The following is a 47,653-nucleotide window of genomic DNA, read 5'->3' as shown; positions in this document are numbered from 1 at the left end:
AGGACGTCTGACACCGCGCGGTCGGGGGCCGGGGGGGGGCCCCCCCCCCCGGCCGCGCCGCCCGCACGTCACCGGTCCGGCGGCCGGCGGATCAGCGCCCGTGCCCGCCGGGCCCGGCGCACCATCGCGTAGCCCTTGGTCAGCGCGCGGTCCCGGGCGAAGGCGCGCGCCACGCCCCGCCCCTCCACCAGCCGTTCGAACTCGGCGGCGGACGTGGACCTGCGCACCGTCACGCGCCGCAGGGCGTACGGCCCCTGGGAGCGGCGGGCGAGAGCGTTGCCGACGGCGAGCGCCTGGGCGTAGCCCGCCTCCCGTACCGCCTCGCGCACCCGGCGGCTGGAGTAGCCGTAGGGATAGGCGAACGAGGCGGGCACGGAGCCGAGCCGGTCCGAGACGATCTCCTTGCACAGGACCAGCTCGGAGCGCAGCCGGTGGTCGTCGAGCTGGTCGAGCTGCGGATGGCTGTGGCTGTGCCCGCCGATCTCCACGCCCGCGCCGGCCAGTTCGCGCACCTGGTCCCAGTCGAGCATGGTGTCCGGGCCGCCGCCGGTGTCGTACGGCCCCCTCAGCCAGCCGGTGGAGACGAACAGGGTGGCCGGGAAGCCGTGCCCGGCGAGCACGGGCAGCGCGTGCCGGTGCACGCCCTCGTAGCCGTCGTCGAAGGTGACGAGGACCGGCCGGGCGGGCAGCGGGCGGCCCGAGCGCCAGTGCGCGGCCAGTTCGGTCGTGGTGACGGGGGTGAGGCCCCGGTCCGCGAGCACCGCCATCTGCTCGGCGAACGCCTCCGGGGACACGGACAGGGCGCGGGTCGCCTCGCCGGGATCGGCCGCGACCGCGTGGTACATGAGGACCGGCACGCGTACGTCAGTCACGGCCCGCCCCCCTCGACGCCCACCACGGGGAAGGCGGCCCCGCCCCGCCGGGCCCGTACGCTCCCCACCAGGTAGCCGCCGGCCGCCGTGAGCACCCCGGCCACGATCGCCCCCGCCCGCCCCGCGCCCCCGGGGCGGGCCAGCAGGGCGTCGCGCAGCCCCCGCGCCACCCCGGCCGGCAGGACGCGCGTGGTGTAGCGGCGTTCGGACTCGAGCCCCTTCTCCGCCCCCACGCTGCGGGCCACCAGCGCCTTGGACAGCCCCTCGGCGTAGGTCCGGGCACGGAAGTAGCGGAAGCGCTCGCGGACTTCGGGCACCCGGTGGTGGATCACCGCGCGGTCGTCGATCAGCAGGACCGCGTCGGGCCGGGCGCGGCCGAGGCGGATGCACAGCTCCGTCTCCTCGCCGCCCAGCGGGCGCTCGTTCCCGTCGCGTCCGATGCCGGTGGCGAAGCCGCCCGCCGCGTCGAAGGCCTCGCGCCGGAAGGAGGCGTTGCCGCCGAGCACGTTGCGCACCCGCGCCCGCCCGCGCGGCAGGCCCCGGTAGGTGCAGCCCACCACCCAGTCGAACTCCTCGGGGAACCAGGCGGGCCGCCGGCCCGACGCCCAGACCGGCTCGGTGCGCCCGCCGACCGCCATCACCCGAGGGTCGCCGTAGGCCTCGGCGAGGTGCTTCAGCCAGTCGCGTTCGGCCACCGCGTCGTCGTCGAGGAAGGCGACGACCTCCCCGCGCGAGGCGGCGATCCCGGTGTTGCGGCCGGCGGACAGGCCGCGGGGGCCCGCGTTGGCGAGCACCCGCACGTCGTCGGTCTCCCGGTACTCCTCGTCCAGGCGGTCCAGGAGGCCCCGGTTGTGGTCGACGACCAGCAGGGTCTCCAGGGCCGGCCGTGACTGCGACCGTACCGAGGCGACCGCCGCGAGGACGTCCTCCCAGCGGTCCTCGGTGTAGGCGCAGACCACGACCGAGACGCCCGGGGCGCCGGGACCGTTCAAGACGTCTTCCCCCGGACCGTGCCGAGCAGCGGCGAGGGGCGCGGACGCCGGCGCAGCGCGCGCCGGTTGGAACGCTCCCCGAGGATCACTCCCAGCACGCGCAGCCCGTCGCGCACGGCCCGCAGGTTGCTCGTGCCGTGGATGCGCAGGTACTCGTGGCTGGGGATCTCCTGCACCTTGAGGCCGGCCTTGACGACCCGGATGTTCATCAGGGTCTCGACCTCGAAACCGGTGCAGTCGAGGTCGATCCTGTCCAGGCAGTGCCGCCAGAAGGCGTTGTAGCCGTAGCAGAGGTCGGTGTACCGGGCGCCGAACTTGCGGTTGACGGCGGCGCACAGCACCCGGTTGCCCAGCATGCGGATGAACGTCATGTCGTCGGTGCCGCCGCCGTTGGCGAAGCGGGACCCCTTGGCGAAGTCCGCGCCGGAGACCAGTGCGGAGACGTAGCTGACGATCTCGTTGCCGTCCGCCGAGCCGTCCGCGTCGACCATCACGATGATGTCGCCGGTGCAGGCCTCGAAGCCGGAGCGCAGCGCGTCCCCCTTGCCCTTGCCGCGCTGGCCGACGACCTTGACGCCGGGCCACAGCCCGCGGGCCACCTCGACGGTGCCGTCGGTGGAGTCGCCGTCGACCAGGACCACTTCGTGGATCCAGTCGGGCAGCGTCTTGAAGACGTACGGCAGGTTCTCCGCCTCGTTCATGGCCGGTATCACCACGCTCACCGGCGGCGCGATGGCCAGGTGGGAGGAGACGGGCCGGTACGTGCGGGCGGCCGGCGGATCCTGGTCCTCGGTCGCCGGCTGCAGAACGGAACTCATGGGTCTGGTCCCTCTCGTCCGGTGGACCGCCCGCCCCTCGGACGGCCCGGCTGTTCGTCCGGTTCGAAAGGGGGGTCCTCACCCCACGGGCGCGCCGGCGGTGCCGACGTGCGCGCCGGGTGAGCTGGCTGATCTGGCCGGCCGCGCAAACGGCAGCCGACCGCGCGGCACGGCCCGGTCACCGCCTGCGGTCACCGGGCACGGCACCCCCCTACCGCGCCCCGCGCCGGTGCGTCGCGGTCCTGAGCCCTCCCCTGGAGCCGCTTGCCGACGGACCGGTGCGAGTGAGATGTATGACGGTATTGACGATTGAACCCGAATGGCAAGACCTGGAAGGGTCGATCACGTTTTCGTCGGTTTGGCCGGTACGCACGTCTCTTGCCGGGATGGGTGGATCCGCATGGCCGACTTTGCCCCCCGAAGCGTCGGATGCCGGACTTCAATGTGGCGCACCCGGTAAGGGCCGTCAAGGGAGCGAAAGCCCGTGCGGCCGGATTCCTTCCAGGACCGAACGGCAACAGTTTTGGCATGAACACTTCCGGTCAACACGCGTAGTTGGTACGACGGTTGCGGCAGAGATCCTGCTAAAGGGAGGTTCCATGAGACGTTCCCGAATTGCCCTCTTCCTCGGATCGCTCCTCCTCGCCGCCACCGCAGCCCTCACCGGGGCCACGACGGCGCAGGCGTCCCAACAGGCAGCAGTCGGCGGCTATGTGGCGCTCGGCGACTCCTACGCCTCCGGCGTCGGAGCCGGCAGCTACGACTCCTCCAGCGGCGACTGCAAGCGCAGCACGAAGGCCTACCCCTACCTCTGGAAGACCGCCCACTCGCCCTCGTCCTTCGCCTTCACGGCCTGCTCGGGCGCTCGAACGGGTGATGTCCTCTCCGGTCAGCTCGGCCCGCTCTCCACCTCGACCGGCCTGGTCTCGATCAGCGTCGGCGGCAACGACGCCGGTTTCTCCGACGTCATGACGACCTGTCTGCTCCAGTCCGACAGCACCTGCCTCTCGCGGATCGCCACCGCGAAGGCGTACGTCGACTCGACGCTGCCCGGCAAGCTGGACGGCGTCTACTCGGCGATCCGCGACCGGGCGCCCAACGCCCGCGTCGTGGTGCTCGGCTACCCCCGCTTCTACAAGCTCGGCACCTCCTGCATCGGCCTCTCCGAGACCAAGCGGAAGGCGATCAACGACGCCGCCGACCACCTCGACAACGCCATCGCCCAGCGCGCCGGCGCCCACGGCTTCATCTTCGGCGACGTACGCACCACCTTCACCGGCCACGAGATCTGCTCCGGCAACTCCTGGCTGCACAGCGTGGACTGGTTCAACATCGGCAACTCGTACCACCCGACGGCCGCCGGACAGTCCGGCGGCTATCTGCCGGTGTTCGACGCGGCGGCCTGACCCTCAGGATTCGTCGTCGTCCGAACCGGAAGGGGAGGCGGAGGCTCCGTCCGGCGGGGTCTCCGCCTCGCACATCACCGGAACGGCACCGTCCCGGAGGCCGTCCGCACCGGCTTGCGGACCTCCACGCCGATCTCGCTCCGATGCGTCCCGGTCCCCGCGGACGTCGTCACGACCACCGTGTCGTGCCGCGTACGCCCGCCTCCCTCGGGGAACGGCGGCGTCCGCCGGCCCGGGTCGTCCACCGAGCCGTCCTCGTCGTCACCGGTGTCACCCCGGCGGATACGACGACCCTCCGAACGGACGTGTGCGCCGGCTCTGGCTCATGGGTCCGGACGCACGGCCGCGTTCCCTGGGGCTGTTCGAGGGCGACGCGCCCTTGATCGCCCCCGGTCTCGACGCCGCCGCCACGTCACTCGCCGTGACCGTCGGACCCGAGGGCGGGTCGCCGCGGCCCACTACCCGCCCCATCGTCCAACTCGCCCTGAAAACGGTCGAATTCGGAGAGTAATCGTCGAGTGTTCGTCAACCCCCTTACAGGGAAGGTGAATCCTGTGACCTCGATACACGGGTGCCCGGCCGGGGCGATAGGGTTACCCTGCCCGGGCCGGGTGGACTCGTACGGGTGGGGAGTGACATGGAACAGATAACAGTGCGCAGCAGGGCCAGGGTCCCTGCGATCACCTGCGGGAGCAGCGCGACCAGCTCGCGCCTCGACCGCCATCTCTCGGTCCTCGGGGGACCCGCGGTCCCGCAGCGGGAGACGGCCGAGGCGACGCTGCTGATGCGCGAGCTCATCGCGCGTGACGCCGCGCACGACCGCGGCGCCAGGGGTGCGCGGGCCCGGGCGAGCCGCGTCTCGCTCTTCGCCCCGTTGCGTCGGCTGCGCCGCTCCCTGTTCGGCAGCCGGTAGCGCCGGCGCCCGGACGGTCCGCCACCGTCCCGGCGCGGCGCCCCGCCCCGGCCGTGCTCCCCACGGCGCCGGCGGCGCCCGGTCCGACACCGGCACGTCCCCGTGCCGGCGCCCCCGTTCCCACCCGGCAGTGCTCCGGGGGCGCACCCACCGGCTCCGTCCTGGCAGGAACCTGACACAGCAGGGCCTCATCCCCTCCCGCGCCCGTACTGCCGTACCGCCAGGGGCACGAACACCACGAGCAGCACCGCGCACCACCCCAGGGACCCCGCGACGGGGTGCGCCACCGGCCAGGCCGCCCCGTCGGGCACGGGCGCGTTGCCGAACAGGTCCCGCAGCGCCGTCGCCACCGCGCTGATCGGATTCCACTCGGCGACCGTGCGCAGCCCGTCCGGCAGCCCCGCCGTCGGGATGTACGCGCTGGACAGCAGCGGCAGCAGGAAGGTCGCCCCGCCCAGCTGGCCGGCCGCCTCCTCGTTCCGGGTGAGCAGACCGAGGTACATCCCGATCCACACGCAGGCGAACCGGAAGAGCAGCAACAGGGCGAGGGCGCCCACGGCGCCGAGCACGCCGCCCTCCACCCGCCAGCCCACCGCGAGCCCCACCAGCAGGAACGGCACCGTCCCGGCCGCCGTCACCAGCACGTCCGCCGCCGCCTGGCCCACCGGCACGGCCGCCCGGCTCACCGGCAGCGTGCGGAACCGGTCCGTCACCCCCCGGTGGACGTCCTGCGCCGACTGGAACATGCCGGTCATGACCCCGCCCGCCGCCGTCGCCACCAGCAGCCCCGGCACCAGGAAGGACCGGTACTCCGCGCCCGGCACGGCGAGCGCGCTGCCGAAGACGTAGCCGAAGAACAGCAGCATGCTGACGGGCATCGTCTGGGTGAGGATCAGCAGCCCCGGGTTGTTCCGCATCCGCCGCAGCTGCCGGCCGAGCATCGCGGTGCCGTCGTACGCCAACGTGCTCATGCGGCACGCTCCTTGTCGTCGAGGGGGTGGGCGGAACCGGCTCCGCCGGTCAGCCGCAGGAACACGTCGTCGAGGGTCGGCGGCCTCAGGCTCGCGTCGAGCAGCGGCACCCCCGCCGCGTCCAGCGTGCGCACCAGGTGCGGGAGGGTGAGCGCGGGGTCCTTGGTGACCGCGCCGACGGCGTTGCGCTCCCGGTCGAGGGACGGCCGCGCGCCCGTCATCCGGTCGAGCACCCCGGCCGCCGCCGCCAGCGCCTCCGCGTCCGCCACCACCACCTCGGCGTGCGTGCCGACCAGGGCCTTGAGCTCGGCCGGCGAGCCGGTGTGCGCGACCCGGCCCCGGTCCACCAGGGCGATGTCGTCGGCGAGCCGGTCGGCCTCCTCCAGGTACTGGGTGGTGAGCAGCACGGTGGTGCCCTCGCCGGTGAGCTCGCGGACCGCGTCCCAGATCAGAGTCCGGCTGGCCGGATCGAGCCCGGTCGTCGGCTCGTCCAGGAACAGCACCTCGGGACGGCGGATCAGGCTCGCCGCCAGGTCCAGCCGGCGCCGCATGCCGCCCGACCAGCCGGACGCCGGCCGGTCGGCCGCCTCCGTCAGCCCGAAGCGGTCCAGCAGCCCGGCGGCCCGCCCGGCCGCCCCGCCCACCCGGTGCAGCCGGGCGAACAGCCGCAGGTTCTCGCGGCCCGTGAGGTCCCCGTCGATCGAGGTGTCCTGCCCCGTGACGCCGATCCTGCGCCGTACGGCGGCGGCCTCCCGCAGGAGGTCGTGGCCCGCGATCCGCGCGGATCCCGCGTCGGGCCGCAGCAGCGTGGTCAGCAGCCGGACGGCCGTCGTCTTGCCCGCCCCGTTGGGCCCGAGCACGCCGCACACCGTGCCCTCGGCCACCGCCAGATCCAGCCCGCGCAGGGCGCGCACCTCCCCGAAGCGCTTCTCCAGACCCTCACTAAGTACAGCGTACGTAGTAGTCATGGGGTGACCATAGCGCACTACGTACGGTGTACGTAACTACGATGGTGGGAGAGGTGATGACCGATGGCGGGCCGAGCGGCCGAACCCCAAGTGATCTGGGCGCGCCCCGAGCGCACCGGCCGTGGACCGCGACCGGCGTACACCCGCGCCGACATCGCGGCGGCGGCGGTGCGGATCGCGGACGCCGAGGGCCTGGACGCGGTCTCCATGCGCCGCGTCGCCGCCGAACTGGGCTGCGGCACCATGTCGCTGTACAACTACGTCCCCCGCAAGGAGGACCTGCACGAGCTGATGGTGGACGCGGCCGGCGGCGAGCACGAACTGTGGGAGCCCAGCGGCGACTGGCGCGCCGACATGCTCCGGGTGGCCCACCAGACCCGCGCGCTGATGCACCGCCACCCGTGGCTGCCGCGGCTGATGTCACCGGTCTACGGCTTCAGCCCCAACTCCCTGCGCTACCTCGAGCACTGCCTGGTCTGCCTGGATCCGCTCCCCGGGCCCTACGGCACCAAGCTGGAGCTGATCGCGATGCTGAACGGCGTCGTGACGACCTACGTCACCAACGAGCTGGCCACCGCCGAACGCACCCGCTCGCTGCCCTGGTCGCAGGAGCAGGAGAACGCGATCCGGATCGCCTACCTGGGCGGCCGGATCGCGACCGGTGAGTACCCGCGGATGGCGGCGGCCTTCGCGGAGGACGCCGGGCCGATCGATCTGGAGGCGGTCTTCGAGCGGGCGCTCGGCCGGGTCCTGGACGGCTTCGAGCCCCGCGGCTGACCCTCAGATCAGCGCGAGCTGGCCCTCCGGCCCCTCCTCGCGGGCGTCCAGCACCGAGGCGGGGCGGCGTGCGGAGGGGGGCACCGGGAGCACGCCCGCCGTGCGCAGCTCGGCCGGCGTGATCGGGTCGGGGACGGCCGGGTCCGTCAACGCCTCCTGCCGCGGACGCAGTTCGGCCAGCAGGGCGAGGACCGTGATCAGTTCCAGCAGCTCCGAGGTCCAGCTCTGGGGCCAGCCGGCCGGCCGGATCGCGTCCAGGGTGCCCGGCTCGGCCGGCCCGGTGCGGGCCGCGAACCACCGCTCCAGCACCCGGACACCGCCGGCCTCGAAGTCCCAGGCCCCGTGCGGCACCGGGGAGATGCGGCCCCCGTCGAGCAGCAGGGCCTCCTCGTCCCGGTCGTAGTCCACGGTCGCCGGCCGGGAGGGCAGCGGGGCGCGCACGTACGGGCGGCGTCCGCCGGGAAGCCGGGGACGCTCCCCGTCGCGCCGCGCCAGCCACAGCATCCGGCGGCCCACCGCCACGCCCCGCGCCCACACCTCGGCGTCCCCGGTGAGCGGCACCGCGGGCCCGGCGGGCGTGACGCGCGCCACCGCCACCGCCCACGCCAGGACGTCCGCCGGCGCGGTGTCCCGGCCGAGCCTGGCGGCGAGGTGGTCCGTCAGCCCCGGGGCCAGGTTCGCCTCCACGGCGCCCGGCCGGCGGTACAGCGGCCGGACGCGGCCGGTGCGCACCAGCGGCAGCAGGGAGGTGACCAGCAGGGGAGGACCGGTGAGGTCCCGGGCGGAGCCCGCCTCCACGACGAAGACCTGCCGTTCGTCCGCCACCCGCCACAGCTCCGGCCGGGCCGCGTCGATCAGCCGCTGGTCGGGGATCAGCCACTGCTCGTCGAACGGGCCGTACAGCACCCGTACCGGCTCGGGGCACGGGCCCGACGCGCGGGCCAGCCGCTCCGTGCCGCCGCCGCGTCCCGGCAGCTGTCCGACCGCCGTGTACGGCGTCCGGGAACGGGTCGACCCGAACAGCGCCTCGCGGGCCGGCCCCTCGGCCTCCACCAGGGCGTTCCAACGGGCCCTCAGGGACGCCGCGTCGGGGGCCGCCGGCCACCCCCGGCCGAGCCGCGGCGGTGCGACGGACCACGGCATGAGGTCCGCCAGCAGCGGAGCGTCGTCATGCGTCACGCAGGGCATCGTACGACCTGTGGAGCGGCGGATCAGGTGGCGTCCAGCGTCACCGTGAAGGAGAAGCGGTCGCCCCGGTAGTGGATGACGGCCACGTCCAGGGGGCGGCCGTCGGGGTCGTAGGTGACGCCCGTGTAGTGCAGGATCGGGCTGAGCAGGGGCACCTGGAGCAGCCGGGCCGTCTCCGGGTCCGCGAGCCGCGCCTCCACCGTGTCCGTGATCCGGCTGATGTCCGCCCCGACGACGTCCCGCAGCACCTTGGTCATCGGCCACCGCACCAGGTCGTCCAGGTCGATCCGGGCGGCCAGGTCGGGGCGGACCCAGTTGCGGGCGTGGTTGGTCGGCTCGCCGGTCTTCTCGTCGCTGCGCAGCCGGTGGTACGCCGCCGCCTCGGACAGGTCCGGGAAGTACTCGGCGATCTCCGCCGGCACCGGCGCCGGACCGTGCTCCAGCAACTCGGTCGTCATGCCGGACTGCTGGGCCACGATGGCGTCCACCGAGCCCAGCAGCCGGACCGGGGCGCCCCGCCGGGCAGCGGGCTCGATGAACGTGCCGCGCCGGCGGTGGCGGGTGATCAGGCCCTCGTCCTCCAGCTCCTTCAGCGCCTGCCGCATGGTCAGCACGCTCACCCCGTAGTGCCCGGCGAGCTGTTCCTCGGTGGGCAGGCGCAGCGGGTCCCGGGGCGAGCGGCCGAGGATCGAGGCGCGCAGCGACTGCGACACCTGATACCAGAGCGGCAGCTTGCGATTGAGGACGATCGAGTCCGGAGCGAAGGAGGTCACAGGCTATCCGTACCGGTCGGGAACGGTTCAGTGCAACGGCCGGAAGTGACGCTCGAGTCCCTGCCACACGGTGTCGTAGCCCTGCTGCAGGTGCTCCGCCCGCGCCGCCTGGGGGGTCAGGGACACCGGCCAGCGGGTCTCGAACATGAACGCCAGACCGTCGTCGACCTTCTGCGGGCGCAGCTCCGCGGTGCTCGCCCGCTCGAACGTCTCCCGGTCCGGGCCGTGCGCGGACATCATGTTGTGCAGCGAGCCCCCGCCCGGCACGAAGCCCTCCGCCTTCGCGTCGTAGGCGCCCTCGATCAGGCCCATGTACTCGCTCATCACGTTCCGGTGGAAGTACGGCGGCCGGAAGGTGTCCTCGCCCACCAGCCAGCGCGGCGCGAAGACCACGAAGTCCACCCCGGCCAGCCCCGGGGTGTCGCTCGGGGACGTCAGCACCGTGAAGATCGACGGGTCCGGGTGGTCGTACGAGATGGTGCCCATCACGTTGAAGCGGCGCAGGTCGTAGGCGTAGGGCACATGGTTGCCGTGCCAGGCCACGACATCCAGCGGGGAGTGGTCGTAGGTGGCCGACCACAGGTTGCCGCAGAACTTGTTCACCACCTCCACCGGCCCCTCGACGTCCTCGTACGCGGCGACGGGCGCGCGGAAGTCCCGGGCGTTGGCCAGTCCGTTGGCGCCGATCGGGCCGAGGTCGGGGAGCCGGAACGGCGCTCCGTAGTTCTCGCACACGTAGCCGCGGGCGGAGTCCTCGAGGAGGTCCACACGGAACCGCACCCCACGGGGGATCAGCGCGATGTGTCCCGGCTCCACGTGCAGCAGCCCGAACTCCGTGCGCAGCAGCAGCCCGCCGCGCTCGGGGACGATCAGCAGCTCACCGTCGGCGTCGCCGAAGACGCGGTCCATCGAGGCCGTGGCGTGGTACAGGTGCACGGCCATGCCGGTGCGCTGGGCGACGTCGCCGTTGCCGCCCAGGGTCCACAGCCCGGCCAGGAAGTCGGTGCCGCCGGCCGGCTCCGGCAGCGGGTTCCAGCGCAGCCGGTTGGGGTCGGGCACGGTCTGGGTGAAGGGCGCGGTACGGAGCGCCCCGTTGCCCGTGCGGGTGAAGGCCGGGTGGGCGGCCGAGGGGCGGATCCGGTACAGCCAGGAGCGGCGGTTCTCCGCGCGGGGCTCGGTGAACGCCGTGCCGCTCAGCTGCTCCGCGTACAGCCCGAGCGGTGCGCGCTGCGGTGCGTTGCGGCCCACGGGCAGGGCGCCCGGGACCGCCTCGGAGCTGTGCTCGTTGCCGAAACCGGAGAGGTGTTCCAGCCCTTCGGCGATCTTGCGCGCTCCCTCGTGCTCGAACGCGCTCGCGCGGGCGGTGCCCCCATCGCTCATACCCGGTGCTCCCTTGTGATCGGATTCCTATGTGACACCGTAGGATTGCGTTTTCCGCGACGCAAGGGGGCCGCGCGGCCCCTCTCCCCCTCCGCCGCCCTCCTCTCGGCGGAGGACGGGGAACCCGACTTCAGGGGGATCCCTCCGGTCGCACCGGTGTTCTACGCTCCCGGGCATGTCGTGGACGCGGAAACCGATCACCGCGCTCGCGGTCTGTGTCGCACTCCTGGCCGGATCCGCGGGCTGCGGTCCGAGCGGCACCCGGGAGCAGGACGGGAAGTCGTTCCCGCCGGCCGGTGAACTCCTGGACGAGCGGGACGGGGAGGGCCGCCCCTACCGCGAGGTGGACGAGGAGGGTGCGCCCGCCGTCGGCGTCGAGGTCACCCCCGACACCGACGGCGGCTGGGACGTACGGCTGTCCGTGCGCAACTTCCGCTTCTCGCCGGGCGGCGCCGGCCGGCGCGCGGTGGCCGGCCGGGGCCTGGCGCGCCTGGAGCTGAACGGCCGCCGCGTCGCCCTGCTGCGCACCCCCGAGTACCACCTCCCCGGCCACTCCGTCCCGCGCGGCACGCACCACGTCACCGCCCGCCTGTACGCCGACGACGGCTCGGTGTGGGCCGTGGACGGCCGGCCCGTGGAGAGCACGGCCGACATCACCGTGTCGGACCGGGAACCGGGCGCCGGGCCGGCCGCCGCGGCGCCCCCGGAAGGGACGCGCGGGGCGGACGGGCGGGGCCGTGACGGAGGGCGGGGTTCACCGGGCGGGGACGGGCGGGCATGATGAGCCCCGTGCCCCACGCGACATCGCTCCGCCGGGCGCCGGTGCAGCGGCGCAGCGCCGAACGGCTGGCCAGGATCCTCGACGCCTGCGCCGCGCTCCTCGACGAGGCCGGCTACGACGACCTCAGCACCCGCGCCGTCGCCCAGCGCGCCGGTGTGCCCATCGGCTCCGTCTACCGTTTCTTCGGCAACAAGCGCCAGATGGCCGACGCGCTGGCCCAGCGCAACCTGGAGCGCTTCGCCGAACGGGTCACCGAGCGCCTCGGGGTCACCGGGGACCGGGGCTGGCGGCACGCCGTGGACGTCGTGCTCGACGAGTACCTCGACATGAAGCGCACCGCTCCCGGCTTCTCCCTCGTCGACTTCGGCAACCAGATACCCGCCGGCGCCCGCCGCGCCGAACCCAACCACCGCGTCGCCGGCCGCCTCACCGACCTGCTCTCCGGCTACCTCGGCCGCGAGGCCGACGACGACCTGCGCCGTACCGTGCTCGTCGCCGTCGAGACCGCCGACGCCCTCGTCCACCTGGCGTTCCGGATGACGCCCGAGGGGGACGAGAAGGTCATCGGCGAGTTGCGGGAGATGCTGCGGGCCCATCTGGCCCGGACGCTGGACTGAGCCGCCCCCGGCGACCCCCTCCCCTCCGTGCATACCGGTCGGTATGCTCGGCCCGTCCGCGCGTCACCGCAGTCGCCGCACCCGGGAGGCCCCGTGCCCCGCACCGCCCTTCGTATCTGCCCCCTGTGCGAGGCCACCTGCGGCCTGACGCTCACCATCGACGACGGCCGGGTCACCGGCGCCCGCGGCGACCGCGACGACGTGTTCAGCAAGGGCTTCGTCTGCCCCAAGGGAGCCGCCTTCGGAGCCGTCGACTCCGACCCCGACCGGCTGCGCACCCCGCTGGTCCGCGTCGACGGGGAACTGCGCGAGGCCACCTGGGAGCAGGCCTTCGACGCCGTGGCCGCAGGGATACGGCCCGTCGTCGAGCGGCACGGACCGCACGCCGTCGGCATCGTCCTGGGCAACCCCAACGTCCACACCGTGGCCGGCGCCCTCTACCCGCCCGTCCTCATCGCCGGGCTCGGCACCCGGAGCCTGTTCACCGCCTCCACCCTCGACCAGATGCCCAAGCACGTCTCCAGCGGACTGCTCTTCGGCGACGCGAACGCCATCCCCGTGCCCGACCTCGACCGCACCGACCACCTGCTGCTGATCGGCGCCAACCCCCTGGAGTCCAACGGCAGTCTGTGCACCGCCCCCGACTTCCCCGGCCGGCTCAAGGCCCTGAAGGCCCGCGGCGGCACCCTCACCGTCGTCGACCCGCGCCGCACCCGCACCGCCCGCCTCGCCGACCGGCACCTCGCCGTCCGCCCCGGCACCGACGCGCTGCTGCTCGCGGCGATGGCGCACACCCTGTTCGACGAGGGCCTCGTCGACCTCGGCGAGCGGGCGCCGCACATCCAAGAGCTCGACGAACTCGCGGCCGCGCTCCGGGACTTCATCCCCGAAGCGGTCTCCGGCGCCTGCGACGTCGACGCGGAGACCCTCCGCACCCTGGCCCGGGAACTCGCCGCCGCCCCCACCGCCGCCGTCTACGGCCGCATCGGCAGCTGCACCGTCCCGCACGGCACCCTCGCCAGCTGGCTCGTCGACGTCCTCAACATCCTCACCGGCAACCTCGACCGGCCCGGTGGCGCCCTCTTCCCGCAGGCCGCCACCGACAGGACCCCGCGCCCCGCCGGCCCCGGCCGCGGCTTCGCCCTCGGGCGCTGGCACTCCCGGGTGAGCCGGCACCCCGAGGCCAAGGGCGAGCTGCCGCTGTCCGCCCTCGCCGAGGAGATCGACACCCCCACCGACGAGGGCGAGCCGGTCCGCGCCCTCGTCGCCGTCGCCGCCAACCCGGTGCTCTCCGCCCCGGACGGCGACCGGCTCGACAAGGCGCTCGGCTCGCTCGACTTCATGGTGAGCGTCGACCCGTACCTCAACGAGACCTCGCGCCACGCCGACGTCGTCCTGCCGCCGCCCCCGCCCGCGCAGAGCCCGCACCACGACTTCGCCTTCAACACCCTCGCCGTGCGCAACCAGGTCCGCTACACCCGCGCGGCCGTCCCCCTGGAACCCGGCCGGATGGCCGAGACCGAGATCCTGGCCCGGCTCGTCCTCGCCGCGACCGGCATGCACGGCACCGACCCCGGCGCCGTGGACGCCATGGTGATCGACCGGACCCTCGCCAAGGCGGTCCGGGAGCCGCACTCCCCGGTCCACGGACGCGACCCGAAGGAACTCGCCGCCCTGCTCACCGGCGCCGACGGCCCCGAACGGCGCCTCGACACGATGCTGCGCCTCGGCCCCTACGGCGACGGCTTCGGCGCCGACCCCGACGGGCTCACCCTGGAGAAGCTGCTCGCCCACCCGCACGGCATCGACCTCGGACCCCTGCGCCCGCGGCTGCCGCAGCCCCTGAAGACCCGCAGCGGCAAGGTGGAGCTGCTGCCGGAACCGATCGCCGCCGACCTCCCCCGGCTGCGCGCCGCCCTCGGTGAACGCCCCGCCGGACTCGTCCTCGTCGGCCGCCGCCACCTGCGCTCCAACAACAGCTGGATGCACAACGTGCCCGCCCTCACCGGCGGCTCCAACCGCTGCACCCTGCACCTCCACCCCGAGGACGCCGGACGCCTCGGCGTACGGGACGGGGAGCCGGTGCGGATCAAGGGCGCCGGGGGAGAGGTGACCGCGCCCGCCGAGGTCACCGACGCCGTACGCCCGGGCGTGGTGAGCCTGCCGCACGGCTGGGGCCACGACCGGCCCGGCACCCGTACCCGGCACGCCGCCACCGACCCCGGTGCCAACGTCAACCAGCTCCTCGACGGAAGCCTCCTCGACCCGTTGTCGGGCAACGCCGTCCTCAACGGTTTCCCCGTCGAGGTGGTCCCGTCGGCCGCCGCCACGGGCGAAACGTTCGGCGCTCTGACCTGAGCAAAGCTGTGACCTGGGGTTTTGCGCTTATTGCTCGCGGGTGGACGTCTTGTTAACGCGGCTTTACGGAACCTAACGTCGACGCACCGCCGGCCCTGGTGGGATGTTCAAGGGCGAACGTTAGGTATCCACTCATGCTGACCCTCCTCGGCTTCGTCATGATCGCGACCTTCCTGGTCCTGATCATGCTGAAGAAGATGTCGCCGATCGCGGCGCTCGTGCTGATCCCCGCGCTGTTCTGCGTGTTCGTCGGCAAGGGCGCCCACCTCGGTGACTACGTCATCGACGGCGTGTCCAGCCTCGCGCCCACCGCGGCGATGCTCATGTTCGCGATCGTCTACTTCGGTGTGATGATCGACGTCGGACTCTTCGACCCGATCGTCCGCGGCATCCTCCGGTTCTGCAGGGCGGACCCGATGCGGATCGTCGTCGGCACCGCGCTGCTCGCCGCGATCGTGTCGCTGGACGGCGACGGCTCCACCACCTTCATGATCACCGTCTCGGCGATGTATCCGCTGTACAAGCGCCTGAAGATGAGCCTGGTCGTGATGACCGGTGTCGCCGCCATGGCCAACGGCGTGATGAACACGCTCCCCTGGGGCGGCCCCACGGCCCGCGCGGCGACCGCGCTCAAGCTCGACGCCGGCGACATCTTCGTCCCGATGATCCCGGCCCTGCTGGTCGGCCTGCTGGGTGTCGTCGTCCTCGCGTACGTGCTCGGCCTGCGCGAGCGCAGGCGGCTGGGCGTGCTGACGCTGGACGAGGCGCTGGTGAAGGAGGAGGCCGAGGAGACGGAGACGGTCCTCGTCGGCGCGGGCGGTGGTTCCGGTACCGCTCCGGGGAAGCAGGCCGGTGGCTCCGGTACCGCTCCGGGGAAGCACACCGGCGGCTCCGGCACGGACGCCGGCGAGGAGGGCGACGACGACTTCCAGGGCCTCGACCCGAACCGCCCCACCCTGCGCCCCGGGCTGTACTGGTTCAACGCGCTGCTCACGGTCGGCCTGCTCACCGCCATGATCATGGAACTGCTGCCGATCCCGGTGCTGTTCCTGCTCGGCGCCGCCCTCGCGCTCTCCGTCAACTTCCCGCACATCCCCGACCAGAAGGCCCGGCTCGCGGCCCACGCCGACAACGTCCTCAACGTCTCCGGCATGGTCTTCGCCGCCGCCGTCTTCACCGGCGTCCTCCAGGGCACCGGCATGGTCGACCACATGGCCGAGTGGATGGTGGACGTCATCCCCGAGGGCATGGGCCCGCACATGGCCGTCGTCACCGGCCTGCTGAGCCTCCCGCTCACCTACTTCATGTCCAACGACGGCTTCTACTTCGGTGTCCTGCCCGTCCTCGCCGAAGCCGGCGCCGCGCACGGCGTCTCCCCGCTGGAGATGGCCCGCGCCTCCCTCGTCGGCCAGCCGCTGCACATGTCCAGCCCGCTCGTCCCCGCCGTGTACGTCCTGGTCGGCATGGCCAGGGTCGAGTTCGGCGACCACACCCGGTTCGTGGTGAAGTGGGCGGCCATGATCTGCCTGCTGATCCTCGCGGCCGGAATCCTGTTCGGCACCATCTGAGCCGGACACCCGGACCACCGTCAGGAAGGACCCGATCATGACGCCCGGTGGGAACCGCGGCTGGCTGCTCCGCCTCGTCATCGCCTTCGGCTTCGCGCAGGGGGCGGTGTCGATGGCCCGGCCCGCCGTCTCCTACCGGGCGCTCGCGCTGGGCGCGGACGAGCGGGCGGTCGGTGTGATCGCGGGCGTGTACGCGCTGCTGCCGCTGTTCGCCGCCGTACCGCTCGGCCGGCGCACCGACCACGGCCGCTGCGCACCCCTGCTCCCGGCCGGCGTGGTGCTCATATCCGGCGGCTGCGCGCTGAGCGGCCTGGCCGGGTCGCTGTGGACGATGGCCCTGTGGAGCGGGGTGATGGGCCTCGGCCACCTCTGCTTCGTCATCGGTGCGCAGTCCCTCGTCGCCCGCCAGTCCGCCCCGCACGAACAGGACCGCAACTTCGGCCACTTCACCATCGGCGCCTCGCTCGGCCAGCTGGCCGGTCCCATCGCGGCGGGCGCGCTGATCGGCGCGGACATGGCCCGCACCAGCGCGCTCGCCCTGCTGGCGGCGGGAGCGGGCGGCGCCGTCGCGCTCACCTCGCTGTGGCGCATCGAGCGACCGGGGGCCCCGGCGTCCCGTGCGGGACAGGGCGCACGGGTGCCGGTGCGGGGCATCCTGCGGGCCCGGGGCGTCCCCGCGGGCATCCTCGTCAGCCTGGCCGTGCTGTCCGCGACCGACATCCTCACCGCCTACCTCCCGGTGGTCGGCGAGCACCGGGGCATCGACCCGGCCGTCATCGGCCTGCTGCTCAGCCTGCGCGCGGCGGCCACCATCGCCTGCCGGCTGGTCCTCACCCCGCTGCTGCGCCTGCTCGGCCGCACGGTGCTGCTGACGGTGACCTGCCTGCTGGCGGCGCTGCTGTGCGCGGGCCTCGCGCTGCCGCTGCCGGTGTGGGCGCTGGCCCTGGTCCTGGCGGTCCTCGGTTTCTGCCTGGGCGTCGGCCAGCCGCTGTCCATGACGACGGTCGTCCGGGCCGCCCCCGCCGAGGCCCGCTCCACCGCCCTCGCCCTGCGCCTCACCGGCAACCGCCTGGGCCAGGTCGCCGCCCCCGCGGCGGCGGGCCTGGTCGCGGGGGTCGCGGGCGCGGCGGCCCCGTTCGTGATGCTCGGCGCCCTGCTCCTGCTGTCCTCGGGCGTCGCCCTGCGCACCCCGTCCCGGCCGGCCGAGGACCCGCCGCCCGCCCGGAAGACCACCGGGGACCGCCTCGGGCGCCGTACGGTCCGCTAGCCGGTGCCCGGCGGGCGCGTCCGCACGGGCAGGACGGCGCGATCACGCACACCGGGAGGCGTGCCGTGCGCACAGGGGGGACCGCGTGCTCCTGATCGTCCTGTCCGGTGTTCCCGTCCTCGCCCGTCGCAGGACGCGTCCGCGTCGCCCGGGGCGGCCCGGGGCGGTCCGCGCCGGGCGCGCGGAGCGGCCGGGGGGAACCCCGCCGGCGGGGACGACTGACGCGGAACACCGGCCCCCGCCGAATCCGGACGTCCGCTTTCTCACCTGCTGGACCGGGACGCCCCGATCCCGTCCCGTGTCTTCCCCCGGCTGCTACTTTCCGTTAGCTTCCGTGACCCATACGTCCCGTGCGGCCCGCGCGGGGCGTTCCGAACGCGGAGCACCAGCGCCCAGATCCGCCTCCGGGGGCACCCTCATGACACGCGCCATCTCCCTGCACGACGTGAGCAAGGCATACACGCGAGGCGTCCGCGTGGTGGACCGGCTGTCGCTGGACATCGCGCCCGGCGAGTTCCTCGTCCTGCTCGGCCCCTCCGGCTGCGGCAAGTCCACCGTGCTCCGCATGATCGCCGGGCTGGAGGACATCGACGAGGGCCGGCTGTTCCTCGACGGCGAGTACGGCAACGACCTGCCCCCCTCCGACCGGGACATGGCGATGGTGTTCCAGAACTTCGCCCTGTACCCGAACATGTCCAGCCGCGACAACATAGGCTTTCCGCTGCGCATCGAGTCCCCCGGCGCCGACCCGGCCCCGCGGGTGGACGCCACCGCCCGCATGCTCGGCATCGAGGACCTCCTCGACCGCTTCCCCGCCCAGCTCTCCGGCGGCGAACGCCAGCGCGTCGCCATGGGCCGGGCCATCGCCCGCCACCCTTCCGCCTTCCTGATGGACGAGCCGCTGTCCAACCTCGACGCCAAGCTCCGCAACCGTCTGCGCGCCGAGATCTCCCAGCTCACCCGGGAACTGGGCGTCACCACCGTCTACGTCACCCACGACCAGTCCGAGGCCATGTCGCTCGGCGACCGCGTCGCCGTGCTGCGCGGCGGGGTCCTCCAGCAGGTCGGCACCCCGCGCACGGTCTACGCCCTGCCGGCCAACGTCTTCGTCGCCGCGTTCATCGGCACCCCGCGCATCAATCTGCTGCGCGGCCTGGTACGTGCCCCGCTCGACGGGGCGATGACCATCAGCCTGGGCAAGCAGTTCCTGCGGCTGCCCGAACCGCTGTCCCTGGACCACCAGTTGCTGCGGGTGCAGCAGGGCCGCGAGGTCATCGTCGGCCTGCGCTCGGAGGCCGTGCGGATCGCCAAGCCGTCCGCCGCGCGGACCGGCGAGGTGGCGCTCACCGGCCTGGTGGAGCACCTGGAGTTCCAGGGCCACGAGGTCCTGGTCCACTTCGACACCGGCTCCCGGCCCGCCGTCGTCCCGGATCTCGAGGCCCCGCGCCCGCGGCCCGCGCGCACGGCCCGGCGCCGCCGCGGGGGCACGGTCCTGCACCGGCTGCGGGAACGGGCCGGGGCGCTGCGCGCGGGGCCGGTGGCGACGCCGGAGCGGCCCGGAGGACCGGACCCGGCCCCCGTCTCCGCCGAACCCCGCGTCCCCGGCGACCTCATCGTCCGCACCACCCCCGACATCCGCCTCCGGCAGGGCATGCAGGTACCGCTCCTGGTGAACGTCGGCCACCTGTTCGTCTTCGACCAGAACGGCGAGCGGATCTGCCCCAGCCCGGCGCGCCTGCCCGACCTGGAGGAATGACACGCATGCGCGGAGCCCCTGGCGCGGTAAAACTAACATCGCTAGTTTAGGAGGCTCGCACGAACTGAGCGGTCGGACACCGACGCCCCGCCCCGGAGGAAGCGCGATGAAGGCACACGACGGCATGTACATCGACGGCGCCTGGCGCCCGGCGGCCGGCCCGGACGTGATCGAGGTGGTGAACCCGGCCGACGAGCAGGTGATCGCCACGGTGCCCGCGGGCACCGTGGAGGACGTCGACGCCGCCGTGCGCGCCGCCCGGGCCGCCCTGCCCGCCTGGGCCGCCACCCCGCCCGCCGAGCGCGCCGCCCGGCTGGCCGCGCTGCGGGACGTGCTGGTGGCCCGGCAGGACGAGATCGCCGGGACGGTGACCGCCGAACTCGGCGCGCCCCTCAAGCTCTCGCAGACCGTCCACGCCGGCGTGCCGATCGCCGTGGCCGGCTCGTACGCCGAACTGGCGGCGACGTACGCCTTCGAGGAGAGGACCGGCAACTCGACGGTCCTGCACGAGCCCGTCGGCGTGGTCGGCGCGATCACCCCCTGGAACTACCCGCTCCACCAGATCGTCGCCAAGGCCGCACCCGCCCTCGCGGCCGGCTGCACCGTCGTCGTCAAGCCCGCCGAGGACACCCCGCTGGTCGCCCGGCTGTTCGCGGAGGCCGTGCACGAGGCCGGGGTCCCGGCGGGCGTGTTCAACCTCGTCACCGGCCTCGGCCCGGTGGCCGGGCAGGCCCTCGCCGAGCACCCGGGCGTCGACCTGGTCTCCTTCACCGGCTCCACCGCCGTCGGCCGCCGCATCGGCGCGATCGCCTCGGGCATGGTGAAGAGGGTCGCCCTGGAACTCGGCGGCAAGTCCGCCAACGTCATCCTGCCCAGCGCCGACCTGGCCCGCGCGGTCAACGTCGGCGTCGCCAACGTCATGTCCAACTCCGGCCAGACCTGCAGTGCCTGGACCCGCATGCTGGTCCACCGCGACCGGTACGACGAGGCCGTGGAACTCGCCGCGGCCGCCGCCGCGAAGTACGGCGACCGCATCGGCCCGCTCGTCAACGCCGCGCAGCGGGAACGCGTGCGCGGGTACATCGAGAAGGGCGTCGCCGAGGGGGCCCGGCTGGTCGCGGGCGGCCCCGACTCCCCGCACGAGCGGGGCTACCACGTCAGCCCCACGGTCTTCGCCGACGTCACCCCGGAGATGACCATCGCCCAGGAGGAGATCTTCGGCCCCGTCCTGTCGGTCCTGCGCTACGACGACGAGGACGACGCGCTGCGCATCGCCAACGGCACCGTCTACGGCCTGGCCGGCGCCGTCTGGGCCGGGGACGAGGCGGAGGCGGTGGCCTTCGCCCGCCGCATGGAGACCGGCCAGGTCGACATCAACGGCGGCCGTTTCAACCCCCTCGCCCCCTTCGGCGGTTACAAGCAGTCCGGTGTGGGCCGTGAACTCGGCGCGCACGGCCTGGCCGAGTACCTCCAGACCAAGTCCCTCCAGTTCTAGGGGAGTCGCATCCGTCATGGCCGTACGCGCCGCTGTCCTGCCCGCCGTCGGTGTCCCGTTGGAGATCACCGGGATCGACCTGCCCGAACCCGGTCCCGGCCGGGTCCGCGTCCGGCTCGCCGCCGCCGGGGTCTGCCACTCCGATTTGTCCCTGTCCGACGGCACCATGCGCCTGCCGGCCCCGGCCGTCCTCGGCCACGAGGGCGCCGGCACGGTCGTCGCCGTCGGCGAGGGCGTCACCCATGTCGCGCCCGGCGACGGCGTGGTCCTCAACTGGGCCCCGTCCTGCGGCTCCTGCCCCGCCTGCGCGCGCGGCGAGGTCTGGCTGTGCGCGAACGCCCTGGCCGGCGCCGCCGAGGTGCACGCCCGCCGCGCCGACGACGGCACCGACCTGTACCCGGGACTGAACGTCGCCGCGTTCGCCGAGGAGACGGTGGTGTCCGCCTCCTGCGTGCTGCCGGCCCCGGACGGCGTCCCGCTCACCGACGCCGCGCTGCTGGGCTGCGCGGTGCTCACCGGCTACGGCGCCGTCCACCACTCCGCGAAGGTGCGGCAGGGGGAGACCGTCGCGGTGTTCGGCGTCGGGGGAGTGGGCCTCGCCGCCCTCCAGTCGGCCCGGATCGCGGGCGCGTCCACGATCGTCGCGGTCGACGTCTCCCCGGAGAAGGAGGAGCTCGCCCGGTCCGCCGGCGCCACCGACTACCTCGTCGCCTCCGACACCACCGCCCGGGAGATCCGTGCCCTCACCGGCAAGGAGGGCGTGGACGCGGCCGTGGAGTGCGTCGGCCGGGCGACCACCATCCGCACGGCCTGGGAGTCCACCCGGCGCGGCGGACGCACCACGGTCGTCGGCATCGGCGGCAAGGACCAGCAGGTCACCTTCAACGCCCTGGAGATCTTCCACTGGGGCCGCACCCTCTCCGGCTGCGTCTACGGCGACTCCGACCCGGCCCGCGACCTCCCGGTCCTCGCCGGACACATCCGGGCCGGCCGCCTGGACCCGGGCGCCCTGGTCACCGAACGGATCGCCCTGGACGGCATCCCGGCCGCCTTCGACACCATGCGGGCGGGCAGGGGCGGACGGGCGCTGGTGGTCTTCTAGGGGCGTCGTCCGGATCTCGTCCGGGTCCGGACGACCGGCCCCCGGCCGGGCCCGCGGGTGGTCTCCTCCCGGGCGGCCGGGGGCGCGGCCGCCCGCGCCGCCGTCCCCGACCGGGACCGGGACACCGCCACGCCGGCGAGACACAGGGCACCGCCCACCAGCGTGAGCGGGCCCGGCACCTCGCCGAGCGCCAGCCATGACATCAGCACGACCAGCGCGGGCACCGCGTAGGTCGTCGCGCCCATCCGGCTCGCGGTCGTACGGGCCAGTGCGTAGGCCCAGGTGGTGAAGGCCAGGGCGGTCGGGAAGACGCCCAGATAGACCATGTTGAGCGTGGCGGGGACGGGCGCGTCGGCGGCCTCCTCCACGAGCCGCCCGGCGAACGGCAGACAGGCCACCGCCCCGACCAGGCACCCGTACGTCGTCACCTGCAGCGGGCTCGCCGCGCCCAGCGCCGGCTTCTGCGCGACCACCCCGCCCGCGTAGGCCACGGCCGCCAGCAGGCACAGCACCACCCCGAGCACCGAGGACCCGCCCCCGCCGGACATCGACAGTCCCACGGTCACCGCACCGGCGAACGACACGGCCATCCCCGCCAGCAGCCTCGGTGGCATCGGGTCCCCGAGCAGCCGGGTCCCGAGCAGCGCGATGAGGATCGGCCCGGTGTTCACCACCAGCGCCGCCGTGCCGGCGTCGACCCGCTGCTCGCCCCAGTTCAGGGCCACCATGTAGAACCCGAACCAGAGCACCCCCGATATCAGGATCCCGCGCCGGGCCGGCCGGGGCGGCAGCCCTTCCCGCCGCAGCAGACAGATCGCCCCCAGCGTCAGCGCGCCGGCCAGTAGCCGTCCGAGCGCGAGCGCCCCCGGCGAGTACGCGGTCCCCGCGCTGCGGATGGACACGAAGGCGGATGCCCACAGCACGACGGTGACACCGGCCGCGCAGGCCGCGAGCACCTCCGGGCGACGGGCGGGGTGAGGGACGGGGATGCGCATCATGCTCCTGAGGCCAGAAGGGTCGAGGGGTGGGACGTCCGCGGATCCCGGACGGGGCCCGGCCGTCACCGGAGGGCCCCCGCGCCGATCCCCAGCAGCTCGGACAGCGCGCGTTCGCCCGCCTCCGTCACCTTCACCGCCCGCTCGGAGCCGATGCGCACGCACCAGCCCGCCTCCAGGGCGTGCCGGCACAGGGCCGCGCCCGCCGCTCCGGCGAGGTGGGGCCGGCGCTCCGTCCAGTCCAGGCAGGCGCGGGCCAGCGGACGGCGGCCCCGGCGGTCCAGGCCGATGCCCGCCGCGGAGAACCAGTGCACACCCGCGTCCGTGAGCGCGAACCCGGTGTCCTGGAGCAGCAGTCCCCGTGCGGTGAGGGCGTCCGTGACGGCGATGCCGAGCCGCCCGGCGAGATGGTCGTAACAGGTCCGCCCGCGGGCCATGGCGGCCCCGGCGCCCGCCTGCCGCAGGGTGCGCGGGCGTCCGGCGGCGCCCGGGGCCACCTGCGCGGTCAGGTCCTCCACCAGCTGCGCGATCCGCGCGCCGGCCAGCCGTACGTAACGGTGCCGCCCCTGCCGCTCCTCGGCCAGCAGTCCGCCCGCGACCAGTTTGCCCAGGTGCTCGCTCAGCGTGGAGGCGGCGACACCGGCGTGCCGGGCCAGCTCGCCCGCCGTCCAGGCCCGCCCGTCCAGCAGCGCCAGCAGACAGGCGGCCCGCGTCTCGTCCGCGACCAGCGATGCGAGGCGGGCGAGACCGGCCGCCCGGGGGTCCTTGGTGGTCATGCCCTCCAGCATGCGGCACGGACCTTTCGGCGCCCGCCGAAGCGTCCGCGGGCTCAGGCCCCGCCCCGCGCCCGCTCGTACTGCAGCGCCAGCCCGTCCAGCAGCGCCGCCAGTCCCGTCTCGAAGGCCCGCTCGTCGATCTTCTCCTGCTGCTCCGCGAGCAGGTGGGCCTGGCCGAGGTGCGGGTAGTCGGCGGGGTCGTAGGCGCTGGCGTCGTCCACGAAGCCGCCCGCGAAGGAGCCGAGCGCGGAGCCCATGATGAAGTACCGCATCAGCGCGCCGATGGAGGTGGCCTGCGCGGGCGGCCAGCCGGCCTCGACCATCGCGCCGTAGACCGCGTCGGCCAGCCGCAGCGCCGCCGGACGGCGGCCCGGACCGCGGGCCAGGACCGGGACGATGTTCGGGTGGTCGCGCAGCGCGGCCCGGTAGGAGACCGCCCAGTCGTGCAGCGCGGTCCGCCAGTCCCGGCCGTCCTCGAACATCGACAGGTCGACCAGCCCGCTCACCGAGTCGGCCACCGCCTCCAGGATCTCGTCCTTGGTGCGGAAGTGGTTGTAGAGCGAGGGCCCGCTCACCCCCAGTTCCGCGGCGAGCCGGCGGGTGGAGACGGCCGCGAGGCCCTCCGCGTCCACCAGCGCACGGGCCGTACCGACGATCCGGTCGGTGCTGAGCAAGGGCTTGCGCGGTCGGGCCATGGCGCACATAGTAGGACCGCGACAGTAAACTAGCAGTGCTAATTTAAAGACGCACGGTCTGTCGGACGTGCACGGCAAGCGGATCCCCCGGGGAGTGACTCGGTATGAACCTGGAGCTCAGTGAGGAGCAGGAGGCCGTCCGCCGGCTCGCCCGGGACTTCGTGGAGCGCGAGGTCGCGCCCCACGCCACCGCCTGGGACCGCGCCGAGGAGGTCGACCGCGGCATCGTGAAGAAGCTCGGCGAGGTCGGCTTCCTGGGGCTGACGGTCGACGAGGAGTACGGCGGCAGCGGCGGCGACCACCTCGCGTACTGCCTGGTCACCGAGGAACTGGGCCGCGGCGACTCCTCCGTGCGCGGCATCGTCTCGGTCTCCCTCGGCCTGGTCGCCAAGACGATCGCCGCCTGGGGGAGCGAGGAGCAGAAGCGCGCCTGGCTGCCGGGCCTCACCTCCGGGGAGCACGTCGGCTGCTTCGGCCTCACCGAGCCCGGCACGGGGTCGGACGCCGGGAACCTCGCCACGCGGGCGGTGCGCGACGGCGACGACTACGTCGTCAACGGCACCAAGATGTTCATCACCAACGGCACCTGGGCCGACGTCGTCCTGCTCTTCGCCCGCTCCACCGACGCCCCCGGCCACCAGGGCGTCTCCGCCTTCCTCGTCCCCGCCGACACCCCCGGCCTGACCCGGCGCGCCGTCCACGGCAAGCTCGGCCTGCGCGGCCAGGCCACCGCCGAACTGGTCCTCGAGGACGTGCGCGTGCCCGCCTCCGCGATGCTGGGCGAGGAGGGCAGGGGCTTCTCGGTCGCCATGTCCGCCCTCGCCAAGGGCCGGATGTCGGTCGCGGCCGGCTGCGTCGGCATAGCGCAGGCCGCCCTGGACGCGGCCGTGCGGTACGCGGGGGAGCGGGAGCAGTTCGGGAAGGTCATCGCCCGGCACCAGCTCGTCCAGGAGCTGATCAGCGACATCGCCGTGGACGTCGACGCGGCCCGGCTGCTCACCTGGCGGGTGGCCGACCTGATCGACCGGGGCCGGCCCTTCGCCGTCGAGTCCTCCAAGGCCAAGCTCTTCGCCTCGGAGGCCGCCGTCCGCGCCGCCAACAACGCCCTGCAGGTCTTCGGCGGCTACGGCTACATCGACGAGTACCCGGCCGGCAAACTCCTGCGCGACGCGCGCGTGATGACCCTCTACGAGGGCACCAGCCAGATCCAGAAGCTGGTCATCGGCCGTGCGCTGACCGGGGTCTCGGCGTTCTGAGTACGCTCTGAGTAGCTGAGCGGATGTGGCCGCGGCCACATCCGCCGATCCTGGTCCCCATGAGCGACACACCGGTCAAGCAGCAGAGCACGGCCGCCTTCTACGGCCAGGCCGTCGCGTCCTTCGGGGTGGCCATGGGCGCCACCGCGGTCGGCATCTTCAACCTCGAGACCGACTCCTGGGTCCGCGCCTTCCTGGGCATCGCGGTCCTGTACCTCGTCACCTCCGCCTTCACCCTCGCCAAGGTCATCCGTGACCGCCAGGAGGCCGGGCAGATCGTCAACCGGGTCGACCAGGCCCGCCTGGAGAAGCTGCTCGCCGAGCACGACCCGCTCCAGAAGCTGTGACGACGGGTACGCTAAGCGAGCGCTCACCCTTGCCGGTATGGTGTTACCCCTGCCAGTGAACGAGGTGAGCGATGAGTACGGCGGAGGAGACGGCCGGCGCCGAGGCGCAGCCGTGGGGTGAGGTCACGCCCGAAGCGGCCAGGCGGCTGCTGCTCGCCGCCGTGGAGGCGTTCGCGGAGCGCGGTTACCACGCCACGACGACCCGCGACATCGCGGGCCGCGCCGGGATGAGTCCGGCCGCGCTCTACATCCACTACAAGACCAAGGAAGAGCTGCTCCACCGCATCAGCAGGATCGGCCACGAGAAGGCCGTGGAGATCCTGCGCACGGCGGCCCGCACCGAGGGCGGCCCCGGCGAGCGGCTCGCCGAGGCGGTCAGCTCCTTCGTCCGCTGGCACGCGGGCGGCCGGACCACCGCCAGGGTCGTGCAGTACGAACTCGACTCGCTCGGCCCCGAGGCCCGCGCCGAGATCCTCGGCCTGCGCCGGCAGGTCGACGCCGAGGTGCGCGGGATCATCGAGGAGGGCGTGCGCTCCGGCGAGTTCGACGTCATCGACGTCCAGGGCACCACGCTCGCCGTGCTCTCCCTGTGCATCGACGTGGCCCGCTGGTTCAACGTCGACGGCCCCCGCACCCCCGAGGAGGTCGGCGCGCTCTACGCCGACCTCGTGCTCCGGATGGTCGGGGCGAGGGAACCCGGGTCCGCCTAGAGGTAGTAGCGGGCCACCGACTCGGCCACGCACACCGGCTTGTCGCCGCCCTCGCGCTCCACGGTGAACGCCGTGGCCACCTGGACGCCGCCCGGCACCTCGTCGACGGCGGTGATCACCGCGGTCGCGCGCACCCGCGAGCCGACCGGGACCGGGGCGGGGAAGCGCACCTTGTTGGTGCCGTAGTTGACGCCCATCTTCACGCCCTCGACGGAGATCAGCTGCGGGCCGAACAGCGGCAGCAGCGACAGCGTCAGATAGCCGTGCGCGATGGTCGTCCCGAACGGTCCCGCCGCGGCCTTCTCCGGGTCGACGTGGATCCACTGGTGGTCCCCGGTGGCCTCGGCGAACAGGTCGATCCGCTTCTGGTCGACCTCCAGCCAGCCGGTGTACCCCAGCTGCTCGCCCACCGCCGCCTTCAGGTCGTCGACGGACGTGAAGATCCTCGGCTCTGCCATGTCCCGGCCTCTCGCGTCACGTAGTCGCAGCGCACCGGTGTGCGCATGCCTAAGCAACTGCTTAGCATGGTGTGCGGGGAGGCCCCTGTCAACGACGACCGGCCGCCGGTCGGGTGGGTAGGGTTCGGGGAGTGCCCCAGATTCCCGAGAAGATCCACGAGCTCACGGTCGGCCAGCTCTCCGCACGCAGCGGCGCCGCCGTCTCGGCCCTGCACTTCTACGAGTCCAAAGGCCTGATCGGCAGTCGCCGCACCCCGGGCAACCAGCGCCGCTACAGCCGTGACACCCTGCGCCGGGTCGCCTTCATCCGCGCCGCCCAGCGCGTCGGCATCCCGCTCGCCACGATCCGCGAGGCGCTCGCCGAGCTGCCCGAGGAACGCACGCCCACCCGGGACGACTGGGCGCGCCTGTCCGAGGCGTGGCGGTCCGAGCTGGACGAGCGCATCAGGCAGCTCAACCGGCTGCGCGACCACCTCACGGACTGCATCGGCTGCGGCTGCCTCTCCCTGGACGGCTGCGTCCTGTCCAACCCGGACGACGTCTTCGGCGAACGCCTGACGGGCTCCCGCCTGCTGGCGGAGAACGGCGGCACGCGCCGCGGCGGCCGGTCGAAGGGCGGCCGCTGACCCGGGGGATGTTCGCAGGGCGCCTCCCCGCTCCCGGCCCGGCCCGGGCGGGGGACCCCCGATGAGCGGGGGAGCCCGTCGCCCCGGGGTGCCTCCCGGGCCTTTCGGTGCCGGGAGGCGCGGCCGCCCGCGGCTTCGCGCGTGGGGGTGCGGCATCCCCTGCGCACCCCCTTGCTCCCTGCCCTCCTCAGGCCGACACCAGCAGCCTCGCCCTGCGGGCGTCCGCCAGGGCCCCCGGGGTGAGCACGGGGCGCGGCACCAGGATCCCGCAGTCCGCGCAGACCGGGCCCGCCGACGGCTCGTGGTCCAGGCCGTGGCGCCACACGAGCCGTTCCCCCCGGCACACGGGGCAGACCGCGCCCGGCTCGCGCTCCAGCGCGGCTATCAGCCGCCGCAGCACCTCGGCCAGCGGCTCGCGCGGATGCACCCGCGGATCGTCGCACCAGGCCACACCGAAACCGCCCCAGGTCAGCCGGTGCCAGTCGTCCACGCTGCCGGGCCTGCGCAGCCCGTCGTGCTTCTCCTTCCTGCGCCGCTCGGCGAACTCGACCTCATAGGCCAGCCAGACCGCCCGGGCCTCCTCCAGCTCGTCCAGCGCGGCCACGAGCCGCGCCGGGTCGACGGAGCGGTCCTCGGGATCGAACCCGGCCCGCGAGCACAGATGGTCCCAGGTCGCCCTGTGCCCGTAGGGAGCGAACCGCTCGAGGCACTTGCGCAGCGAGTAGCGCCGCAGCGCCAGATCGCACCGGGGATCTCGGACCTGTCTCGCCAGACTCCGGAAACCGGCCATCGTCCTGCACCTCCGTCACACCTGCACCTGTAATCCGGTCACTTCGGCGTCATCGAACGGACGTCGCCGAATAGACGTGTCGACACGCGAATCGGCTCCATCCTTTTTCCGATGGCCCCCTCAGCCGGCCGCGGGACTCACGGGTCAACTCCCGTGGCTCCTGCTTCAGTTGTGGTCATTCACGGGGATACCGGCGGTAACCCGCTCCGTTCCCTTCCCCGGGAGGGGAAGGCCCTTCCTCCACGGTCTGAGAACTCCCCGGGGCCTCCACGGGTTCCTGAAGGCCCCGTGTATATGCACGCCCCGCGCAAAACGGCGGCGGGGCGCCGTTCGCGCCCCGCCGCCGTCCTCCGCCGCCCGCTCAGCGGTAGAGCAGGTACTTCCGCCGCGTCCTTCGGAACACCGCCAGCTCCTCCTGCCAGCCGGCCACCACCTCGTCCGTGTCCGCGCCCGCGTCGATCATGGTGCGCACGCGCGCGGAGCCGGTGAGCCTGTCGATCCAGTGGTCCGGGCGCCAGGCGAAACCGCTCCACGACCGCTTGGCGGTGACCAGCAGCCCGATCCCCGTCCGCACCGGATCGAACGCCTCCCGGTCGTGCACGTGCAGCTGGACGCCCCCGACGGTCCTCCCCTGGAACTTGGAGAACACCGGCGCGAAGTACGCCTCCCGGAACCGCACGCCCGCGAGGCCCAGCGCGTTCGCCGCCTGCGCCCAGCGCCCGTCGATCCCCTCCGCGCCCAGCAGCTCGAACGGCCGGGTGGTCCCGCGCCCCTCCGAGAGGTTCGTCCCCTCGAACAGGCACGTCCCCGAGTACACCAGCGCCGTCTCCGGCGTCGGCATGTTCGGGCTCGGCGGCACCCACGGCAGCCCGGAGGCGTCGTAGAAGTCCGACCGCCGCCAGCCCGACATCGGCACGGTCTCCAACGGCACCGGCACCGGCAGGAACTCCCCGTTGAACAGCAGGGCCAGCTCCGCCGCCGTCATCCCGTGCGCCTGCGAGACCGGCTGCCTGCCGACGAACGTCGCGAACTCCTTGTGCAGCACCGGGCCCAGCGCGGCCCGCCCGGTCACCGGGTTCGGCCGGTCGAGGACGACGAACCGCCTGCCCGCGAGCGCGGCCGCCTCCATGCAGTCGAACAGCGTCCAGATGTACGTGTAGAAGCGCGCGCCGACGTCCTGGACGTCGAAGACGACGGTGTCCACGCCGGACGCGGTGAAGACGTCGGCGAGCTCCTGACCGCTCTTCAGATACGTGTCGTAGACGGGCAGGCCGGTGGCCGGGTCGTCGTGGCGGCCCTCCGAGCCGCCCGCCTGGGCGGTGCCCCGGAAGCCGTGCTCGGGGCCGAAGACGGCGGTCAGGTCCACCCGGTCGTCGGCGTGCATCACGTCGACGATGTGCCGCACGTCCCGGGTGATGCCCGTCGGGTTGGTGACCACGCCCACGCGCCGGCCGTCGAGCAGCGCGTAGCCGTCCGCGGCGAGCCGTTCGAACCCGGTGCGCAGCCGGCGGCCGCCCCCGTGCGCCGGCCCGGGAGCGGCGGCGGCCGGCGCGGCACAGGCCGCGGCCGCGGCCGTGGTGGTGGCGAGCAGGCTCCGTCTGGACAGCTTCATGCGGTGACCTCCGTGAGGGCGGCGGGTGTCATGCGCACGCACGCTAGCGCGCCCGGCCGCCCCGGGGAACGAACCGGACCGCCCCCGCGCGGAACTCCTCTTCCACTGGACATACCGACCGGTTAGTCTGGCGCCGGAACCGCTGGGAGCCGCGTCGAAGGAGACCGATGGTGCAAGCCGTGCAGGGTGCGAAGGTGGTCGTCACGGGAGCCGGGGGCGGCATCGGAGCGGCCCTCGCCCGCCGCTTCGCCGAGCGGGGGGCACGGGTCGTCGTCAACGACCTGGACGCCGGCCGCGCGGAGGCCGTCGCCGAGGAGATCGGGGGCCTCGCCGTCGTGGGCGACGCCTCCTCGATCGTCGCCGAGGCCCGCGACGCGCTCGGCGGGACGGTCGACGTGTACTGCGCCAACGCGGGCGTCGGCCGCGACGGCGGGGAACCCGGGGAGCCGCTCGACGAGCAGGGCTGGGCGCTCTCCTGGGACGTCAACGTCATGGCGCACGTCCGCGCGGCGCACGCGCTGCTCCCGGAGTGGCTGGAGCGCGGCGGCGGACGCTTCGTCTCCACCGTCTCCGCCGCCGGACTGCTCACCATGATCGGCACCGCCCCCTACAGCGTCACCAAGCACGGCGCCTACGCCTTCGCCGAGTGGCTGTCGCTGACGTACCGCCACCGCGGGGTGAAGGTCCACGCGATCTGCCCGCAGGGCGTGCGCACCGACATGCTCGAGGCCAGCGGCAGCGCGGGCGAGCTGGTGCTCAGGCCGACCGCGATCGAACCGGAGGACGTCGCCGACGCCCTCTTCCGGGGCATCGAGGAGGACCGCTTCCTGATCCTGCCGCACCCCGAGGTCGCCGAGTACTACCGGGCCCGCGCCGCCGAGCCGGACCGCTGGCTGGCCGGCATGAACCGCCTCCAGCAGCAGTGGGAGGCCACCCGGTGACCGGCTCCCGCTACGCCGCCAAGCCCTGGCTGGCCCTCCTCACCGACGCCCAGCGCGCCCCGGTCGACCCCGCGGACTCCCTGGTGCACGCCCTGCGCCGCGCGGTCGCCGAGGCCCCCGACCGCACCTTCCTCGCCTACTTCGACGGCCGCCTCACCTACCGGGAGGCCGACGGGCTCAGCGACTCCGTCGCCGGCCACCTCGCCGCGCGCGGCCTGGAGCGGGGCGAGCGGGTGGCGATCCTGCTGCAGAACTCCCCGCTCTTCGTGCTCGCCCTGCTCGGCGCCTGGAAGGCGGGCGCGGTCGTCGTGCCCGTCAACCCGATGTACAGGTCCGGCGAGGTGACGCACGTCCTGCGGGACGCCGACGTGGCCGCGCTGATCTGCTCCGACCGGGCCTGGGAGTCGTACCTGCGCGACACGGCCGCCGACTCGCCGGTGCGGATCGCGCTCACCGGCTGCGAGCTGGACTTCCAGACCCGCGGCGACACGCGCGTGCTCGCCTTCGAGCGGCTCCCGCAGCCCCCGGACGCCGACGACCTCGCCACCGCCGCCCGCCAGGGACACCCGCCCCCCGAGGACCGCGCCCCCGCCCCCGGCGACACCGCGCTGATCAGCTACACCTCGGGCACCAGCGGCGCACCCAAGGGCGCCACCAACACGCACCGCAACATCATGTACAACGCCGAGCGGCAGCGCACGGGGCTCGGCCTGCCCGAGGCGCCGGTCTACTTCGCGCTGGCGCCCCTGTTCCACATCACCGGCATGGTGTGCCAGCTCGGCGCCTGCCTCGACAGCGCGGGCACCCTCGTGCTGGCGTACCGCTTCGAGCCGGGCGTCGTCCTGGACGCCTTCACCGAGCACCGGCCGCACTACACCGTCGGCCCGTCCACCGCCTTCATGGCGCTGGCCGCCCACCCCGGCGCGAGCCGCGACCACTTCTCGTCCTTCCGGGTGATCTCCTCCGGCGGCGCCCCGCTGCCGCCCGCCCTGGTGGAGAGGTTCCGGGCCGGCTTCGGGCCGTACCTCCGCAACGGCTACGGGCTGACCGAGTGCACCGCCCCCTGCGCCTCCGTCCCGCCGCACCTGGAGGCGCCCGTGGACGAGGCCTCCGGCACGCTGGCCGTCGGCGTGCCCGGCCCCGACACCGTCGTACGGATCGTCGACGACCGGGGCGAGGAGGTGCCCCTCGGCGAGCAGGGCGAGATCGTGGTGCGCGGCCCGCAGGTCGTGCCCGGGTACTGGCGGCACCCCGACGCCACCGCCGAGACCTTCCCGGACGGCGAACTGCGCACCGGCGACATCGGCTTCATGGACCCCGAGGGCTGGCTGTACGTCGTCGACCGCAAGAAGGACATGATCAACGCGTCCGGCTTCAAGGTGTGGCCGCGCGAGGTCGAGGACGTGCTCCACACCCACCCGGCGGTGCGCGAGGCCGCCGTCGTCGGGGTGCCCGACGGATACCGCGGGGAGACCGTCAAGGCCTTCGTCAGCCTGCGCCCCGGCGCCGAGGCGGACCCGGCCGCACTCGCCGCGTACTGCAGGGAGAGACTGGCCGCCTACAAGTATCCGCGCCGGGTGGCGATCCTGCCGGACCTGCCGAAGACGGCCAGTGGGAAGATCCTCCGGCGGGAACTGCGTTCCCTGACCCACGACGACTAGCAGCGACACGGAAAGGCGGGTGGCGGCAGTGCCCAGGACGACGGACGGTGACGGGACTCCTGTGCCGCAGCGGCTCCTGGCCGCCGCCACCCGGCTCTTCGCCGAGCGGGGCTACGACCGCACCTCGGTGCAGGAGATCGTCGAGGCGGCCGGCGTCACCAAGGGGGCGCTCTACCACTACTTCGGCTCCAAGGACGACCTGCTGCACGAGGTGTACGCGCGTGTGCTGCGCCTCCAGCAGGAACGCCTGGACCGCTTCGCGGACGCCGACGAGCCGGTCGAGAAGCGGCTGCGCGACGCGGCGGCCGACGTCGTCGTCACCACCATCGAGAACCTCGACGACGCGTCGATCTTCTTCCGCTCCATGCACCACCTCGGCCCGGAGAAGAACAAGCAGGTGCGCGCCGAGCGCCGCCGCTACCACGAACGCTTCCGCGCGCTGATCGAGGAGGGGCAGCGGGAGGGCGTGTTCTCCACGGCGACCCCGGCCGACCTGGTGGTCGACTACCACTTCGGCTCCGTGCACCACCTGTCGACCTGGTACCGCCCCGACGGCCCGCTCGGTCCGCAGGAGGTCGCCGACCACCTGGCGGACCTGCTGCTGCGGGCCCTGCGCCCCTGAGCCCTCCACCGCGCCACGGCCCGCGGCCCGCCGGCACCGGCGGGCCGCGGACCGTCCGGGGACTACAGGTACTTCTTCAGCTCCCGGCGCGCCAGCGACCGCTGGTGCACCTCGTCCGGACCGTCGGCGATCATCAGCGTGCGGGCGCCGGCGTACAGCTCGGCCAGCGGGAAGTCCTGGCTGACCCCGCCCGCGCCGTACAGCTGGATCGCACGGTCGAGGATGCCGACGACCGTGCGCGGCGTGGCGATCTTGATGGCCTGGATCTCCGTGTGGGCGCCCCGGTTGCCGACGGTGTCCATCATCCAGGCCGTCTTCAGCACCAGCAGCCGCAGCTGCTCGACCGCCACGCGCGCGTCGGCGATCCAGTTCTGCACCACGCCCTGCTGCGCCAGCGCCTTGCCGAACGCGTCCCGGGACACCGCGCGGCGGCACATCAGCTCGATGGCCCGCTCGGCCATGCCGATCAGCCGCATGCAGTGGTGGATCCGGCCGGGACCGAGCCGGGCCTGGGCGATGGCGAAGCCGCCGCCCTCCTCGCCGATCAGGTTCGACACCGGTACGCGCGCGCGGTCGAAGACCACCTCGGCGTGCCCGCCGTGGTAGTGGTCCTCGTAGCCGAAGACCCGCATGGCGCGGGTGACCGTGACGCCCGGTGTGTCGCGCGGGACCAGGACCATGGACTGCTGACGGCGGATGTCCGCCCCGTCCGGGTCGGTCTTGCCCATCACGATGAAGACGCCGCAGTCCGGGTGCATCGCCCCGGAGATGTACCACTTGCGGCCGGTGACGACGTACTCGTCGCCGTCCCGTTCGATGTGGGTGGTGATGTTGGTGGCGTCCGAGGAGGCCACCTCCGGCTCGGTCATCGCGAACGCCGAGCGGATCTCACCGGCCAGCAGCGGCCGCAGCCACTGCTTCTTCTGCGCCTCGTCGCCGAACTGCGCCAGCACCTCCATGTTCCCGGTGTCGGGCGCCGCGCAGTTGGTGACGGTCGGCGCGATCTGCGGGGAGCGGCCCATGATCTCGGCGAGCGGCGCGTACTGCAGGTTCGTCAGCCCGGCGCCGTACTCGGAGTCGGGCAGGAACAGGTTCCACAGCCCCTGCCGCCGGGCCTCGGCCTTCAGTTCCTCCACCACGGGCACGTTCTCCCACGGCGATTCCAGCCCGGCGCGCTGCTCGTGGGCGACCGCCTCGGCCGGGTACACGTACTCGTCCATGAAGGCGAGCAGCCTGGCGCGCAGCTCCTCGGTGCGCGCGTCGAACGCGAAGTCCATGTCCCGTCAGCCTTCCTGAAGAGTGGTCAGACCGTGCTCGATGAAGACCGGGACCAGGTCGCCGATGCGGTCGAAGCCGCGTCCGACCGTCCGGCCCAGCGTGTAGCGGTAGTGGATGCCCTCCAGGATCACGGCGAGCTTGAACCAGGCGAACGCCGTGTACCAGGACACCGCGGAGACGTCGCGCCCCGACCGGGCGGCGTACCGCTCGATCAGCTCGGCGGGCGTGGGGTGCCCGGGCGCCTCCGCGGTCGTGGAGACGGGGGAGTCCGGCATGCCCAGCGGGCTGCTGTACATCACCAGCAGTCCCAGGTCGGTCAGCGGATCGCCGAGCGTGGACATCTCCCAGTCGAGGACGGCCTCGATCCGGTCGTCCTGCCCGATCAGCGCGTTGTCCAGGCGGTAGTCGCCGTGCACCACGGCCGGCGCGGGGGAGCCGGGCAGCTCGCGCCCGAGCGCGGCGTGCAGCTCGTCGATGCCGGCCAGCTCCCGGTTGCGGGAGGCGTCCAGCTGCTTGCCCCAGCGCCGCAGCTGCCGGTCCAGGAACCCCTCGGGGCGCCCGAAGTCCGCCAGTCCCACTTCGCCGGGGTCGACGGCGTGCAGCTCGACGAGCGTGTCGACCAGGTTCAGCACGGCGTCCCGGGTGCGCTCCGCCCCGAGCGGGGCGAGCTGGCCGGCCGTCCGGTACGGCGTGCCCTCGACGAACTCCATGACGTAGAACGGCGCCCCGAGCACCTCCTCGTCCTCGCACAGCAGCACGGTGCGCGGCACCGGCACGGCGGTCGGGTGCAGCGCGCTGATCACCCGGTGCTCGCGCCTCATGTCGTGCGCGGTGGCCAGCACGTGGCCGAGCGGGGGGCGTCGCACGACCCACCGCGCACCGCCGTCGGAGACCGCGTACGTGAGGTTCGACCTGCCGCCCTCGATCAGCCGGCCGGTGAGCGGGCCGTTCACCAGGCCGGGCCGCTCCCGTTCGAGCAGGCCGCGAAGCCGGTCGAGATCGAGTCCGGGCGGGTGGTCGGGGCTCATCGTCGCTCCTCGGGGCGGGAAACAGTACCCGTCTTATGATGCCGACCGGTCGGTATGCCGTCCAGAGCGGCGGGCGAACGTGATCGGGGCCACGATAGGCGCTCCTCGCGCCCGCGGTGTGGTCCGGCCGCCACGCGAATGGCTTGGATCAGGCCGTTCGGCTTGCAGGGCGCGTGGGGACACCGGAAGGTCGGAGCCATGAAGGCGATCAGCTACTCACGGTACGGCGGCCCCGAGGTGCTCGGCCTCGGGGAGGTCGACGATCCCAGGGTCGGCCCCGACGCGGTGCTGGTGAAGGTGCGGGCGGCGGCGGTCAACCCGGTGGACTGGAAGTGCCGGGAGGGCCATCTCGACTCGATCCTCCAGCCGGTGTTCCCCGTCATCCCCGGCTGGGACGTCTCGGGCGTGGTCGTCCGGCCGGGCCCCGCCGCGCCGGAGTTCTCCGTCGGCGACGAGGTCATCGGCTACGTGCGCGAGGACGTCCTCTCGCGCGGCACCTTCGCCGAGTACGTGGCCGCCCCGGTGCGCGCCCTCGCGCGCAAGCCGCGCCGTCTGTCCTTCGAGGAGGCGGCCGGCCTCCCCCTCGTGGGACTCACCGCGTACCAGGTGCTGCACCGCGTCCTCGAGGTCAGGCGGGGCGAGACGCTCCTGGTGCACGCCGCGGCCGGCGGCGTGGGGTCCGTCGCCGTCCAGCTCGCCGCCCACCTCGGCGCCCGCGTCATCGGCACGGCGAGCGAACGCAACCACGACTTCGTGCGCGGCCTGGGCGGGGAGCCGGTGAGCTACGGGGAGGGCCTGGCCGAACGGGTGCGGGGCCTGGCCCCCGAGGGTGTGGACGCGGTGTTCGACACGGTCGGCGGCGACGCCCTCAAGGCCTCCGCGAACCTCCTGGCCCCCGAGGGCCGCCTGGCCTCGATCACCGACCCCGAGGTGGTGGACTACGGCGGCCGCTACTGGTTCGTCCGCCCCGATCCCCAGGACCTCCAGCACCTGTCCGACCTGGCGGACCAGGGCGCGGTCACCGTCCACGTCTCGGAGACCTTCCCCCTGGAACGAGCGGCGGACGCCCACCGCCTGAACCAGGAGGGCCGCACCCGGGGCAAGATCGTGGTGACGGTGGGCGGATAGGTCCCGCCCGGCGTCCACGGCCCGTCCGGCGTCCACGGCCCGTCCGGCGTCCACGGCCCGTCCGGCGTTCGAGGACGAGGCCGCAGGCCGACGAGGGGGTCCGGGGGGCGAAGCCCCGGGGACGGGGACGGCGGGGGCGGAGGAACCACCGGGCCCCCGCCTCACCCCGAACCGACGAGCACCGCCCCGCACACCGCCATGGTCACCGCGCAGACCACGGCGACCGCCGCGTACGGTGGAACGAGCGCCCCCGGCGCACTCGTCGCCGCCAGCCCCCGGATCCGCCGGTGGGCGATCCGCAGGAACCCCAGCCAGCAGGCACAGCACAGCGCGCACGCCACGACCCCGGCCCCCGACACCCCGCCCGCCAGCGCCGTCCTCACGGCCAGCACCGCCGCGACCGTCGCCGACAGCGTGGTACGCCGCCACGCCAGCCGGGTCCGCTCGGGCTGCAGCCCCGGATCCCGCTCCGCGGTCCGTTCCGCCGCCCCGCTCACCCGTCCCACCCGAAGAGCACCACGGCGACCATCGCCACGGCCACCACCGCCACCACGAGGCTCAGCAGCGCCGGGAACCGCGACACCGGGAGATCCTCCCCCCGCCGCATCGCCCGCTCGCACCGCACCCAGTGGTCGACCGCCCGCAGCGCGCACAGCGCCCCCGCGGCCAGCAGCGCCAGCGCCAGCCCGACCCGCCACCCCCACCGCAGGTCCGGCAGGAACTGGTCGACGGCGAACCCGCCCCCGATCAGCGCGAGCGCGGTGCGCAGCCAGGCGAGGAACGTCCGCTCGTTCGCCAGCGAGAACCGGTAGTCGGGCGTGTCGCCCTCCTGCCGCACCTCGCCGGGCGCGAACCACCACCGGACGTTCCGCACGAAGTCGATCACGCCGCGACCCTACCGGGACCGCCCCCGCGCCGGGCCGACGGCCCGCTCAGCCCTCCGCCCGCCCCGCCCGGAACGCCTTGAGCCGCCGGTACGCCGCCAGCCCGTCCGGAGTCCACTCCCACTCCCCGAGCCGCCGCTCCAGCTCCGCCTCCGGCAGGAAGTCCCCCCAGGCCACCTCCTCGGCCTGCGGCCGTACGGGCCGGTCGCAGCGCACCTCGTACACCGCCGACCACCAGCTGTGGCCCGCCCCGTCGTCGTACAGGAAGGTGAAGAGGTGCTCGGGGCGCGGCAGCCCGCGCACGCCCAGCTCCTCCTCGGCCTCGCGCAGCGCCGCCTCGTCGTAGCCCTCGCCCGCGCCGACGACCCCGCCGACGAACATGTCGTACAGGGAGGGGAAGACCTGCTTGGCCGCGGTGCGGCGGTGGACGAAGACCCGCCCCTCGGCGTCCCGGGCGAGGACGAAGACGCAGCGGTGGCGCAGACCCCGCGCGTAGGCCTCCCCGCGCGGGGACCGCCCGACCACCCGGTCGTTCTCGTCGACGATGTCGATGATCTCCTCGGCGCTCATACGGCCATCCAAGCAGTGTCCCGCCCCGCCCGGCCGCCCACCCGGGCGGCTTTCCGGCCGCACGCACAAGTGGCTTGTTCGTGACTGCAGTTGACGCGAGTAACGCCCGGGACGCCCTTGACGTGATCCGTTGGCGGACGGTTTGCTGTGTGTGATCGGCCCATGGCGTTCGGCAGCCGACCACTGCCGTACCGACCACCCGCCACGAGCCGGCGACCCCAAGAAGAGCGCGTGAGGAAGTCCCGCGGTGCCCCCACCCCCGCCTCCCCTCGGCCGTGCCCGCAGACGGGCGGCACAGGCCTTCGACGAGGCCCTCGACGATGCCGAACTCGTCGCCGCGCGCACCGCGCTGGCACAGGGCCGGTGGCAGAGCACCCGCTCGCTGCTGGTCCGCACGGGGGAGGACTGGGACCGCCGGGGCCACCGCGTCACGGTGCTCGCCCGGGAGTCGTGCAGCGCCGCCTGGGCGAGCGAGTGGCTGCTCGCCGAACCCGACTCCGGTGACGCGTCCGTGCTGCTCGCACTGGCCCGGGTGCGGCGCGCCCTGCACGGCGGGGAGAAGCCGGACCGTGCCCGCGAGGCCTGCCACCGGGCGGCGCGGCTCCTGCCCGCCGACCCCACCCCCTGGCTCGGACTGCTCCTGCTGGAGTGCGCCCAGGGGGCCGAGGGGGACGTGGTCCGGGTCTTCGAACAGGTCCGCACCCGGTACGCGGACCACCACCACGCCCACCACCTGGTGGTCGCCTGGCTCGCCGAGCGCCGCGTGGAGGCGGGTCCGGACCCGCTGCACGAGGTGTACGACTTCGCCAACTGGGCCGCCGAGCAGGCACCCGCCGACTCGCCGCTGGCGATCCTGCCGGTCATCGCGCACGCCGAGCGCTACCGCACGCTGGCCGCCGCCGGACACGAACCCGCCGACCCGGTCGCCTCCGGCCACTGGGTCGGCCGCCGCGCCCGGCAGGTGATGAAGGCCGCCTTCGACTGGTGGCTGGAGTGGGAGCACGAAGACCACCCGCGCCGCCTGGTCGACCTCAACTTCCTCGCCCACGCGAAGGTCTGCGAGGGCCGGGGCGCCGAGGCCGCCGCCCTCTTCCACCGCATCGGCGACCACGCCACACCGGCCCCCTGGTCCTACCCCGGCCGTGACGCCCTGACCGCCTTCCGCACCGCCCGCGCCGCAGCCCTGGGCACGGTCTGACACCACGCCCCCACCCGCCCGCCGCACCCACCACCCACCAAGGACGGCCTTCCGATGACGACGGACAGTTCGAGCAGGAGCAGAGCAGCCGCCGACGGCATCAGCACCTTCAAGGGGCAGGAGCGCGCCCTGCGCGCCGACCGCCTCGGCACGGGGGGCCTGCTGCTCTCCGTCCTCGCCGCGACCGCCCCCCTCATGGTGGTCGCGGGTGTCATGCCCACCACATTCGCGGTGATGGGCATCGTCGGCCAGCCGCTGCTCTTCGTGGCCCTCGGCGTCGTCCTGGTCCTCTTCAGCCTCGGGTACGCCGAGATGAGCCGGCACGTCCACAACGCCGGCGCCTTCTACGCCTACATCTCCCGCGGACTCGGCGGCACCGCCGGAGCGGGCGCCGCCCTCGTCGCGCTCGTCGCCTACAACTCCCTCCAGGTCGGCATCTACGGCATCTTCGGCTTCGAGGTCTCCGGCCTCTTCGCCACCTACGCCGACCTCGAGGTCGCCTGGTGGATACCGGCGCTGGTGGCCGTGCTCGCCGTCGGCGCGCTGGGCTGGCTGAAGATCGACGTCAACGCGCGCGTGCTCGGCGTCCTGCTGGTCATCGAGGTGCTGCTGGTCGTCGTCTTCGACATCGCCGCCGTCGCCGACCCCGGCAAGGAGGGCCTGTCGCTGCACGCCTTCAACCCGGACACGCTCACCGGCGCCGGCGTCGGCACCGCCCTGTGCTTCTGCATCGCCGCCTTCCTCGGCTTCGAGCAGGCCCCCGTCTACGCCGAGGAGACCAGCAGGCCGCACGTCCTCGTGCCGCGCGTGATGTTCCTCGCGGTCACCGGCGTCGCGGTCTTCTTCGCCCTCAGCAGCTGGGCGCTCACCGTCGCCACCGGCCCCTCCGGGATCGTCGGCGCCTCCCGGGAGCAGAGCGCGGGACTGCTGTTCTTCCTCACCGAGGACCGGCTCGGCTCCACCTTCACCGACGTCCTGCACGTCCTCTTCGTGACCGGCATGTTCGCGGCCATGCTCAGCTTCCACAACGTCGTCGCCCGGTACGCCTTCGCCATGGGCCGCGAGGGCCTGCTGCCCGCCGCCTTCGGCCGCACCACCGGCACCAGCGGCGCCCCCGGCACCGGCTCGCTGCTCCAGACCGTTGTCGCCGCCGTGCTGGTCCTCGCCTTCGCCCTCACCGACGACAAGCCCACCGGCGACCCGACCGCACCGGTCCTGCACCTGTTCACCTGGGGCGGCAACGTCGGCGCGCTCGGCGTGATCGTGCTGATGGCCATCGCCTCCCTGTCCGTCGTCGTCTTCTTCGTCCGGCGCGGCGCCGCGGGCGCGCAGGGCTGGCGGCTGGCCACCTCCGCGCTGGCGGGCATCGCCCTGACCGTCATCGCCGGCTACACCGTCAGGGACTTCGACGTCCTGGTCGGCGCGGGACCCGGCTCCTCGCTCAGCTGGATCCTGCCCGGCATCATCGGACTCGCCCTGGTCGTCGGCCTGGCCCAGGGCGCCCTCCTGCGCGCCCGTGCCCCCGAGCGGCACGCCCGCATCGGGCTCGGCAACGAGGCGTTCCAGCTGGAGAAGGAGGCCGAGCGCGCCTCGTAGGGCGCTGTCGCGCCCCCGGGACGGGCACGGGCCCCGGCACCTCGTCGAGGTGCCGGGGCCCGTGGCCGGTGTGCGCCCGAAGGAGCGGCCGTACGCCTAGATGATCAGCGACAGCAGCAGCACCAGACCGCCGGCGACCACCGAGATGATCGTCTCCATGATCGACCAGGTCTTGACCGTCTGCCCGACGCTCAGCCCGAAGTACTCCTTCACCAGCCAGAAGCCGGCGTCGTTGACATGGCTGAAGAACAGCGAACCGGCACCGATCGCCAGCACCAGCAGGGCGGCGTGCGTGGTCGACATGTCGGCCGCCAGCGGCGCCACCAGACCGGCCGCCGAGACGGTCGCCACCGTCGCCGAGCCGGTCGCCAGCCGGATCGCCACCGCGATCAGCCAGGCCAGCAGCAGCGCCGGGATCGACCAGTCCTCGGAGATCTCCAGGATCATCCGGCCCACACCGGTGTCGATCAGCGTCTGCTTGAACCCGCCGCCCGCGCCGACGATCAGCAGGATGCCCGCGATCGGCGCGAGCCCCTTCTCGACCAGCTGCTGCATCCGCTCCTTGCTGAACCCGGCGGGCACGCCCAGGGTGAAGATGCCGACCAGCACGGCCGCGAGCAGCGCGATCAGCGGGGAGCCGATCACGTCGAAGACGCGCTGCACGTGGTGCTCGGGGTCGTCGACGACGATGTCGACCAGCGCCTTGGCCAGCATCAGCACCACCGGCAGCAGGATCGTGGCCAGCGTCGCGCCGAAGCCGGGACGCTTCTCCAGGTCCTCGGAGGGCCGCTGCGGGATCATCCGCTCCGGGGCCGGGACGTCCACCCAGCGGGCGGCGTACTTCGAGAACAGCGGACCGGCGATGACGACCGTCGGTATGGCGACGAGCACGCCCAGCGCCAGCGTCACGCCGAGGTTGGCGTCGACGGCGTCGATCGCGACCAGCGGGCCGGGGTGCGGCGGGACCAGGCCGTGCATCACGGACAGGCCGGCGAGCGCCGGGATGCCGATGCGCATCAGGGAGTAGTTGCCGCGCTTGGCGACCATCAGCACCACCGGGATCAGCAGCACCACGCCGACCTCGAAGAACAGCGGCAGACCGATCACCGAGGCGATCAGCACCATCGCCCACGGCATGGAACGGCCGCTCGCCTTCGCGAGGATGGTGTCGACGATCTGGTCGGCGCCGCCGGAGTCGGCGAGCATCTTGCCGAGGATCGCGCCGAGGGCGATCAGCACGCCCACGCCGGCCACGGTGGAGCCGAGTCCGGCGCTGAAGCTGGTGATCACCTTGTCCAGCGGCGCGCCGGCGAACGCGCCGAGCGCCAGTGAGCCGATGGTCAGCGACAGGAAGGCGTGCAGCTTGAACTTGGTGATGAGCAGGACGATGACGGCGATGCCCAGGAGCACGGCGATGCCCAGCTGGGCGTGGCCGGCCGAGGTGATCGGCTCGGGTGCGTCCGCTGCCAGCATCTCGACGCTGAGTCTGGTCACGGTGGTTCCTTGCGTGTACGGGGGGATCGGGGAGGAACCGGGGAGGTGGGGCGCCCCGGGAACTGGGGGTCCGGTCGGGGACCTACGGGGTGGGTTCGGGGAGGGCGTCCAGGGCGGTGGCCGCCCGTCCGCTGATCTCCTCGGGGCTGCCCGTCACGTCCACGGCGACCCCGGCCTCGTCCGGCTCCAGCGGCTGGAGCGTGGCGAACTGGGAGTCGAGCAGTGCCGTGGGCATGAAGTGGCCCTGCCGGTGCGACATCCGGTCCTCGACGAGCGCGCGGTCACCGGTGAGGTGCACGAAGACCACGCCGGGCGCCGCGGCCCGCAGCCGGTCGCGGTACGACCGCTTCAGCGCCGAACAGCTGACCACCCCGCCGAGACCGGCCCGGCCGTGCGCCCAGTCGCCGATGGCGTCCAGCCACGGCCACCGGTCGTCGTCGGTCAGCGGGGTCCCGGCCGACATCTTGGCGATGTTGGCCGGCGGGTGGAAGTCGTCGCCCTCGGCGTACGGGACGCCGTACCGGGCCGCGAGCAGGGGACCGATGGTGGTCTTGCCGGTGCCCGCGACGCCCATGACCACGACGACATGGGGGGTCTTCATCGCTGCCTCACTGTCTGCTGTCTTCGTCGACACGTGATGTCGACGCAACTGAAACTCATTAGGTACGACGAATTCAAGAGCCTGTGACATATAAGTCTGACTTTTTGCTCCCGTGATCCGCCCCGTACTCTGTGTGCATGAGCACCACGGGCCGGGGGCTGCACGGCCGCGTACTGGACACCCTCGGCCCCGAGATCACGGCGGGCGAGTACCCGCCCGGCAGCGTTCTGCGCACCGACGAACTCGCACAGCGCTTCGACGTGTCGCGCTCCGTGATGCGTGAGGTGGTCCGCGTCCTGGAGTCCATGAGCCTGGTCCGGTCCCGGCGCCGCGTGGGCGTGACGGTCCTGCCGGCGTGCGAGTGGAACGTGTACGACCCCCAGGTCATCCGCTGGCGCCTGGCCGGCGCGGACCGCCCGCGCCAGCTGCGCTCCCTCACGGTGCTGCGGTCGGCGATCGAGCCGGTCGCGGCGGGCCTGGCCGCCCGCCACGCCACCCCCGGGCAGTGCGCCGAACTCACCGAGTGCGCCCTCGGCATGGTCGCCAACTCCAGCGGTCACCGGCTGGAGGAGTACCTCCTCCACGACGTGGCGTTCCACCGCGTGATCCTGACCGCCTCCGGCAACGAGATGTTCGCCCGCCTCGGCGACGTCGTCGCCGAGGTGCTGGCCGGCCGCACCCACCACGAGGTGATGTTCGAGGACCCCGACCCGGCCGCCGTCACCCTGCACGTCCAGCTCGCGGAGGCGGTCCGCGAACGCGACGCCGCCCGTGCGGAGGAACTGACCCGCGAGATCACCGAGGGCGCCCTCCAGGAACTGGACATCCTGGCGCCCTGAGCGCGCCGCCGCGTGCCGGTCAGGCGTTGAAGCGCTCGCGTGCCCGCTCGATGTGGCCGAGGTTCTCGTGGGTCCAGCCGCACATCGCGTCGACCGTGGCGCGCAGGCCCCGGCCCGGTCCGGTGAGGGTGTACTCGACCCGCGGCGGCACGGTGGGGTGCACCGTCCGCTCGACCAGGCCGTTGCGCTCCAGCATGCGCAGGTTCTGGGTGAGCATCTTGTGGCTGACGCCCTCGACCTCGTCGCGCAACTCGCTGAAGCGCAGGGTGCGCTCACCGAGCGCCTCGATGATCAGGAGCGCCCACTTGTTGGCGACGTCCGAGAAGATCTCCCGCGCCAGGGAGTCCGCGCGCCTGAGGTCGGCGTCCTCGGGCAGGCCCTTGAGCAGATGCTTGGTCACCATCAGGTTCCTCAGTCACCGAAAAGTGCGTTCTTCCAGGTCGGAGTCCACTCTCCTACAGTTCCCGAGTCACCACAAGAGAGCGGAAGGAAGGGCGGGTCCCATGACCACCAGTGATGTCTTCACCAGTGATGTCTTCACCTTCGACGTGCCGGCCGAGAGCGACTTCGGCTACGCGCAGGCGATCAGGTCCGGCGAGCTGATCCACGTCTCCGGACAGCTCGCGTTCGACGAGGCGGGCGAGTTCCTCCACGCGGGCGACTTCGCCGCCCAGCTCGAACGGACCCACGCCAACATGGACAGGGTCCTGGGCCACTACGGCGCCACCCGGAACCAGATCGTCTCGCAGACCCTGTACGTGGTGGACCTGCGGCGCAACGCCGCGGCGGCGGCCGGGGGCAACCTCGCGTACTTCGGCGACCACCGCCCGGCCAGTACGGTCGTGGGCGTCACCGAACTGACCCTGCCCGGCCAGGTCGTCGAGATCGGCTTCGTCGTCGACACGAGGCTGCCCGCCTGAGGCCCGCGCCTCGCGCGTCCGGCCCTCCGGGGCCGGACGCCGCCTCCGGCCTCAGCTCAGGAAGTCCCCGTCGACGTACACCCACGCCCCGTCGACCCGCTCGAACCGGCTGCGTTCGTGCAGCGAGCCGCCCCGGTAGGAGGCGCGGAAGGTCACCGTGCCGGTGGAGTGGAAGGCGGACCCGCCGTCGGCGTCCAGGATCTCCAGCCCGGTCCACCGCGTCCCGGGATCGAGGTCGATCCGCTCCGGCCGTGTCCGCGGATGCCAGGTCCGCAGCAGGTACGCGCCGTCCCGCCGCACGAACGCGCAGTACCGCGACCGCATCAGCCGCTCGGCGGTGGGCGCGGCGGCGGCCCCGGTGTGGAACCGGCCGCAGCACGCCTCGTACGTCTCGGGGAGCCCGCAGGGGCAGGAACGGGTGGTCATGGTCGGCCTCCGCGACAACGCCCGAGGGCCGCGACCTCATGGTCGCGGCCCTCGGGCTTCTTGTGTCCGAGGGGGGACTTGAACCCCCACGCCCGATAAAGGGCACTAGCACCTCAAGCTAGCGCGTCTGCCATTCCGCCACCCGGACAAGGTGTCTGTCGCGCGGGTTTCCCCCCGCGGCGACGACGTAAACATTACCAGGTGTTCCGGGTGGCCGATCACACCCGCCCGGCCACGTCGTCGGGTGAGCGGCGGACGACGGGCCGGACCGGGTCTTGGGGCGCGGGCGCGGGGGAGAGAGGATGAGGGCGACCCACCAGCGGGAACACCAGCAGCGGGAGGAAGCACGTGAGCGAGACGGACACGGCCAGGGACGTCACCGGTGAGGACGAGGTCGTGGACCTCTGCCGCGAGCTGATCCGGATCGACACCAGCAACTACGGCGACCACTCGGGCCCCGGCGAGCGCAAGGCGGCCGAGTACGTCGCCGAGAAGCTCGCCGAGGTCGGCCTGGAGCCGCGGATCTTCGAGGCCCACCCGGGACGCGCCTCCACCGTCGCCCGGATCGAGGGCGAGGACCCGTCGCGGCCCGCCCTGCTCATCCACGGCCACACCGACGTCGTACCCGCCAACGCGGACGACTGGACCCACCACCCCTTCTCCGGCGAGATCGCCGACGGGTGCGTGTGGGGGCGCGGGGCCGTCGACATGAAGGACATGGACGCGATGACCCTCGCGGTCGTCCGCGAGCGCATGCGCAGCGGCCGCAAGCCCCCGCGCGACATCGTCCTCGCCTTCCTCGCCGACGAGGAGGCCGGCGGCACCTACGGCGCCAAGCACCTGGTGCACCGGCACCCCGAGCTGTTCGAGGGCGTCACCGAGGCGATCGGCGAGGTCGGCGGCTTCTCCTTCACCGTCAACGAGAAGCTGCGCCTCTACCTCGTCGAGACCGCCGAGAAGGGCATGCACTGGATGCGGCTCACCGTCGACGGCACCGCCGGCCACGGCTCGATGACCAACGACGACAACGCCATCACCGAGCTGTGCGAGGCCGTCGCCCGCCTCGGCCGCCACACGTGGCCGGTCAGGGTCACCAAGACCGTGCGGGCCTTCCTGGACGAGCTCTCCGACGCGCTCGGCACCGAGCTCGACCCGGAGAACATGGACGAGACCCTCGCCAAGCTCGGCGGCATCGCCCGCATGATCGGCACCACGCTGCGCAACTCGGCGGCGCCGACCCAGCTCGGCGCCGGCTACAAGGTCAACGTCATCCCCGGCAGGGCCACCGCGCACGTCGACGGCCGCTTCCTGCCCGGCTACGAGGAGGAGTTCCTCGCCGACCTCGACCGCATCCTCGGCCCGCGCGTGCGGCGCGAGGACGTGCACTCCGACAAGGCGCTGGAGACCGACTTCGACGGCCGGCTCGTCGACGCCATGCAGACCGCTCTCAGCGCCGAGGACCCGATCGCCCGCGCCGTGCCCTACATGCTCTCCGGCGGCACCGACGCCAAGTCCTTCGACGACCTCGGCATCCGCTGCTTCGGCTTCGCGCCCCTGAAGCTGCCCCCGGAGCTGGACTTCGCCGGCATGTTCCACGGGGTCGACGAGCGGGTGCCGGTGGACGGCCTGAAGTTCGGCGTGCGGGTGCTCGACCGCTTCCTCGACGCGAGCTGAGACGGTTAACCGATGACCCCAACAATCGCCCAGACGTGCGGACTTGACTGAAAAGAGTGAATGCGACGATAAGCTCGTAGCCTCATTACTCCGTCCTCGTTAGCCGTGATGTGATCCGCGACTTTGGATCGCTTTGCCAACAAGGAGGAACAATGCTCAAGAAGGTCGTCGCCGTCGCGGCTGCCACCGGTGGTCTGGTTCTCGCGGGCGCGGGCATGGCCGCCGCCGACTCCGGCGCCCAGGGTGCCGCCGTGCACTCCCCGGGCGTCCTTTCCGGCAATGTCGTGCAGGCCCCGATCCACATCCCCGTGAACGTCTGCGGCAACACGGTCTCCGTGATCGGGCTGCTGAACCCCGCCTTCGGCAACGTCTGCATCAACAAGTGACGTCGTCCCTCGCCCTCTAGGGCACGTCCGCTGAGGGCTTGAGCCGTGGGCCCCCGCGCGCCGGGCCAGGGCGCCGGGGGCGCCCCCGCCCCACCCACCTGGGGACACCCCGGGCTACGGACGTAACGACGTTGGCGGGC

At 73.4% G+C, this 47,653-nt stretch carries 48 protein-coding genes, 1 tRNA gene and 1 pseudogene; 26 read left to right on the top strand and 24 right to left on the bottom strand.

What is annotated here, in order from left to right; translation table 11 throughout:
• Window positions 1-68: 68 nt before the first annotated feature.
• Genes ABTY20_RS20505 through ABTY20_RS20495 form a run of 3 tightly spaced genes read right to left on the bottom strand, consistent with a single transcriptional unit; the run spans window position 69 to window position 2,682 of the window.
• Complete coding sequence (locus tag ABTY20_RS20505; protein ID WP_351998440.1) at window positions 69-872, bottom strand: polysaccharide deacetylase family protein; 804 nt, start codon at window positions 870-872, stop codon at window positions 69-71.
• Window positions 869-1,864 carry a glycosyltransferase family 2 protein gene (locus ABTY20_RS20500; protein WP_351998439.1) on the bottom strand — a complete coding sequence of 332 codons (996 nt, stop codon included), beginning with the start codon at window positions 1,862-1,864 and terminating at the stop codon, window positions 869-871. The genes ABTY20_RS20505 and ABTY20_RS20500 overlap by 4 nt, the downstream gene beginning before the upstream one ends.
• Window positions 1,861-2,682, bottom strand: coding sequence for a glycosyltransferase family 2 protein (locus ABTY20_RS20495; protein WP_351998438.1), 822 nt, complete (start codon window positions 2,680-2,682; stop codon window positions 1,861-1,863). The genes ABTY20_RS20500 and ABTY20_RS20495 overlap by 4 nt, the downstream gene beginning before the upstream one ends.
• 599 nt (window positions 2,683-3,281) lie before the next feature.
• On the opposite strand from ABTY20_RS20495, the gene ABTY20_RS20490 reads away from it, so the two are divergent.
• The 3 genes and pseudogenes from ABTY20_RS20490 (at window position 3,282) to ABTY20_RS20480 (ending at window position 5,001) form a co-directional block, all read left to right on the top strand.
• Window positions 3,282-4,088, top strand: a complete 807-nt coding sequence (locus ABTY20_RS20490; protein WP_351998437.1) for an SGNH/GDSL hydrolase family protein — start codon at window positions 3,282-3,284, stop codon at window positions 4,086-4,088.
• Window positions 4,089-4,368: 280 nt separating this feature from the next.
• Window positions 4,369-4,599 (top strand): annotated as a pseudogene (locus ABTY20_RS20485) (anti-sigma factor); the annotation flags it as partial.
• A 126-nt stretch (window positions 4,600-4,725) separates the two neighbouring features.
• The gene (locus ABTY20_RS20480; protein ID WP_351998436.1) at window positions 4,726-5,001 is read left to right on the top strand and encodes a hypothetical protein; all 276 of its coding nucleotides are present in this window, start codon (window positions 4,726-4,728) and stop codon (window positions 4,999-5,001) included.
• Window positions 5,002-5,189: 188 nt separating this feature from the next.
• On the opposite strand, the gene ABTY20_RS20475 is transcribed toward ABTY20_RS20480, so the two are convergent.
• Together ABTY20_RS20475 and ABTY20_RS20470 are read right to left on the bottom strand one after the other, a co-directional pair.
• On the bottom strand, window positions 5,190-5,972 hold the full coding sequence (locus ABTY20_RS20475; RefSeq protein ID WP_351998435.1) for an ABC transporter permease: 783 nt from the start codon (window positions 5,970-5,972) through the stop codon (window positions 5,190-5,192).
• On the bottom strand, window positions 5,969-6,940 hold the full coding sequence (locus ABTY20_RS20470) for an ATP-binding cassette domain-containing protein (RefSeq protein ID WP_351998434.1): 972 nt from the start codon (window positions 6,938-6,940) through the stop codon (window positions 5,969-5,971). Before ABTY20_RS20470 ends, ABTY20_RS20475 begins: the two co-directional genes overlap by 4 nt.
• A 63-nt stretch (window positions 6,941-7,003) precedes the next feature.
• Between ABTY20_RS20470 and ABTY20_RS20465 the strand changes: the two genes are divergently transcribed.
• Complete coding sequence (locus tag ABTY20_RS20465) at window positions 7,004-7,717, top strand: TetR/AcrR family transcriptional regulator (protein WP_351998433.1); 714 nt, start codon at window positions 7,004-7,006, stop codon at window positions 7,715-7,717.
• Between the two features lie 3 nt (window positions 7,718-7,720).
• On the opposite strand, the gene ABTY20_RS20460 is transcribed toward ABTY20_RS20465, so the two are convergent.
• From ABTY20_RS20460 to hmgA, 3 genes are read right to left on the bottom strand one after another with little or no spacing between them, the layout of a single operon-like run.
• A complete protein-coding gene (locus ABTY20_RS20460; protein ID WP_351998432.1) occupies window positions 7,721-8,905 on the bottom strand; it encodes a type ISP restriction/modification enzyme in 1,185 nt (394 codons plus the stop codon).
• Between the two features lie 23 nt (window positions 8,906-8,928).
• A complete protein-coding gene (locus tag ABTY20_RS20455; RefSeq protein WP_351998431.1) occupies window positions 8,929-9,678 on the bottom strand; it encodes a GntR family transcriptional regulator in 750 nt (249 codons plus the stop codon).
• Between the two features lie 27 nt (window positions 9,679-9,705).
• Entirely contained in the window at window positions 9,706-11,058 is a 1,353-nt protein-coding gene (gene hmgA / locus ABTY20_RS20450; protein ID WP_351998430.1) for a homogentisate 1,2-dioxygenase, read from the bottom strand.
• A gap of 175 nt (window positions 11,059-11,233) precedes the next feature.
• On the opposite strand from hmgA, the gene ABTY20_RS20445 reads away from it, so the two are divergent.
• The 8 genes from ABTY20_RS20445 to ABTY20_RS20410 all read left to right on the top strand — a co-directional run bounded on the left by ABTY20_RS20445 (window position 11,234) and on the right by ABTY20_RS20410 (window position 22,002).
• The gene (locus ABTY20_RS20445; protein ID WP_351998429.1) at window positions 11,234-11,839 is read left to right on the top strand and encodes a hypothetical protein; all 606 of its coding nucleotides are present in this window, start codon (window positions 11,234-11,236) and stop codon (window positions 11,837-11,839) included.
• A complete protein-coding gene (locus ABTY20_RS20440; protein ID WP_351998441.1) occupies window positions 11,839-12,456 on the top strand; it encodes a TetR/AcrR family transcriptional regulator in 618 nt (205 codons plus the stop codon). Before ABTY20_RS20445 ends, ABTY20_RS20440 begins: the two co-directional genes overlap by 1 nt.
• Window positions 12,457-12,549: 93 nt before the next feature.
• Complete coding sequence (locus ABTY20_RS20435; RefSeq protein WP_351998428.1) at window positions 12,550-14,814, top strand: molybdopterin oxidoreductase family protein; 2,265 nt, start codon at window positions 12,550-12,552, stop codon at window positions 14,812-14,814.
• 98 nt (window positions 14,815-14,912) lie between these two features.
• Window positions 14,913-16,382 carry a CitMHS family transporter gene (locus ABTY20_RS20430; protein ID WP_351998427.1) on the top strand — a complete coding sequence of 490 codons (1,470 nt, stop codon included), beginning with the start codon at window positions 14,913-14,915 and terminating at the stop codon, window positions 16,380-16,382.
• A 37-nt stretch (window positions 16,383-16,419) separates the two neighbouring features.
• Window positions 16,420-17,649 carry an MFS transporter gene (locus ABTY20_RS20425; protein WP_351998426.1) on the top strand — a complete coding sequence of 410 codons (1,230 nt, stop codon included), beginning with the start codon at window positions 16,420-16,422 and terminating at the stop codon, window positions 17,647-17,649.
• 418 nt (window positions 17,650-18,067) lie between these two features.
• Entirely contained in the window at window positions 18,068-19,405 is a 1,338-nt protein-coding gene (locus ABTY20_RS20420) for an ABC transporter ATP-binding protein (RefSeq protein ID WP_351998425.1), read from the top strand.
• 106 nt (window positions 19,406-19,511) lie between these two features.
• Window positions 19,512-20,900, top strand: a complete 1,389-nt coding sequence (locus tag ABTY20_RS20415; RefSeq protein WP_351998424.1) for an aldehyde dehydrogenase family protein — start codon at window positions 19,512-19,514, stop codon at window positions 20,898-20,900.
• 16 nt (window positions 20,901-20,916) lie between these two features.
• Window positions 20,917-22,002: a Zn-dependent alcohol dehydrogenase gene (locus ABTY20_RS20410; RefSeq protein ID WP_351998423.1), complete on the top strand. Its 1,086-nt coding sequence runs from the start codon at window positions 20,917-20,919 to the stop codon at window positions 22,000-22,002.
• On the opposite strand, the gene ABTY20_RS20405 is transcribed toward ABTY20_RS20410, so the two are convergent.
• From ABTY20_RS20405 to ABTY20_RS20395, 3 genes are all read right to left on the bottom strand, one after another.
• Entirely contained in the window at window positions 21,999-23,000 is a 1,002-nt protein-coding gene (locus ABTY20_RS20405) for a DMT family transporter (protein WP_351998422.1), read from the bottom strand. The genes ABTY20_RS20410 and ABTY20_RS20405 overlap by 4 nt on opposite strands.
• Before the next feature lie 62 nt (window positions 23,001-23,062).
• A complete protein-coding gene (locus ABTY20_RS20400; RefSeq protein WP_351998421.1) occupies window positions 23,063-23,773 on the bottom strand; it encodes an ArsR/SmtB family transcription factor in 711 nt (236 codons plus the stop codon).
• A gap of 53 nt (window positions 23,774-23,826) precedes the next feature.
• On the bottom strand, window positions 23,827-24,468 hold the full coding sequence (locus ABTY20_RS20395; protein WP_351998420.1) for a TetR/AcrR family transcriptional regulator: 642 nt from the start codon (window positions 24,466-24,468) through the stop codon (window positions 23,827-23,829).
• A 104-nt stretch (window positions 24,469-24,572) separates the two neighbouring features.
• Between ABTY20_RS20395 and ABTY20_RS20390 the strand changes: the two genes are divergently transcribed.
• The 3 genes from ABTY20_RS20390 to ABTY20_RS20380 all read left to right on the top strand — a co-directional run bounded on the left by ABTY20_RS20390 (window position 24,573) and on the right by ABTY20_RS20380 (window position 26,781).
• Window positions 24,573-25,724 carry an acyl-CoA dehydrogenase family protein gene (locus ABTY20_RS20390; RefSeq protein WP_351998419.1) on the top strand — a complete coding sequence of 384 codons (1,152 nt, stop codon included), beginning with the start codon at window positions 24,573-24,575 and terminating at the stop codon, window positions 25,722-25,724.
• A 59-nt stretch (window positions 25,725-25,783) separates the two neighbouring features.
• Entirely contained in the window at window positions 25,784-26,071 is a 288-nt protein-coding gene (locus ABTY20_RS20385; RefSeq protein ID WP_228967621.1) for a YiaA/YiaB family inner membrane protein, read from the top strand.
• A 71-nt stretch (window positions 26,072-26,142) separates the two neighbouring features.
• Complete coding sequence (locus ABTY20_RS20380) at window positions 26,143-26,781, top strand: TetR/AcrR family transcriptional regulator (protein WP_351998418.1); 639 nt, start codon at window positions 26,143-26,145, stop codon at window positions 26,779-26,781.
• On the opposite strand, the gene ABTY20_RS20375 is transcribed toward ABTY20_RS20380, so the two are convergent.
• Window positions 26,778-27,239, bottom strand: a complete 462-nt coding sequence (locus ABTY20_RS20375) for a MaoC family dehydratase (protein WP_351998417.1) — start codon at window positions 27,237-27,239, stop codon at window positions 26,778-26,780. The genes ABTY20_RS20380 and ABTY20_RS20375 overlap by 4 nt on opposite strands.
• Before the next feature lie 131 nt (window positions 27,240-27,370).
• On the opposite strand from ABTY20_RS20375, the gene soxR reads away from it, so the two are divergent.
• Window positions 27,371-27,865, top strand: a complete 495-nt coding sequence (gene soxR, locus ABTY20_RS20370) for a redox-sensitive transcriptional activator SoxR (protein ID WP_351998416.1) — start codon at window positions 27,371-27,373, stop codon at window positions 27,863-27,865.
• Between the two features lie 187 nt (window positions 27,866-28,052).
• Here soxR and ABTY20_RS20365 read toward each other — a convergent pair whose 3' ends face one another.
• The gene (locus ABTY20_RS20365; protein WP_351998415.1) at window positions 28,053-28,655 is read right to left on the bottom strand and encodes a hypothetical protein; all 603 of its coding nucleotides are present in this window, start codon (window positions 28,653-28,655) and stop codon (window positions 28,053-28,055) included.
• Window positions 28,656-29,016: 361 nt separating this feature from the next.
• Complete coding sequence (locus ABTY20_RS20360; RefSeq protein WP_351998414.1) at window positions 29,017-30,267, bottom strand: exo-beta-N-acetylmuramidase NamZ family protein; 1,251 nt, start codon at window positions 30,265-30,267, stop codon at window positions 29,017-29,019.
• Between the two features lie 167 nt (window positions 30,268-30,434).
• Between ABTY20_RS20360 and ABTY20_RS20355 the strand changes: the two genes are divergently transcribed.
• The 3 genes from ABTY20_RS20355 to ABTY20_RS20345 are packed head-to-tail and all read left to right on the top strand — an operon-like array spanning window position 30,435 to window position 33,491.
• Window positions 30,435-31,208, top strand: coding sequence for an SDR family oxidoreductase (locus tag ABTY20_RS20355; protein WP_351998413.1), 774 nt, complete (start codon window positions 30,435-30,437; stop codon window positions 31,206-31,208).
• Window positions 31,205-32,869, top strand: a complete 1,665-nt coding sequence (locus ABTY20_RS20350) for a class I adenylate-forming enzyme family protein (protein ID WP_351998412.1) — start codon at window positions 31,205-31,207, stop codon at window positions 32,867-32,869. The genes ABTY20_RS20355 and ABTY20_RS20350 overlap by 4 nt, the downstream gene beginning before the upstream one ends.
• Before the next feature lie 28 nt (window positions 32,870-32,897).
• On the top strand, window positions 32,898-33,491 hold the full coding sequence (locus ABTY20_RS20345) for a TetR/AcrR family transcriptional regulator (protein ID WP_351998411.1): 594 nt from the start codon (window positions 32,898-32,900) through the stop codon (window positions 33,489-33,491).
• Window positions 33,492-33,553: 62 nt separating this feature from the next.
• Here the strand turns inward: ABTY20_RS20345 and ABTY20_RS20340 are convergent, their stop codons facing one another.
• Both ABTY20_RS20340 and ABTY20_RS20335 read right to left on the bottom strand, forming a co-directional pair.
• Window positions 33,554-34,768, bottom strand: a complete 1,215-nt coding sequence (locus ABTY20_RS20340; RefSeq protein WP_351998410.1) for an acyl-CoA dehydrogenase family protein — start codon at window positions 34,766-34,768, stop codon at window positions 33,554-33,556.
• Window positions 34,769-34,774: 6 nt separating this feature from the next.
• Complete coding sequence (locus ABTY20_RS20335) at window positions 34,775-35,797, bottom strand: phosphotransferase family protein (protein WP_351998409.1); 1,023 nt, start codon at window positions 35,795-35,797, stop codon at window positions 34,775-34,777.
• 198 nt (window positions 35,798-35,995) lie between these two features.
• Between ABTY20_RS20335 and ABTY20_RS20330 the strand changes: the two genes are divergently transcribed.
• The gene (locus tag ABTY20_RS20330; RefSeq protein WP_351998408.1) at window positions 35,996-36,925 is read left to right on the top strand and encodes an NADP-dependent oxidoreductase; all 930 of its coding nucleotides are present in this window, start codon (window positions 35,996-35,998) and stop codon (window positions 36,923-36,925) included.
• A 161-nt stretch (window positions 36,926-37,086) separates the two neighbouring features.
• Here the strand turns inward: ABTY20_RS20330 and ABTY20_RS20325 are convergent, their stop codons facing one another.
• From ABTY20_RS20325 to ABTY20_RS20315, 3 genes are read right to left on the bottom strand one after another with little or no spacing between them, the layout of a single operon-like run.
• Window positions 37,087-37,422 (bottom strand): DUF202 domain-containing protein, encoded by a 336-nt coding sequence (locus ABTY20_RS20325; protein WP_351998407.1) that lies wholly within the window; start codon window positions 37,420-37,422, stop codon window positions 37,087-37,089.
• A complete protein-coding gene (locus ABTY20_RS20320) occupies window positions 37,419-37,811 on the bottom strand; it encodes a YidH family protein (RefSeq protein ID WP_351998406.1) in 393 nt (130 codons plus the stop codon). The genes ABTY20_RS20325 and ABTY20_RS20320 overlap by 4 nt, the downstream gene beginning before the upstream one ends.
• A 46-nt stretch (window positions 37,812-37,857) precedes the next feature.
• On the bottom strand, window positions 37,858-38,379 hold the full coding sequence (locus tag ABTY20_RS20315) for an NUDIX domain-containing protein (RefSeq protein WP_351998405.1): 522 nt from the start codon (window positions 38,377-38,379) through the stop codon (window positions 37,858-37,860).
• A gap of 247 nt (window positions 38,380-38,626) precedes the next feature.
• Between ABTY20_RS20315 and ABTY20_RS20310 the strand changes: the two genes are divergently transcribed.
• Entirely contained in the window at window positions 38,627-39,577 is a 951-nt protein-coding gene (locus tag ABTY20_RS20310) for a hypothetical protein (RefSeq protein ID WP_351998404.1), read from the top strand.
• Between the two features lie 54 nt (window positions 39,578-39,631).
• The gene (locus tag ABTY20_RS20305) at window positions 39,632-41,173 is read left to right on the top strand and encodes an APC family permease (RefSeq protein ID WP_351998403.1); all 1,542 of its coding nucleotides are present in this window, start codon (window positions 39,632-39,634) and stop codon (window positions 41,171-41,173) included.
• Between the two features lie 96 nt (window positions 41,174-41,269).
• Here the strand turns inward: ABTY20_RS20305 and ABTY20_RS20300 are convergent, their stop codons facing one another.
• On the bottom strand, window positions 41,270-42,667 hold the full coding sequence (locus ABTY20_RS20300) for a GntT/GntP/DsdX family permease (RefSeq protein ID WP_351998402.1): 1,398 nt from the start codon (window positions 42,665-42,667) through the stop codon (window positions 41,270-41,272).
• 82 nt (window positions 42,668-42,749) lie between these two features.
• On the bottom strand, window positions 42,750-43,268 hold the full coding sequence (locus tag ABTY20_RS20295; protein WP_351998401.1) for a gluconokinase: 519 nt from the start codon (window positions 43,266-43,268) through the stop codon (window positions 42,750-42,752).
• A 137-nt stretch (window positions 43,269-43,405) separates the two neighbouring features.
• Here ABTY20_RS20295 and ABTY20_RS20290 point away from each other — a divergent pair, with 137 nt between their 5' ends.
• Window positions 43,406-44,107, top strand: coding sequence for a FadR/GntR family transcriptional regulator (locus ABTY20_RS20290; protein ID WP_351998400.1), 702 nt, complete (start codon window positions 43,406-43,408; stop codon window positions 44,105-44,107).
• A gap of 19 nt (window positions 44,108-44,126) precedes the next feature.
• Here the strand turns inward: ABTY20_RS20290 and ABTY20_RS20285 are convergent, their stop codons facing one another.
• Window positions 44,127-44,510: a winged helix-turn-helix transcriptional regulator gene (locus ABTY20_RS20285; RefSeq protein WP_351998399.1), complete on the bottom strand. Its 384-nt coding sequence runs from the start codon at window positions 44,508-44,510 to the stop codon at window positions 44,127-44,129.
• 100 nt (window positions 44,511-44,610) lie between these two features.
• Here ABTY20_RS20285 and ABTY20_RS20280 point away from each other — a divergent pair, with 100 nt between their 5' ends.
• The gene (locus ABTY20_RS20280; RefSeq protein ID WP_351998398.1) at window positions 44,611-45,027 is read left to right on the top strand and encodes a RidA family protein; all 417 of its coding nucleotides are present in this window, start codon (window positions 44,611-44,613) and stop codon (window positions 45,025-45,027) included.
• Between the two features lie 51 nt (window positions 45,028-45,078).
• Here the strand turns inward: ABTY20_RS20280 and ABTY20_RS20275 are convergent, their stop codons facing one another.
• Together ABTY20_RS20275 and ABTY20_RS20270 are read right to left on the bottom strand one after the other, a co-directional pair.
• Window positions 45,079-45,453, bottom strand: a complete 375-nt coding sequence (locus tag ABTY20_RS20275; protein WP_351998397.1) for a YchJ family protein — start codon at window positions 45,451-45,453, stop codon at window positions 45,079-45,081.
• A 63-nt stretch (window positions 45,454-45,516) separates the two neighbouring features.
• Window positions 45,517-45,601 (bottom strand) — tRNA-Leu (locus tag ABTY20_RS20270).
• A 200-nt stretch (window positions 45,602-45,801) separates the two neighbouring features.
• Here ABTY20_RS20270 and ABTY20_RS20265 point away from each other — a divergent pair.
• Together ABTY20_RS20265 and chpH are read left to right on the top strand one after the other, a co-directional pair.
• The gene (locus ABTY20_RS20265) at window positions 45,802-47,127 is read left to right on the top strand and encodes a M20/M25/M40 family metallo-hydrolase (RefSeq protein ID WP_351998396.1); all 1,326 of its coding nucleotides are present in this window, start codon (window positions 45,802-45,804) and stop codon (window positions 47,125-47,127) included.
• Window positions 47,128-47,279: 152 nt separating this feature from the next.
• A complete protein-coding gene (chpH, locus tag ABTY20_RS20260) occupies window positions 47,280-47,513 on the top strand; it encodes a chaplin ChpH (protein ID WP_351998395.1) in 234 nt (77 codons plus the stop codon).
• Window positions 47,514-47,653 lie beyond the last annotated feature (140 nt).

The organism is Streptomyces sp. NPDC126497 (assembly GCF_040302425.1).
In the GTDB taxonomy this organism is placed as follows: domain Bacteria; phylum Actinomycetota; class Actinomycetes; order Streptomycetales; family Streptomycetaceae; genus Streptomyces.
The sequence above is the reverse complement of the archived record's forward strand: the minus strand, read 5'-3'. Positions and strand labels throughout refer to the sequence as shown.

Excerpts from the sequence above, each read along its gene's own strand:
- ABTY20_RS20280 (WP_351998398.1), top strand. The coding sequence starts at position 44,611 with ATGACCACCAGTGATGTCTTCACCAGTGATGTCTTCACCTTCGACGTG.
- ABTY20_RS20470 (WP_351998434.1), bottom strand. The coding sequence starts at position 6,940 with ATGACTACTACGTACGCTGTACTTAGTGAGGGTCTGGAGAAGCGCTTC.
- ABTY20_RS20335 (WP_351998409.1), bottom strand. The coding sequence starts at position 35,797 with ATGAGCCCCGACCACCCGCCCGGACTCGATCTCGACCGGCTTCGCGGC.
- ABTY20_RS20490 (WP_351998437.1), top strand. The coding sequence starts at position 3,282 with ATGAGACGTTCCCGAATTGCCCTCTTCCTCGGATCGCTCCTCCTCGCC.
- ABTY20_RS20440 (WP_351998441.1), top strand. The coding sequence starts at position 11,839 with ATGAGCCCCGTGCCCCACGCGACATCGCTCCGCCGGGCGCCGGTGCAG.
- ABTY20_RS20305 (WP_351998403.1), top strand. The coding sequence starts at position 39,632 with ATGACGACGGACAGTTCGAGCAGGAGCAGAGCAGCCGCCGACGGCATC.
- ABTY20_RS20330 (WP_351998408.1), top strand. The coding sequence starts at position 35,996 with ATGAAGGCGATCAGCTACTCACGGTACGGCGGCCCCGAGGTGCTCGGC.
- ABTY20_RS20355 (WP_351998413.1), top strand. The coding sequence starts at position 30,435 with ATGGTGCAAGCCGTGCAGGGTGCGAAGGTGGTCGTCACGGGAGCCGGG.
- ABTY20_RS20405 (WP_351998422.1), bottom strand. The coding sequence starts at position 23,000 with ATGATGCGCATCCCCGTCCCTCACCCCGCCCGTCGCCCGGAGGTGCTC.
- ABTY20_RS20425 (WP_351998426.1), top strand. The coding sequence starts at position 16,420 with ATGACGCCCGGTGGGAACCGCGGCTGGCTGCTCCGCCTCGTCATCGCC.
- ABTY20_RS20295 (WP_351998401.1), bottom strand. The coding sequence starts at position 43,268 with ATGAAGACCCCCCATGTCGTCGTGGTCATGGGCGTCGCGGGCACCGGC.
- ABTY20_RS20480 (WP_351998436.1), top strand. The coding sequence starts at position 4,726 with ATGGAACAGATAACAGTGCGCAGCAGGGCCAGGGTCCCTGCGATCACC.
- ABTY20_RS20415 (WP_351998424.1), top strand. The coding sequence starts at position 19,512 with ATGAAGGCACACGACGGCATGTACATCGACGGCGCCTGGCGCCCGGCG.
- hmgA (WP_351998430.1), bottom strand. The coding sequence starts at position 11,058 with ATGAGCGATGGGGGCACCGCCCGCGCGAGCGCGTTCGAGCACGAGGGA.
- ABTY20_RS20475 (WP_351998435.1), bottom strand. The coding sequence starts at position 5,972 with ATGAGCACGTTGGCGTACGACGGCACCGCGATGCTCGGCCGGCAGCTG.
- ABTY20_RS20340 (WP_351998410.1), bottom strand. The coding sequence starts at position 34,768 with ATGGACTTCGCGTTCGACGCGCGCACCGAGGAGCTGCGCGCCAGGCTG.
- ABTY20_RS20385 (WP_228967621.1), top strand. The coding sequence starts at position 25,784 with ATGAGCGACACACCGGTCAAGCAGCAGAGCACGGCCGCCTTCTACGGC.
- ABTY20_RS20290 (WP_351998400.1), top strand. The coding sequence starts at position 43,406 with ATGAGCACCACGGGCCGGGGGCTGCACGGCCGCGTACTGGACACCCTC.
- ABTY20_RS20395 (WP_351998420.1), bottom strand. The coding sequence starts at position 24,468 with ATGGCCCGACCGCGCAAGCCCTTGCTCAGCACCGACCGGATCGTCGGT.
- ABTY20_RS20390 (WP_351998419.1), top strand. The coding sequence starts at position 24,573 with ATGAACCTGGAGCTCAGTGAGGAGCAGGAGGCCGTCCGCCGGCTCGCC.
- ABTY20_RS20420 (WP_351998425.1), top strand. The coding sequence starts at position 18,068 with ATGACACGCGCCATCTCCCTGCACGACGTGAGCAAGGCATACACGCGA.
- ABTY20_RS20365 (WP_351998415.1), bottom strand. The coding sequence starts at position 28,655 with ATGGCCGGTTTCCGGAGTCTGGCGAGACAGGTCCGAGATCCCCGGTGC.
- chpH (WP_351998395.1), top strand. The coding sequence starts at position 47,280 with ATGCTCAAGAAGGTCGTCGCCGTCGCGGCTGCCACCGGTGGTCTGGTT.
- ABTY20_RS20275 (WP_351998397.1), bottom strand. The coding sequence starts at position 45,453 with ATGACCACCCGTTCCTGCCCCTGCGGGCTCCCCGAGACGTACGAGGCG.
- ABTY20_RS20465 (WP_351998433.1), top strand. The coding sequence starts at position 7,004 with ATGGCGGGCCGAGCGGCCGAACCCCAAGTGATCTGGGCGCGCCCCGAG.
- ABTY20_RS20380 (WP_351998418.1), top strand. The coding sequence starts at position 26,143 with ATGAGTACGGCGGAGGAGACGGCCGGCGCCGAGGCGCAGCCGTGGGGT.
- ABTY20_RS20495 (WP_351998438.1), bottom strand. The coding sequence starts at position 2,682 with ATGAGTTCCGTTCTGCAGCCGGCGACCGAGGACCAGGATCCGCCGGCC.
- ABTY20_RS20460 (WP_351998432.1), bottom strand. The coding sequence starts at position 8,905 with ATGCCCTGCGTGACGCATGACGACGCTCCGCTGCTGGCGGACCTCATG.
- ABTY20_RS20375 (WP_351998417.1), bottom strand. The coding sequence starts at position 27,239 with ATGGCAGAGCCGAGGATCTTCACGTCCGTCGACGACCTGAAGGCGGCG.
- ABTY20_RS20285 (WP_351998399.1), bottom strand. The coding sequence starts at position 44,510 with ATGGTGACCAAGCATCTGCTCAAGGGCCTGCCCGAGGACGCCGACCTC.
- ABTY20_RS20400 (WP_351998421.1), bottom strand. The coding sequence starts at position 23,773 with ATGACCACCAAGGACCCCCGGGCGGCCGGTCTCGCCCGCCTCGCATCG.
- ABTY20_RS20445 (WP_351998429.1), top strand. The coding sequence starts at position 11,234 with ATGTCGTGGACGCGGAAACCGATCACCGCGCTCGCGGTCTGTGTCGCA.
- ABTY20_RS20410 (WP_351998423.1), top strand. The coding sequence starts at position 20,917 with ATGGCCGTACGCGCCGCTGTCCTGCCCGCCGTCGGTGTCCCGTTGGAG.
- ABTY20_RS20315 (WP_351998405.1), bottom strand. The coding sequence starts at position 38,379 with ATGAGCGCCGAGGAGATCATCGACATCGTCGACGAGAACGACCGGGTG.
- ABTY20_RS20360 (WP_351998414.1), bottom strand. The coding sequence starts at position 30,267 with ATGAAGCTGTCCAGACGGAGCCTGCTCGCCACCACCACGGCCGCGGCC.